This window comes from Streptomyces sp. NPDC006294 (genome assembly GCF_042870895.1).
Taxonomy (GTDB): domain Bacteria; phylum Actinomycetota; class Actinomycetes; order Streptomycetales; family Streptomycetaceae; genus Streptomyces.
Genome location: NZ_JBIAHV010000015.1, coordinates 57672 through 113693, shown reverse-complemented (window position 1 = coordinate 113693; position 56022 = coordinate 57672). Strand labels below are relative to the sequence as shown.

The window sequence follows — 56022 nt, the reverse complement described above, 5'->3', positions numbered from 1 at the left end:
ACGGAGATGTGGGAACGCTTCTCCTGGTACGGGATGCGCGGCATCCTGGTCCTCTATCTGGTCGCGGGTGTCCTCGACGGACCGCTGGCCGGCCGCGAGGCCCTCGCCGCCTCCATCTACGGCGTCTACAACGCCGTCGTCTACATGGCCGCCATGCCCGGCGGATGGATCGCCGACCGGCTCTGGGGCGCGCGCAAGGCGGTGCTCGTCGGCGGCATCGTCATCGCCCTGGGCCACTACACCCTGGCGATCCCCTCGGACGCTGCGTTCTTCGCCGGCCTCGCGCTCATCGCCGTCGGCACGGGTCTGCTGAAGCCGAACATCTCGGCCATGGTCGGCGGCCTCTACGAGGGCCAGTCCAGCGCCCGCCGCGACGCCGGTTTCACGCTCTTCTACATGGCGATCAACATCGGCGGCATGGCCGCCCCGCTGGTCGTCGGCTACCTCGGCGAGAACGTCAACTGGCACCTCGGCTTCGCCGTCGCCGGTGTCGGCATGACCCTGGCCGTCGTGCAGTACGTGCTGGGCGGCCGCCACCTCGGCGACATCGGCAAGCAGCCGGGCACCCCGGCCACGCCCGAGGAGAAGCGCGCGGTCCTGCGCAAGGTCCTGCTGTGGACCGGCATCGCCGTGGCCGCCCTGCTGGCCGACATCGTGATCGGCACGTACGACACCGAGCACATCGTGAACGTGCTCGCCCTGCTCGGAATCGCCGTTCCGGTCATCTACTTCGTGTCGATGTTCCGCAATCCGGCGCTGACCGCGCAGGACCGGCCGAAGATCCAGGCATTCGTCTGGTTCTTCGCCACGGCCGTGCTGTTCTGGATGATCTACGACCAGTCCGGCTCGCTGCTCACCCTGTTCGCGGACGGCAAGACCGACCGCATGATCGGCGGCTGGGAGTTCCCGGCGTCGTGGTACCAGTCGGTCAACCCGGCCATGGTCATCGTGCTGGCGCCCATTTTCGCCACGCTGTGGGTCAAGCTCGCGCAGCGCAACCGTGAGCCCAGCACCCCGATGAAGTTCGCCCTCGCGATGCTCCTCATCGGCGGCTCCTTCGGAATCATGGGCCTGGCGGGCGCCGCGGCCGCCAACAGCGACACCGGCAAGGTCACCGTCTTCTGGCTGCTGAGCGTCTACCTCGCGCAGACCATCGGTGAGATGTGCCTGTCCCCGGTCGGCCTCTCCCTGTCGACCAAGCTGGCGCCGAAGCAGTTCGTCGGCCAGATCATGGGTCTGTGGTTCCTGGCCACGGCGACGGGCAACGCCCTGAACGGCTGGACCACGAAGCTCAACAAGCCGCTGGGCGACGCCATGTACTACTCGCTGTGGGCGGTCGTCGCCGTCGCGGCGGGACTCACGTTCATGACGGCGGGCCGCCGGATCCGCGCCCTCATGGGCGATGTGAAGTAGCACCCCGTGCGGTACTGATACGCCGCTCACCGGTCCGGCCCGGCACGCCCCACGCGTGCCGGGCCGGACCCGTTTCCCGGCGCGTCAGCGCGTACCGCGCAGCCGCTGCCACGGGGTGAAGGTGAAGACGGCGCCGCCGAGCAGGATCACCGTGCCGGCGACGAGGGCGAGGGCGCGCAGGGCGCCGGTGTCCGCCGCGCCGGTCTCGGCGAGGCCGCCGGAACTGCCGCCCGAAGCGCCCGCACCGCCTGCCGTGCCGCCCGATGTGGACGTGCCGCCGCCGGTGCTCGTGCCGCCCGCCGCGCCGCCCGGCTGGGCCGAGGTGTCGAGCTTCAGGGAGACCGGGACGTCGGCCGGCGGCGTGCAGGTCGTGGTGGTGCCGAGCGCCTCGACCGTGAGGACACCCGGACTGAGCGTCGCCCTGCCGGTGGCGCCCGGCGTGTACGTGCCCGTGAGGTCGGGGATCTCGATGGGCTCGCCGGACTTGACGGGTTCCTTGTTGGTGGGGCCCTCCACATGGACGAAGCCCTTGTCGGCGCCGCCCAGTTCGACCTCCATGGAGGGCTTCACCGAGTCGGCCGGGATGTCGGCGGGGCTGTCCATCACGGACTTGGAGAACTTCACGGTCAGGTCGTAGTTCCCGCCGTTCTTCCTGGCGTCGACACGGACCGGGGAGACGGCGTTCTTGTCGCCGATGGGGGTCTTGCAGGCGTACGCGACCTCGACCTCCTTGCCCTTGAAGTCGCTCGGCGCCGGGTCGGAGGGGGCGGGGTCGCTGGGCGCGGGGTCGGTGGGGGTCGGGTCGCCACCGCCGGAGGCGGACCCGCCGGAGGCCGTGCCGCCCGACGAGCTCGTGCCGCCGGACGAGCTCGTGCCGCCGGAGGCCGTGCCGCCCGACGAGCTCGTGCCGCCGGACGTCGTCGTGCCGCCGGAGGCCGTACCGCCGCCGCCTTCCGTCACCTTGATCGTCGCGCCGACCGGGACCGCTTCCTTCGGCGCGCACTTGGTGTCCGTCGAGATCGGCTTCGAGACGTTGATGGCGTACGCGCCCGGGGTCAGCGTCACCTCGCCCGCCTTCTCCAGCTTCAGCGTGGCCTTCATGTCCGGCAGGATCATCGGGCTGTTCTTCGGGATCGGCGGGTTCCGGCGCGGGCCCTCCATGTTCAGCTCGCCGCTCGCCGCGCCGCCCAGGGCGATCCTGCCGGTCGGCTTGACCGTGTCCTTCTGCAGGTCCAGGACGTCGGGGTTCTTGGACGCGGCCTGGACGGTCTGCCACACCACCTCCACCTCGTCCCCGACCTTCGCCTCCGCGGGCGCGTCGATCCGCACCTTGGTGGTGCCCTGCACGGGCGGCAGCCCGGAGATCGGCGGCGGGATGCACTCCGTCGCGTATGACACCTCGGCGGCCTGCGCGGGGCTCGCGGCCAGCAGTATCCCCGCGCCGCCGAGCATCAGCGCGACCCCGGCCGCGCTCATCCTCCGTTGCGTACTCACGAATGTCCCTTCGTCGTGGGTCGGTTCTCTGACGGTGCGGAGTCAGGGACTTGCGGTGCCGTCCCGGGCGGTGGCGCCCGATCCGGTACGGGCACGGGCGCGGGCGCGGGCGCGGTACGGGCGTGGCGCGGTCGCGGCGGACGGACCTTGTCGACGACGGCCATGCCGGCACGGAACACGGCGGCCGGCACGACGAGCGCGAGCAGGACCCAGAAGATCGTCACGCCCCACGGCACGGGCACACCCCACGGCTGCTCCGCGAGGACCTTGCCGCCGTACTTCACCGAGACCGAGTAGTCGCCGTGCGCCCCGGCCGTGAGCTGCACCGGCAGCTCGATCCGGGCCTTCTCGCCCGGCTTGATCGTGCCGCGCCACTGCTGTTCCCACTGCGGGGCGAACACGCCGTGTGCCGTGCCGATCTGGAACACCGGGTCCCGTACGGGGCCGGTGCCGAGGTTGCCGACGGTGAACTCGAAGGTCCGGGCGGGCGGGGCGCCGAAGAGGACGAGGAGTCCCGAGTCGCCCTCGAGCCGGGTCGTGCTGAGCACGGCGAGCCTGCCGCCGCCGGTCTGCTCGGGCAGCGGGGCGGTGGGGTGCCCGGCCACGACGAACTCTGCGTCCACGACCTGCATCTCGCCCGTGACGGTGGCGACGTGCACCACGCAGGGGCACGGCACGGGCGGCTCCGCGACCGGGATCTTCTTGCTGAACGAGCCCTCCGCGTCCGTGGTGACGGCGCGGCCGTCGCCGTTGGCGCAGGAGTTGGTGCCGCCGATCACGCCCCGGTCGGGGGTGGCCCGGCCGCAGATCAACATCATGAGCAGGGTGCCGGGCCGCCAGTGGGCGCCGCTGACGGTGAGGTCGCCGCCCTGGCCGGCCTGGGGCGCGGAGAGCCGCACGTCGGGTGGAGGCGGGGCCGCGACGGCGGGCGCGGCGGCGGCGAGCAGGAGCAGGCCGGCGACGACAGCGCCCACGGCCCGGCGCACACGTACAGGGAGAACGTGAAGCATCGTCAGCCTCCGGCTCTCTTGGCGCGGCGGCGCAGCCACAGGGTGACGGGCAGCAGCAGAAGCCCGAGCACCGGAAGCAGGACCGGCCAGGGGACGAAGGTCCGCGAGATGGTCGACTCCGCGCGCACGCCGCCCGCCGCCGTGACCCGTACCCGGAGGTCGACGGCGTCCAGCGCCGGGGCGTCCCACGGTTCGGAGAGCGAGACCCGGCCGGCCGGCGGCAGGGGGCCGGGCTCGCGGGGCGGCCGGGCGGCGGGCCCGGTGAGGACCCCGTCGCGGTGGAGGGCCACGCGCGGCGACAGGGGCGTGTTGCCGCGGTTGACGAGCGTGTAGTGGACGGCCCCGCCGGAGTACGACACGTCCTCGACCGTGAGGGCCGGCACCTTGGGGCCGCTCACCCGCAGCTGGATGCGGACCGGCTCCGACCGGCCGCCGGCGGACACCGTGATCGTCGCCGTCTGCTCGCCGGGCGGTGTGTCCGCGGGGACGGTCACCGTGAAGGGGACCTCCGCCCGGGTGCGGGCCGGGATCGTCACCCGGCCCGCCGCGAGGGCGATCCAGGGTGTCGGGGCGCGGGAGGCCCGCAGGTCCACGGTGAGCCGCCGCGGGCCGGGGTTGATGACGGAGAGCCGGTCCTCCAGGACCGCACCGGGGCCGCCCTCCAGATACACGTACTCACGCCCCGGCTCCCAGCCGGCCGTGGACGGCGGTGCGGCCAGGACGAGTACGAGCGCGAGGGCGGCCCGCACGGTTCAGCCCGCGGCCCGGCCGTGCGCGCCGCCCCGCCGGGTCAGCCACAGGACGCCGGCCGTACCCGCCAGCAGAACCGTTCCACCCAGCGTGCCGAGCGCCGTCGCCGAGTCCAGCGGGCCCGTCTTGGGGAGCTCGGAGGGGGCCGAGGAGCCCGCCGCGCCGCCCGCCGCGGTGACGTCGAGCTCGAGGGAGGGCCCGGGACTGTTCTTCGGCGTACAGGTCGTGGTCGTGCCGAGCGCCTTGATCGTCAGCACGCCGGCCGTGAAGGTGACCTTGCCGCTCTTGGCCGGCTTGTACGTACCGGACAGATCGCTGATCCGGATCGGCGTCTCGGCGGGCACGGCCGCCGCGTTGGGCGGCCCGGAGACCCGTAGCTGCCCGGTCTCCGCGCCGCCGAGCTCGATGACCGCGCTCGGCTTCATGGCGCCCTTGCCCAGTTCGACCGGGCTGGAGGAGACGCCCTTGCGGAAGGACATCGTGATCTTGTACGCGCTGCCGCTCCGCACGGCCTTGATGTCGATCGGCGAGACCGCGCCCTTCGGGCCGATCGGCGTCTCGCACCGGTAGTCCACGTCGACGACGGCCGCCTGCGCGGCGGGGGCGGTCAGCAGCACCACCGGGCACACCGCCGCCGCTGCCAGCGCGAGAGCTGTTCGTTTCTGGTGCAACACGTCGGGTCCCCTCGGCCGCACGGTAACTGACGACACATCAGATCGGCCGCCAAGGTACGCCGGAGCCCGTGGGGAGGGAAGACAAAGAGCACGCCGTATCGACGTGCTCCACAAGGGATGGACGCGCTCCACGAGAGATTCGGGAAGCGCTCACGCGGGCGCGGCGAGCTCCGCCCACACGGTCTTTCCCGGCGATCCGGGAATCCTCATGACGCCCCAGTCCATACAGAGCCGCTGGACGATGAACATGCCGTGCCCCCCGGGCCGCCCGGCCCGGTGCGGGGTGCGCGGCGACGGCTGGCCGGTGCCGCGGTCGACGACCTCGAGGCGCAGCATCTTGCCGTCGCAGCCGACGCGCAGCTCCTCGGGCCCCTCCGCGTGCAGGCAGGCGTTGGTGACCAGCTCGGAGACCACGAGGAGCACGTCCTCTGCGGCAGCCCTCCGGTCGGCGGTCGCGGCGGGCAGCCATCCCCAGTCGTGGAGTGCCTGCCTCGTGAAGTCGCGGGCGAGCGGGACGATGCCGCTCGCCGCACCCAGGGCAAGCCTGCGCACGGCACCGCCGGCGAGCCCGGGGGGCTCCGGGGCGGGTACGGCCGGTGCCGCGCCGGCGCCACCCGGCTCGGGGCCGAGGTCGCCCGGCGGCTGCTGCCGGGTGGTGCTCATCAGCGCTTCACCTCACCGATTCACCGATTCACGAGATCGCCATGGTTCAAGTAGCAGTTGCTGTACGCAGAGTGCTGGGCGTTCAACGCTCTGCGGGGTTCTCCTGCCCGACCGAATCGTGACAACACCCACGTAGTCCACTCTGCCCGCGTGACACAGGCAACACAGGGACCGGCCGGTCAGTTGACCAGTGCGTCCTCGAGGGAGTCGTGCACGGTGAAGACCGCCTCGGCCCCGGTGATCTCGAAGACCCGGGCCACCACCGGCAGCATTCCGGCCAGATGGACCCCGCCGCCGCCGGCCTCGGCCTTCAGCCGGGCTCCGAGCAGCACGTTGAGCCCGGTGGAATCACAGAACTCGAGGTGTGAGCAGTCGATGACCAGGCGTACTCTCCCCTGCTCGATCGCCTCCTCCAAGGGCACCCGCAGCAGGTCGGCGGTGTGGTGATCGAGCTCACCCGCCGGTTTCACAATCTCGCTGCGCCCCTCGGTCCGAACGTCGACCTGAAGCCGGCCCCGATTCACGCTGCCGACCGTCTCGCGGTCCATGCCGTCCCTTTTCGCCGTGTCGTTCACTGCGTCGTCCACCGTGTCCTGCGTCACATCAGACACCGTCGCCGGACAGCGCTGACGTCCGTCGAACCCTACGCCCTACCTGCGCCTCTCGGTAGCCGAACTAGCCGACAATAGGGACAACCTGCAGATATGCCACTTGCGATCGTCACTGCCGACCGGGTAGGGCTAGTAGGGACACAACCAACACGGCCGGCTTTGGAGGCGCCGCTCACCGCAGCAGCATGTATGGGCATCGGCAGCCATATGCCGAGAACGATGGAGGAGACCATGTCACCCCGGCTCGACGCCACGGGCAACCCCCACGCGCCGTCGACACTGTCCACCCCCACCGACGAGACGGCCGCGGAGCCGCAGGGCCTGGACGGCCTGCCCGAGATCCCGCCTTTCGCAGAGGTGGGAGCGGTGGACGCGCGAGAACTGTCCAAGACGCTCTTCGCACGCCTCGCCTCCCTCGAGGAGGGCACCCACGAGTACGCGTACGTCCGCAACACGCTGGTCGAACTGAATCTCGCGCTCGTCAAGTTCGCCGCCTCCCGGTTCCGCACCCGCAGTGAACCGATGGAGGACATCGTCCAGGTCGGCACCATCGGCCTGATCAAGGCGATCGACCGCTTCGAACTCACCCGGGGCGTAGAGTTCCCCACCTTCGCGATGCCGACGATCATCGGCGAGATCAAGCGCTTCTTCCGCGACACCAGCTGGTCGGTGCGGGTCCCGCGGCGCCTCCAGGAGCTGCGGCTCGACCTGGCCAAGGCGGGTGACGAGCTCTCCCAGAAGCTGGACCGCGCGCCCACCGTGGACGAGCTCGCCCAGCGCCTCGACATCGGCAGGGACGAGGTCGTCGAGGGCATGGCGGCGAGCAACGCGTACACCGCGAGCTCGCTGGACGCCCAGCCCGAGGACGACGACTCCGAGGGCGCCCTGGCCCACCGGATCGGCTACGAGGACCACGGACTGGAGGGCATCGAGTACGTCGAGTCCCTCAGGCCGATGATCGCGAGCCTCCCGCCGCGGGACCGCAAGATCCTCTCCCTCCGTTTCGTCGCCAATATGACGCAGTCCGAGATCGGTGAGGAGCTGGGCATCTCCCAGATGCACGTCTCCCGGCTGCTGTCCCGCACCCTGAGCAGGCTCCGCAAGGGCCTCACCCTCGAGGAGTGAGCGGGGGAACCCGCTCCAGGCGCCCGCCGCGCCGGCCTCCAAGGGCCCGTTCCGTCAAGGAATGGGCCCTTCCGCGTTATTGACGGGGCAGTCCTGATTGGTCCACATTGGCCCAGGGGCAAGTGGGGGGAAGCACATGGCTCTTGGGGAGGGCTGCCCACAGGCGTACGCACCGCTCGAAGAGCTGATGCGACGGCGTCTGGGCAGAGAGTGCCTGTACGTGCCGTCGTGCCGTCTCGGGCTCTACCTCGCGCTGCGCCACTGGTGCCGGCCCGGCGACCGGGTTCTGATGTCGCCGGTCAACGACGACGTGATCTTCTTCGTGGTGCTCGCGGCCGGACTGCGTCCCGTGCAGGCCCCGCTGCGGGCCGACGACGGGACGATCGACGTCGCGGCCGTCCCCGAGTCCGTGTGGCGCGGCCTGTCCGCCGTCCTCACCACCAATCTGTACGGCAGCCCGGACCCCGCTCCCGAACTGCGCGCCCGCTGCGACCGGTCGGGCATCCCGCTGCTGGAGGACGCGGCGCACGCCATCGGCACCCTCGTGGCGGGCAGGCCCGTCGGCAGCTTCGGCGACGCGTCGGTCTTCAGCCTCTCCAAGCACACCGGCGCAGGCACCGGCGGATTCCTCACCGTCGCCGACCCGGCGGTCCGGGAGGACCTCGCGCGAGCCAGGGACGCGCTCCTCACCCCCGCGCGGCTGCCGGCGGAACTGGCGTACGGCCTGCGCCCGTACGCGGAGGCCGGCCTGCGCGGCCTGCGGCTGACCGGCGCGGCGCGGGCCGCCCTGCGGCTGTTCGGCCGCCAGGAGCGTACGGACATCAGGATGGCCCTGCGGCCCGAGGAGCTGGCGCGTGCGCTGGAACTGGCGCCGTCGCTCGACGCGTTCGACTCCTGGGCGCGGGTCGACATGCACGGCTACCGGCTCGCGCCCGGCCGGATCAGGATGCGGCGCACCCAGCGGCTGCTGGCGGGCCTCGACGAACGCCTCGCCGCCCATCTCCGAGGTACGCAGCGGCTGTCGGACACCCCGTGGGCCGTGCCGCGGCCGGGCCCGGCCCAGCCGATGTTCCGGGTTCCCCTGCTGGTGGAGGACCGGGCCGCTGCGGCGGCGGCGCTGGCCCGCCGCCGGATCGCCGTGGGCTACCTCTACGATCCGCCGCTCGACGTCTACGCGGGCGACCACTTCACCGACGCCTCGCCCGCGCCGGCCGCCGCCGCCTGGTTCGCGCGGCACGCACTGCCGGTGGACCCGCTCCGGGCGGACCTGGTCGCGGCCGTGCTGGAGCGGGCCGGGGTGCGCCCGGCCCGGCCGCCGCTGTTCGCTCCGGGCCGGGCGCCGGCCCGTATCCCGCCCGACGTCCTGCGCCGCCCGGCGCCGCCCCGGAGCGCCCCAGGTGCCTGAAGCCCCCCGCCTCAGGGCGCCCGCGACCGGTGCCTGCACACCTCCGCCGGACGCCGGGCCGGGCGCCTGCACGCCTCCCCGGGACGCGGGGCCGGGCACCGGCACGCCTCCCCGGGACGCGGGGCGCGGCAGCGGGGACTCGCTGTTCCGGAACGCGTACGCGCTGATGCTCTCGACCGGGGTCTCCGCCGCGCTCGGGCTCGGATTCTGGCTGGTGGCGGCCCGCCATTACTCGCAGGAGGCCGTCGGGCAGGGCTCCGCCGCCATCGCCGCGATGCGGCTGCTCGCCTCCCTCACCGCCACCACCATGATCGGCGCCGTCGTCCGCTACGTGCCCCGCGCCGGGCGCGGCACCGGGCCGCTGGTGTGGCGGGCGTACGCGTTCAGCTCACTCGTCGTGGGCGCCGCCTGTGCGGCGTTCCTGTTCACGCTGGACCTGTGGGGCCCCTCCTACGCGCCGCTCGGCGGTCTCGCCGCCGGACTCCTCTTCACCGCCGCCTGCGTCGGCTGGGCGCTGCTGACGCTGCAGGACGGGGTGCTGACCGGGCTGCGCAAAGCCGTGTGGGTGCCCGTCGGCAACACGGTGTTCTCGACCGGCAAGCTGCTGCTGCTCGTCGTGTTCGCGGGCAGCCTGCCCGTGCTGGGCATCTTCGTGTCCTGGGCCGTCGCGATCGCCCTGTCCGTGCTGCCGCTCGGCTGGATGGTCTTCCGCCGGCTGATCCCCCGGCAGGCCGCCGCCGACCGCGACCGCGAGCCGCCCGGCCTGCGCGACATCGGCCGCTTCCTGGCCGGCGATTCGGCGGGAGCCCTCTTCTCCCTGGCGATGATCAATCTGCTGCCGGTGATGGTCGCCGTCAGCTTCGACGCCGCGCACAACGGCTTCTTCTACATCGCCTACACCGTCGGCGGCACGATGGAGTTCATGGCCATCAACATGGCCTCCTCGCTGACCGCGCACGCCTCGCACAGCCCCGAGACGCTGGCCGCCGGGGTGCGCGGCGCGCTGCGCCGGATGGCGCTGCTGCTGGTGCCGCTCGTGCTGTTCCTCGTCGTCTTCGCCCCGTACATCCTGGCCCCGTTCGGCGCGGACTACGCCGCGCACGGCACCGGTGTGCTGCGGCTGCTGGCCGCCGCCGCGCTGCCCCGGGTGGCCGTCGAGCTCTACATCGGAGTCCTGCGGGTCCAGGGCCGTACGGGGATGCTCGCCGCGCTCCAGGCCGCCATGTGCGTGCTGGTCCTCGGCAGCGCGGCGCTGCTGATGGGACCGGCCGGTATCGCGGGAGCGGGCTGGGCGGTGCTGCTGTCGATGACGGCGACGGCCCTGGTCTGCGTACCGGGGCTCCGCAAGGTGCTCGTCACCGCCGGGCCGCACAGGCCGGCGCCCCCACCGACGCGCCGAACGACGTGATCAGTCAATCCGATCGAACGACCTGGGGGACCAGCGTGCGCCAGTCCGTCACCTCGGACGCCGAGCCGGCGGCCGAACCGTCCGAGCCGCCCGCCGCTCCGCCCCCGCGCGTGCCTTGGGGATCGGCGCTGCCCCTCGCCGGCGCGCTCGCCCTGTGGGTGTACGCCGTCCTGCGCACCGACCCCGCCGACATCGGCGACTTCGGGCTGCTCGACGCCCTGCCCGCCGCGTACTGGGCGGCGCTCGCGCTGCTGACCGGCGGCTTCTGGCACTGCGTACGCGACCCTCGGCGCGGCGGCGGCTGGCCGCTGGCGTACGTGGTCGGGCTGCTGCTCATGGAGCGGGCCACGCAGGCGCTGGTCTACCCGACGCCGCTGTACGCGTGGGCGTGGAAACACGACGCCGTCGTGGAGCATCTGCTCACGGCGGGCCGGCTGGAGACGACGGGCGCACACCTCGGCGACATGGCCGTCTACGACCAGTGGCCCGGGTTCTTCGCCGCGCAGGCGGCGCTCGTACGCCTCACCGGCGCGGCGGACGCGGCCGCGTACATGGCCTGGTGGCCGCTGGTGTCCGGCCTGCTGCTGCTCGCCCCGCTGGTGCTGGTCTACCGCACCTTCACCCGGGACCGCCGGCTCGTCTGGACCGCCGTCTGGCTCTTCTGCGTCGCCAACTGGCTCGGCCAGGACTACTTCTCGCCGCAGTCGATGGCGTTCGCGCTGTATCTGGGCGTGATCGCGATCGTGCTCCGCCACGGCGAGCGGCGGGAGGGCCGACTCCTGTGGACGCTGCCGCTCGTCCCGCTGATCGTGGCGGTCGTCGTATCCCACCAGCTCACCCCGGTGATGCTGGGGGCCGGACTCGCCGTGCTCTGCCTGACCCGCCGCCACCGGTCGTGGGCGCCGCTCGTCACGCTGGCGGTGGTGTTCCTGGCGTGGAACCTGACCGTCTCGCTGCCGTTCCTGCGGGAGGCCGTCCCCGAGATGATCGGCTCCTTCGGCGATGTGCGCGGCAATCTGGAGACGGGTTACGGGTCGACGCCGACCGGCACCGGGCCGGTGACCGTGTCCTGGGTGGCGCGCCTGCTGTCGGGGGCGGTCCTGCTGCTCGCCGCGTTCGGAGTGCTGCGCCGCAAGGCCCTGCGGACCGGGGCGCGTCCACTGCTGCTGCTCACCGGGGTCCCGCTGCTGCTGCTCGCCGCCAACGACTACGGCAGCGAAATGATCTTCCGGGTGCTGCTGTTCATGCTGCCCGGTGCGTGCTTCTTCGCGGCGGCGGCGCTGCTGCCGCGGGACATGGGCAAGGCGGCCTTCGGCACCGGGAAGGGCACGCGGCGCCGGACCGTGGTCACCGGAGCCGCCCTGCTGGTGCTCACCGCCTCGTTCGTGCCCGCGTACGCCGGAAAGGACCGGCTCAGCTACTTCCCGCCCGCAGAGGTCGAGCTCGTGCGCCAGGTCATCGACGGTGCGCCGCGCGGCTCGCTCGTCGTCGCCGCGCACCGCAACCACCCGCTGGCGTACGCCTCCTACTGGGAGGTCGACCACTACTGGTTCCTCGAGGACGCCAGGAGCCATGTCGAGGAGATCCGCGACGATCCGGCGGGCACGCTCGCCCGCGACATGGGGGGCGTCGCGCCGCCCGGCCGGGCGTATCTTCTGCTCACCCGAGGTCAGATCGCGAACTCCGAGATGAACGGCATCCTCGACGCCGAGGAGTTGCGGCGCATCGAACGGTCCGTCGCCGCCTCCCCGCTGTTCGAGCGGGTCGGCGGCAACAGCGCCGGAGTCGTCTACGAACTCAGGCGCACGACAGGAGACCCCTCATGAGACCCAGTGGTCCGACGGCCCTGCGGCTGCTGCCCCCGCTCGTCGGCTGGTGCGCGGTGGCCGCCACCGCGCTGCCCGCGGCGTCGCCGCTGCGTACGCTCCTCGTCGTCGCGTTCGTGCTCGCCGGTCCGGGCGCGGCCGTCGTCCGCGTCTGCGCGCCCGCCCTGCGCCGGTTCGGGGCGGCGGGGCACGAGGACGGGCGCGGCATAGGTCGGGACGATGGTCGCGAGGAGGGCTTCGCCCGCGACTCGGACCGGCTGGAGCAGCTCGTACTGGCTCTCTTCCTGAGTGTGAGCGCCACCGTGATCTGCGCGACCGCGCTGCTCGCCGCCGGGGCCTTCAGCGGCCTGCGCGTGCTCGTGCTGCTCGCCGCGGTGACCACGCTCGCGGCGTGCTGCCCGCGGCTCACCGGCCGCGCCCCGGACGCCCGCGCGTCGTCCCCGCCCCGCAACGGGCCCGCCGCGTGACGCGCCCCGCCGCCGGTGCCCGGCCGACGGGCCGCCGGCCCTGGTCCGCCGCCCTGGTGGTGCTCACGGCGGTGGTGCTGTGCGGGGTGCTCGCCCTCACGTACGCCGGCCCGAAGGACGGCATGCACCCCTCGCCCGACAGCCCGCGGTGCGTCGCCACCGAACTGCTGGTGCCGCGCTGCGGCGCGTGGTTCGGCGCGTACGTACGGCACGACAAGACCGACCTGGAGGAAAGGGTCCTCGCCTACGAGCGGCGGCTCGGCCGCACGCTGGACATCGTGTACACGTACCACGACATGTCCACCGACGGGCTGGAGGGACAGCTGCTGACCGAGCAGGAGCAGCGCGTCGGGCAGGACCGGTTGCTGCTGCTGTCGTGGGAGAGCAAGTGGTGGAACGGCGCGCCCGGCCGGCAGCCCACCTGGCGGCAGATCGCCGACGGCCGGCTCGACCGGAGCGTGATCGACGTCCAGGCGCGGCGGATCAAGGCGTACGGGAAGAAGGTGTTCCTCTCCTTCGACCTGGAGATGGACACCCGCACCCCCGCCAACGGGACGCCCGCCGAGTACGTCGCCGCCTACCGGCACATCCACGACCGCTTCCGCGCGCTGGGTGTGGACAACGTCGTCTGGACCTGGATCATCACCGGCTACACCGGGCACGGCGAGCTGTTCCCGCAGCTGTATCCGGGGGACCGGTACGTCGACTGGATCGGCTACAACCAGTACAACTACTTTCGCTGCCACCGGACTTCGTGGAAGAGCTTCGAGGAGACGCAGACCGCGTCGCACGCGTGGATCAGGCGGCACATCTCCGACGACAAGCCCCTGATGCTCTCCGAGTTCGGCACGGCCGACGATCCGGCCCGGCCCGGGGCGCAGGCCGAGTGGTACGCCGATGTGCCGCGCGTCGTCAAGGAGTTGGCGGGCGTGCGCGCCGCCCTGCAGTGGAACCATCGCGATCCGGGGCCGGGCTGCGACCTGTCCCTGGCCGGGGAGTCGTCGTGGCAGAGCCTGCGCAAGGCCGCCGCGGACCCGTACTTCCGGCAGCGGGTGCCGCGCGGCTGACCGCGTCGGCGGACGCCGCGGGGTCTCGCCAGGTCAGCCCGCGAACCGGCGGCCCCGCACCACCGCGCGGGTCCGCCGGTACAGCCGCCAGCCGACCGTCGGCAGCGCGTCGGGGAACGGCGCGACCGGCACCCCGCCGCCGCCGGACATCCACGCCTCGACGTCCGCCGCGGTGTGCGTGCGGCGCACGATCAGCCGGGCGATGCGGTACGGCTCGTCGGCCGGTGAACTCAGCGCGTGACGCACCGCCGCCGCCGACGCGTACCCGGCCGCGGCGGCCGCCCTGCGGACGGCGCGGCTGTTGTAGCCGTGCGGATAGGCGAGATGGGCCACCGGGTGTCCGAGCACGCCCTCCAACTCCGCTTTGGGGCGTCGCAGTTCGTGGTCCAGGGCACGGGGCGCAAGCGTGTCGAGCTGTGGGTGGGTGTCCGTGTGCGCGCCCACCTCGATGCCGTACTGCTCCAGCAGCGGAGCCTGCGACAGGGTCATCATCGGCGCGGGCGGCAGCAGGCTGGTCCGGCCGGGGGTGACGGCCCCGGTGGTGAGATACGCGGTGGCCGGCATGCCGCGGTCCGCGAGCGTCTCGGCCGTCGGTCCGGGGAGATCGGCGAAGCCGTCGTCGAAGGTGAGGACGACGGGCCGCGGCGGCAGCGGACCGCCGCCGCTGAGCGCGTCCACGAGCGTGCCGACGGTGACCGGGGTGCGGCCGCTCGCGGCGACGGCGTCCAGATGCGCGCCGAACTGCCGTCGCGCCACGGTGAATTCGGCGATCCAGGCGGGCGGGTCGTCCATGACCGCGTGGTACAGCAGGACGGGGATCGTGTCCGGCATCGTCAACGTCTCCCCGCTCCGGCGACCCGCATCTCAGACGCTCCCCGGCCCGGCGTCCGGCAGCTCGGCGCCGCGCAGCCGCAGCCGTGCCCGTGCGTAGCCGAGCGGTCCGGCGAGCATTCCCCGGCGCTCCAGCCGGGACAGATGGCGCGGCCACGGATGGTCCCGCCTCCCGTGCGGTCCCGGCGCCGGGGCCGGGGCCGCCGTACCGGCGCCCGCCTCGCGGTGGGCGGTGATCGCACGGGCGTGGGCAAGGCCGGCGGGGAGGCGGCGCAGCAGCGCGGGCAGCAGACCGGGGCGGCGGACGAGCAGGGCGGTCAGCGCGGCGGTGAGGCCGACTCCGTACCCGTACGCCTGGTCGGTCAGGTCCTGCCAGGTCTCCCGGTGGTGGTGCCACACCAGCGCCTCCGGCGAGTAGCGCAGCCGGTGGCCCGCCGCGAGGACGGCGACGAACGCGTACAGGTCGTCGCCGCCCCGGGCGGGCGTGCCGGTGCCGGTGGCCGGGTCGAAGCCGCCGATGCCGCGCAGCGCTGCGGCCCGGAAGGCCATGTTCGCGCCGGAGCCGAAGCTGCCCGCCGTGAACGGGAACAGCGGCTGGTCGGCGGGCGGGTGACGCGGATCGTACGTACGCGGCTCGAAGCCCTTGGCGAAACCGCCGTGGCTCTCCAGCAGGATCTGTGCGGGGGTGCGCAGCCGGGCGGGCAGAATCAGCCCGGTCGTACAGCCGAGCCGCGGGTCGCCGGCGAACGGCCTGGTGAGCGCGGTGAGCCAGTGCGGGTCGGCCACGACGTCGTCGTCGGTGAAGGCGACGACCAGGCCGTCGGCGACGGCGACGCCCCGGTTGTGCGCGGTGGCGAGCCCGGGCACCGGTTCGCGGACGTACCGGACCTCGACGGTTTCGAGCCCGGTGTACTGGTGCCGGACGAGGTCGCGGGTGGCGGTCGTCGCGGAGGCGTTGTCGACGACGACGATCTCGAAGTCCGGGTGGTCCTGTGCGAGCAGCGAGTCGAGCGTACGGGCCAGCCGGCCGGCACCGTCCCTCGTGGCGACGACGACGCTGGTCCGGGGCAGGTCACCGCCGTCCGGCGGCGGGGCGGCCGGCTCCCGGCCCGCCAGCCGGGCACGGGCGGCCGCCGCGACGGCGTCGACGGCGCTCCGGCCCGGCGGCACCCGGCAGACGACGGCGTCGACGGGCCGCCCGCGCAGCCGCACAAGCGCGAAGACGTCGCCGTCCGCGCCCGGTCCGCCCGCCGCCTGGACGTCGCCGCCCACGTCGGGCCCGCCCGCCGCCGGAACGTCGCCGCCCACGTCGGGCCCGCCCGCCGCCGGAACGTCGCCGGCCGCGCTGGGCCTGCCCGCTGCCGCATCACCGGCCGCGCTGGGCCTGCCTTCGCCCGGCCGGTCGCCGCCCGTACCGGGCCCGCCCGCCGCCAGCCGGTCGTCACCGCTGCCGCCGCACGGCCGGTCACCGTCGCCGCTGCCGTCACCGTCGCCCCGCGGCCCGGCCGTCTCGTCCCAGCTCGGGCCGCCCGGGGCCGGGCCGAAGGAGAGGGCCGGGCCGTCCGGGCCGGCCAGGTCGAGCTGGACCACGCGCATCGGCGCCGGCGGCCGCGGGCGGGCCGGGGCCGGTCTCCTCGAGCTGCTCAGCATCCGTGTCCCCCTCGTCGTACGCCCGGACCGCGCCCGGGCCCCGTCAGCGTCCGCCCCGCAGCCGGGCCGCCCCGTTCAGCGCCCGCCGGGCCCGCGCGGCGAGCCGGGGATGGTCCCGTACGAACCCGTGGGCGCGGCGCACCGGTTCGCGGCCGAGCCAGTACAGGCCGGCCCGTGCGCCGGGCCGCAGCGTCGCGCCCTCGTGGACGCGCAGCTCGCCCGTCTTCAGGGCGTCCTTGTACTCGGCGGCCCCCCGCCCCAGGTCCAGCAGCGCGATGCCCTCGCCGGCCGCGGCCTCCGCCATCCGCAGGTGCAGGACCAGTCCCGGCGAGTACTTGGCGAACTCCGGGTCGTACGCCGGGAACCAGCAGGACAGCACGGTGTGCGAGCGCAGCCCGAAGTGCGCGGCGACCGGCCGGCCCTCCGCGTACAGCACCGAGAGCACGCCGCGGCAGCCACCGGCCCCCGGCGACTCGTGCAGCCGGCGCACCAGGGCGCTGATCCAGCGCTGGGCGAACCGGTCCCGGCGGCCGGTCCTGCGGTACTGGGCCGACTTCCAGGCCATGAGGCGGCGCAGCGCGGCCGGGTCGCGCTCGTCGAAGACGAACCGCACGCCGCCCGCCTGCCGTTCCAGCCGGCGTTCCTTGGCGAGGGTGGTCCGCAGGAACTTGGGCGAGTGGTCCCGCAGCCGCCGCTCGTAGGCCGCGTATCCCGCGCCGACGTCGATGACGGGCGAGCCGAACCTCTCGGCGGCGTCCGGCTCGAAGAGCTTCTGGCCGGCCTCCAGGTTGTCGAACTCCCAGGCGGCCAGCGAGCAGGCCCGCAGCAGCTCACGGGGGTCGATGCCGAGGCCGGGCCGCAGCACCGCGCCCTGGCAGTCGGACACCCCGAGCCCGATCGCCCGGCCCTGGCCCAACGGCCCCTGCTCGTACGGGAAGAACCCGGCCGCTTCCCCGCCCTGCCACAGCACGGCCACCCGGGCCCGCGCCCGGACGCGGCCGACGGCGAGGGTGAACTCCGGTTCCATGAACGGGTTCGCGGGCGTGCCGGTCGAGGCGCGCAGCTCCCGCCACGCCTCCGTGTGCCCCGCGCCCAGCTCCCCCGGCGTCACGACCTTGATGCGCACATCATTCAACTCGACCCCCCAGTCCTGCTCTTGAGCTTTCAACGAGCTGCCCCGAAGAGGACGCTACCGGGCGAAATCCCGATACGACAGGGAGCGTCACGGTTCTTCTGGCGCGTGCGTCTCCGGCCGCGCGCCCCTCAGGCGAGCGCGGCCGCGACGGCCGCCTCGGCGTGCAGCCGGGTCGTGGGGAACACCGGGACCGGGCTGTCGTCCGCCCCGATCAGCAGCTCGATCTCGGTGCAGCCGAGGACGACGCCCTCGGCCCCGGAGTCGACCAGCTCGTCGATGACCTTCCGGTAGGCGGCCCGCGACTCGTCGCGCACGACGCCGAGGCACAGCTCCTCGTAGATGACCCGGTGCACCAGCGCGCGCCCTTCGGCGTCGGGCGTGAGGACGTCGAGGCCGTGCCCGGCGAGGCGTCCTCGGTAGAAGTCCTGCTCCATGGTGAAGGCGGTGCCCAGCAGACCGACGCGGGTGAGTCCGGCGGCCCGTACGGCGTCGGCGGTGGCGTCGGCGAGGTGCAGCAGCGGCACGCGGACGGCCGCCTGGACCTGACCGGCGACCTTGTGCATGGTGTTGGTGCAGATCAGCAGCAGATCGGCGCCCGCGGCCTCCAGGCCCCTGGCCGCCTCCGCCAGGATCTCGCCCGCGTGCTCCCACTCCCCCGCGGACTGCAGCTTCTCGATCTCCGCGAAGTCGACGGAGTGCAGGACGCACCGCGCCGAGTGGAGGCCGCCGAGCCGGTCCCGTACGAGCTCGTTGACGAGCCGGTAGTACTCCGCGCTGGATTCCCAGCTCATGCCGCCGATCAGCCCGATGGTTCGCATCCGCCCACTGTCGCATGTCGCGCGGCATGAACCCGGGGCCGTTGACGAGACTTGGGCCGACACCGGCCGGACCCAGGGAAGGACACCGCCATAGCCCCAGTCATCGCAGTCACCGGAGCGAGCGGCCGCGTCGGCGGCCGGGTCGCGCGCCGGCTCTCCGGCGCCGACGCCGCGACGCGGCTGATCGGCCGCGATCCGACTCGGCTGCCCGAGCTGCCGGGCGCGGTGCCCGCCCAGCCCGCCGAGTACGGCGACGGGGAGGCGATGCGGCGGGCGCTGGACGGCGCCCGGACCCTGTTCCTGGTCTCCGCGCACGAGTCGCCGGGCCGGGTGAAGGAGCACTGCACGGCGGTGGACGCGGCGGTCGCGGCGGGCGTCGAGCGGATCGTGTACGTGTCGTTCACCGGCGCGGCGCCGGACGCGACGTTCACCTTCGCCCGCGACCACTGGCACACCGAGCAGTACATCCGCTCCTGCGGGGTGCGCCACACGTTCCTGCGGGACAACCTGTATCTGGGCGCGCTCCCGGCGATGACCGGCTCCGACGGCGTGCTGCGCGGACCCGGCGGCCAGGGCCGGGTCGCCGCCGTCGCCCACGACGACATCGCCGACTCGGCGGCGGCCGTGCTGCTGGACGGCACCCGCACGCACGACAGGGTCGTGTACGACCTCACGGGGCCGGCCGCGTTCACCCTCGCGGAGGCCGCCCGGGCCCTGAGCGAGGTCTCCGGACGCGACGTCACCTACCACCCGGAGTCCCGCGAGGAGGCGTACGCCTCCCGGGCCGGCTACGGCGCCGAGGAGTGGGAGGTGACGGGCTGGGTCACCTCGTACGAGGCGATCGCCGCCGGCGAGATGGCCGGCGTCTCCGACGCCGTCCCCCGGCTGACCGGCCACCCGGCCCAGGGCCTGCGCGACTACCTGGCCGCCCACCCGAGCAGCTGGCGCCATCTGCTGCCGGGCGCGCCGTAGGGCCATGGCCGGCGGATCGGCCTCGGACAGGCAACGGCGTGCGGGCGTGCGGGCGTGCGGGCCCCTGGAGCCGCCACGGCAGCCGTGGCGGCTCTGCGCGGTCAGGCGGCGGCCAGTTCCTCGGCCACGGCCACGGCGAAGGCGTCCACGTCGTCCTCGATGGTGTCGAAGCACGTCTCCCCCTGCCGGTCCGCCGGGGCGAGCCCGAACGCCAGCCCCCAGCTCGCCGACGCCTGATACAGCTCGCCCGGGACGAGAACCAGCGCTCCGGTCAGCAGGACCATGCTGTCAGACGAGTGCCCCGTGGCCCGCGCCGAGCGCGAAGACCAGACACGACGCGCCCAGCGACCAGCCCGCCCAGCCCGCCCAGCCCGCCCAGCCCGCCCAGCGGAGCATACGGGCCGCTCCGGCGGTGGTCCTGGCCCCCTTGCTGACGACGACCTGGAACATCAGGACCAGGACCGTGTCGAGGATCAGACGGCGCGCCGGCCCGCCCGCCAGACCTGGTGCACCAGGGGGACGCCCGGGCGGTAGGCCAGATGGACATGGCTGGGGGCGTCGAGGAGGACGAGGTCGGCGCGGGCGCCGGGGGTGAGGCGGCCGACGTCCGTGCGGCGCAGGGCCGCCGCGCCGCCGGCCGTCGCGGACCACAGGGCCTCGTCCGGGGTCATCCCCATGTCCCGTACGGCCAGGGCGATGCAGAACGGCACCGAGGAGGTGAACGACGAGCCGGGGTTGCAGTCCGTCGACAGGGCGACCGTCGCGCCCGCGTCGAGGAGCCGGCGGGCGTCGGGCCACTGGGCGCGGGTGGAGAACTCGGCGCCGGGGAGGAGCGTCGCGACGGTCGAGCCGTTCGCGAGCGCGTCGACGTCGGCGTCGGTGAGGTGGGTGCAGTGGTCGGCGGACGCGGCGTCCAGCTCGACGGCGAGCTGCACACCGGGGCCGTAGGTGAGCTGGTTGGCGTGCACGCGGGGCAGCAGGCCCTTGGTCCGGCCCGCCGTGAGGACCGCCCTGGCCTGGTCGCCGTCGAAGGCGCCCTTCTCGCAGAAGACGTCCACCCAGCGGGCGTGCGGGGCGCAGGCGTCGAGCATCTCGCCGGTGACGAGCGCGACATAGGCGGCGGGATCGTCGGCGTGGTCGGGGGACACGATGTGGGCGCCGAGGAAGGTGACCTCGTCGGTGTGGCGGGCGGCGATCCGCAGGGCGCGGGCCTCGTCCTCGACGGTGAGCCCGTAGCCGGACTTGGTCTCCATGACGGTGGTGCCCTGGCGCAGGGCCTCCGCGAGATAGCGGGCGACGTGGGCGTCGAGCTGTTCGTCGGTCGCGGCGCGGGTGGCGGCGACGGTGGTGCGGATGCCGCCCGCGGCGTACGGCTGCCCGGACATACGGGCGTTGAACTCGGCGGTGCGGTCCCCGGCGAAGACGAGGTGCGAGTGGGAGTCGACGAAGCCGGGGATGACGGCCCGGCCGCCGGCGTCGAGCCGGTTGTCAGTGGCGGGTGCTTTGCTCTTCTCACCGACCCAGACGACACGGTCGCCGTCGATGACGACGGCCGCGTCCTGGATCAGTCCGAGAGGGGTTCCGTCACCGAGGGAGGGGTCGTTGGTGACCAGGCTGGCGATGTTGGTGATGACGGTGGCCGTCGCCGCGACGGCGCTGTTCGTCGTCGCGGGGGCGGGCGTCGCCGGGGCGTTGTTCGTCGTCTCGTGGCCGCTGTTCATGATGCGGGGGTCTCCTTCAGCCGTGCGGTGCGGTTCAGCGGTGCAGAGCGGCGATCGCGTCCGTCAGGGCCCGTGCCGCGTCGGGGACGGCGGCATGGACCCCGTCCCGTACGATCCGGCGGCCGCCCACGACCGTGTGGCGCACATCCGCTGCCGACCCGGCGAATACCGCTGTCTCAGCTGCCAGACGCGGCGGCGGTCCCGCTGTCCTGACGGTGTCCAGCGCGAGGGTGGTGAAGTCCGCGAGTGCGCCCGGTTCGAGTCGGCCCGCCTCGTGCCAGCCGAGCGCCGCGTGCCCGTCGGCCGTTGCGGCCCGCAGCAGGGCCGCCGCCGTCCAGTGGCCGCGGGTGCGCGAGCGCAGGCGCTCGTCGAGTTCCATGGCCCGCGCCTCCTCGAAGAGGTCGATCACCGCGTGGCTGTCGCTGCCGAGGGACAGCGGGGAGCCCGCCGCCTGGAGGGCGGGGGCGGGTCCGATGCCGTCGGCGAGGTCGCGCTCGGTCGTGGGGCACATGCAGGTGCCCGTCGCCGTGCGGCCGAGCAGCGCGATGTCGTCGTCGGTGAGGTGCGTGTTGTGGACACCGGTGGTGCGGGCGCCGAGGACGCCGTGGTCGGCGAGCAGCCGGGTCGGGGTGCGCCCGTGCGCGGCCCGGCAGGCGTCGTTCTCCGCGGTCTGCTCGGAGAGGTGGACGTGCAGGGGCGCGTTCCGGCCGGCCGCCCAGGCGGCGACCGTCGGCAGCTGGGCCGCGGGTACGGCGCGCACGGAGTGGATCGCGGCCCCGATGCGTACGTGCTCGCCGTCCTTGAGGCCGTCGGCCCGCTCGGCCCACGCGTCCGCCGTGCCGTCGCTGAAGCGCAGCTGGTGGCGGTCGGGGGCCTTGCCGAAGCCGGCGGACAGGTACGCGGTGTCGAGGAGGGTGATCCGGATGCCGGCCTCGCCGGCCGCCGCGATCAGCGCCTCCCCCATCGCGTTGGGCTCGGCGTAGGGCACGCCGCCCGGCGCGTGGTGCAGATAGTGGAACTCGCCGACGGCGGTGATGCCGGCGAGCGCCATCTCGGCGTAGACGGCGCGGGCCAGCGCGAAGTACGTGTCCGGCGTGAGCCGGGCGGCCACGTCGTACATGACCTCGCGCCAGGTCCAGAACGTGCCGGATCCGACCTGCACCGTCCCGCGCAGCGCCCGGTGGAAGGCGTGGGAGTGGGCGTTCGCCAGGCCGGGGAGGGTCAGCCCGCGCAGCACCTCCGCGCCCGGCGGCGGGGTCTCCACCCCGCCGCGTACGGCGTTGACGCGGCCGTCCGCCACGTCGAGGGCGACACCCGGTTCGACGTGGTCGCCGAGCCAGGCGTGTTCCAGCCAGTAGGTGGTCACCTGCACGCCAGGCCCTCCAGTACGTCGGCGAGTGCGAGCACCCCGGCCACGCAGTCGTCCTCGGCCGCCGACTCGGCCGGGGAGTGCGAGACCCCGGTGGGGTTGCGTACGAACAGCATGGCGGTCGGGACGGACGTGGAGAGGATTCCCGCGTCGTGTCCCGCTCCGGTGCCGAGCACGGGGACGGCGCCGCCGAGGATCTTGTTCAGCTCGTCCCGCAGGGCGTGCTCGAACTCGATCACGGGCGTGAACGACTCGCGTACGACGGCGAGGTCCACGCCGTCGCGCGCCGCGCGCTCCCGGGCCGCCTGCTCGACGGCGGCGACGACCGTGTCGAGCGTGGCCTGGTCGGGGGCGCGGGAGTCGAGCCAGCCGCGGACGAGGGACGGGATGGCGTTGACGCCGTTCGGCTCGACGGAGATCTTGCCGAAGGTGGCGACGGCGCCCGCGAGTTCCGCCTCGCGGCGGGCGGCGAGCACGGTCTCCGCGTACGTCAGCATCGGGTCGCGCCGGTCGGCGAGCCGGGTGGTGCCGGCGTGGTTGGCCTCGCCGGCGAAGTCGAACCGCCAGCGGCCGTGCGGCCAGATCGCGGACGCGATGCCGACGGCGTCGCCGGTCAGGTCCAGGGCGCGGCCCTGCTCGACGTGCAGTTCGACGAACGCGCCGATCCGGGACAGGCGTTCGGGATCGGGGCCGATGGCGGCCGGATCGTACCCGGCCGCCTCCATGGCCTGCGGCAGGCTGATCCCGTCGGCGTCCTCGAGGCCGTACGCCTTCTCGCGCGTCAGCTGCCCGGCGGCGAGCCGGGAGCCGACGCAGGCGAGCCCGAACCGGGCGCCCTCCTCGTCACCGAAGTTGGTGACGGCGACCGGGCGGGTGAACTCCGCACCCCTGCGGCGGAGTTCGTCGATCGCGGCGAAGGAGGACACGACACCGAGGGGCCCGTCGAAGGCGCCGCCGTCGGGGACGGAGTCGAGGTGCGACCCGGTGACGACGGCGTCGCCCGCGGTCACGTCCTTGTATGTGGCAGCACCCAGCCAGGCCCACTGGTTGCCGTTGCGGTCGACCTCGCAGGCGAGTCCGCGCCGCGTGGCCTGCGCCTCGAACCAGGCGCGGCAGTCGGCGTCGGCGGCGGTCCATGCGTAGCGGCGGTAGCCGCCGGTGTCGGCGTGGCGCCCGATGCCTCGCAGGTCGCGCCACATCTCGTGGAAGGAGGTGTGACCCTGCGGTGCCTTTTCACCGTTGCCCGGGGCTGCGCCCCGGCCCCCGCCCGTGGCTGCGGCCTCCCGGGCTCCGCCCGGGGCTCCGGGCGCGCGGTCCGTGCGCTCTGCCGCCGCGCCGGTGGCCGCCGGCCGTCCCGGTGGGCGCGCCCCGGGGAGCGGGCGGTCGTGGCCGCCGGGACCGACGGCGGTCATGCGTCACCCTCGCGCATCGGGATGCGGACGCCCTTCGCGTCGGAGACCGACTCCGCGATGTCGTAGCCCGCGTCGACGTGCCGGATGACGCCCATACCGGGGTCGTTGGTCAGCACCCGGCGGATCTTCTCGCCCGCGAGCTTGGTGCCGTCCGCGACCGACACCTGGCCCGCGTGGATGGAGCGGCCCATGCCGACGCCGCCGCCGTGGTGGAGGGAGACCCAGGACGCGCCGGACGCGACGTTCACCATCGCGTTGAGCAGCGGCCAGTCCGCGATCGCGTCGGAGCCGTCGAGCATCGCCTCGGTCTCGCGGTACGGGGAGGCGACGGAGCCGCAGTCGAGGTGGTCGCGGCCGATCGCCAGCGGGGCCGCCAGCTCGCCGCTCGCCACCATGTCGTTGAAGCGTTCGCCGGCGCGGTCGCGCTCGCCGTAGCCCAGCCAGCAGATCCGCGCCGGCAGTCCCTGGAAGTGGACCCGCTCGCCGGCCATCTTGATCCAGCGGTGCAGGGACGCGTTTTGAATGGACTCAGCCTCCGGGAAGAGGTCGAGCATCGCCTTGTCGGTCTTCGCGATGTCCGACGCCTCGCCCGACAGGGCCGCCCAGCGGAAGGGGCCCTTGCCCTCGCAGAACAGCGGCCGGATGTACGCCGGGACGAAGCCGGGGAAGGCGAAGGCCCGGTCGTATCCGGCCAGTCGCGCCTCGCCGCGGATCGAGTTGCCGTAGTCGAAGACCTCGGCGCCCGCGTCCATGAAGCCGACCATGGCCTCCACGTGCCGGGCCATCGACTCGCGGGCGCGGGTGGTGAAGCCGGCCGGGTCCTTGGCCGCGTAGGAGGCCATGTCGTCGAAGTCGACGCCGGCCGGGAGGTAGGAGAGCGGGTCGTGGGCCGAGGTCTGGTCGGTCACGATGTCGATGGGCGCGCTCTCGGCGAGCATCCGGGGCAGCAGTTCCGCGGCGTTGCCGAGCAGGCCGATGGAGAGCGGGCGGCGGGCGTCCCTGGCCTCGACGGCGAGGGACAGCGCGTGTTCGAGGGAGTCGGCGCGCACGTCCAGGTAGCGGTGCTCGATGCGGCGCTCGATGGCGCGCGGGTCGCAGTCGACGCAGATGACGACGCCGTCGTTCATGGTGACGGCGAGCGGCTGGGCGCCGCCCATGCCACCGAGGCCGGCGGTCAGCGTGATCGTGCCGGCGAGCGTGCCGTTGAACTTCTTGGCGGCGACGGCGGCGAAGGTCTCGTAGGTGCCCTGGAGGATGCCCTGCGTGCCGATGTAGATCCAGGACCCGGCGGTCATCTGCCCGTACATGGTCAGGCCGAGCTGTTCGAGGCGGCGGAACTCCTCCCAGTTCGCCCAGTCGCCGACCAGGTTGGAGTTGGCGATGAGGACGCGCGGGGCCCATTCGTGGGTCTGCATGACGCCGACGGGGCGGCCGGACTGGACGAGCATCGTCTCGTCCTGCTTGAGGGTCCGGAGCGTGCGCACCATCGCGTCGAAGGAGCGCCAGTCGCGGGCCGCCTTGCCGGTGCCGCCGTAGACGACGAGCTTGTCGGGGTGCTCGGCGACCTCGGGGTCGAGGTTGTTCTGCAGCATCCGGAGGGCGGCCTCCTGCTGCCATCCCAGGGTGCTCAGCTCGCTGCCGCGCGGTGACCGTACGGGGCGGGGTCCTGACATGGCGATGCCTCCTCGCGAGAATGTGTCGATTTTCTATTCACATACTCGCTTCCTGAATAGACGTAGTCAACAGCTGCGGCGCGACCCGCCGGATGATTGGCTGGCCGGCATGACTGCCGACCGCCGGAACCTGGCCGTGAGAGCGGCCGTGGAACAGGGACTTCTCACCGAGGAACAGCCCGTGACCGCCCTGCTCGACGTGGCGGGTATCCGCTCGTCCGTGGCGGAGCTGCGGACCGCTTTCGCCACCGTCACCGACGCACCGGTGCTGCACGCCTTCGCCGTCAAGGCCGCCCCGCTGGTGCCCGTCCTGGCGCTGCTGCACGCGGAGGGCATGGGCGCGGAGGTCGCCAGCCCCGGGGAACTGGCCCTGGCGCGGGCCGCGGGGCTGCCGCCGGAGCTGATCGTGCTCGACTCCCCCGCCAAGACCGCCACCGAGCTGCGGGAGGCCCTGGACCTCGGCATCGCCGTCAACGCGGACAACTGGCAGGAGATCGCCCGCGTCGACGCCCTGCTCGGCGCGGGGCCGTCCGCCTCACCACTGGGCCTGCGGGTGAATCCGCAGGTCGGGGGCGGCTCGATCGGAGCCCTCTCGACGGCCACCCCGACCTCCAAGTTCGGCGTCGCCCTGTGCGACGAGGGCGCCAGGGACCAGGTCGTACGCGCCTTCCTCGACCGCCCCTGGCTGACCCGGCTGCACGCCCACTCCGGCTCCCAGGGCATGCCGCTGGCCCGGATGACGCAGGGCATCCTCGCGGTGTACGACCTCGCGGAGGAGATCAACGCGGCGGCGGGCCGGCAGCAGATCGACACCGTCGACATCGGCGGCGGCCTGCCGGTCAACTTCGCCTCCGACGACCACACGCCCACCTTCACCGAGTACGCCGCCCTGCTCAAGGAGCGCGTCCCCGGACTGCTCGACGGCAGATACGGCCTGGTCACCGAGTTCGGCCGTTCGCTGCTCGCCAAGCACGGCACGGTCCTCGCCCGGGTCGAGTACGCCAAGACCGCCGGGTCCAGGCCGATCGCGGTCACCCACGCGGGCGTCCAGGTCGCCACCCGTACCGTCTACGACCCGCTGTCCTGGCCGCTGCGCATCGCCGCGTACGACGCCAAGGGCCGGCCCAGGACGGGCCCCGGGGTCGACCAGGACGTCGCGGGCCCTGCCTGCTTCGCCGGCGACCTGCTCGCGGAGCGGCGCTCGCTGCCTCGACTGGAGGCGGGCGACGTCATCGCAGCACTCGACACCGGCGCGTACTACTTCTCCAGCCACTACGGCTACAACAGCCTGCCGAGGACCGCCGTGCACGGCTTCACCGCGGGACCCGACGGCGGGGTGCGGTTCGCCGCCGTACGGGAGGCCCAGAGCGTCGAGGCCATCGTCGCGGAGTCCGGCGGCGCGCAGCGGGACGCGCTGCTCGGCTGACCGCCGGGCGGAACCGGACGTCCCGCGCAACGAGCGCGATTGTCACAGGCCGGTGCTTCCATGGACGCATGACTACCAAGAGCGTCGTCGTCGAGCGCCTGGTCCTGGCGCCTCCGGAGACCGTGTGGCGCGCGCTGACCGACGTCCAGGGCTGGGAGAGCGTGCTCAGCGGCGTGGAGCGGATCGAGGTGCTCTCCAGCGGCCCCTTCGGCGTCGGCACCCGGTGGCGCGAGACGCGGCGGATGATGGGCAAGGAGGCCACGGAGGAGATGTGCGTGACGGCCTGCGAGCCTCCCGAGCGCTATGTGGTGGAGGCCGATTCGCAGGGCACGCACTACGTCTCGGAGTGCAGGCTGCTGACGGCGGGGCCGGAGACGACCACGGTCCGGCTCTCCTTCGGCGCGGAGCCGCCCGGCGGCTTCATGGGCGTGCTCGCCAAGCTCCTCGGCGGCCTCGGCGCCAGGGCGGTGCGCAAGGCGCTGGCCGGCGACCTCGATGACGTGGCCGCCGCCGTCGAGCGCCGCGGCGCCTGACCGGGGCCTGCCCCCGGCAGGCCCGCCACGGGCGTCACGGTGGGGTGCCGAAGAGGCGCGCGGCAGACCTTATCGGGCGCTGGCATGTTCCGCTGGAAAATGCCAGAACTGCCCCCCCGGAGGGGGCACGTTGAGTAACCTCTCCGTCACTGCCGCGTTCGTGCGCGGCACACCGAGGCGGGGAGGGGAGTCCGCGTGCCCGGAATCGACGAGTGTCTGCTGCAAGCCATGGTGGTGCCGGGGGCCCGGGGAGCCTCCATCGTGGACTGGACCAGCGGGCTCGCCCTCGGCGCCGTCGGGGAGACCCCCGGCGGCGACCACGAGGCGACCGCGGCGGAGACGGCCGAACTCGCCAGGATGGCCGCCGAGTACCCGACGTTCGCGCCCGACGAGACCCCGGAGCCCGACGGGGCCAAGGGGTTGCCCGTCGAGGACCTGATCGTCACCACCCGCACCGGCTACCACGTGATGCGGTTCGTGGAGACCACGTTCGACAGCAGTGTGTTCCTGCATCTGTGGCTCGACCGGGACACCGGCAATCTGGCGCTCGCCCGGCTGCGCCTCGCGGACCTCGCAGAACGGCTGGTCCTCGGATGACCGCGGCGGCCAGGGCCGTCTCCCCCATGCTCGTACGGCTGGCGGAGGAACGGGCCACCGGCGTCCTGGTCCGTGACCACGGCGTCCTCTACCTCGCCGACGGCGAGGTGGTGCACGCGGAGAGCCCGGCCGCGCCCGGCCTCGACGTCCTGCTGACGGCCGGCGGCCACCTCGCGCCCGAGGGGTGGGAGGAGGCCGTCGCCAGGGCCGGCGCACGCCGCGAGGTGGCGCGCTTCCTCGTCGAGAGCGGCCGGGTCACCGACGGCGCGATGGAGATCTGCCACCTCGGCGCCCTCCACGACGCCGCCTTCTTCGCACTCTCCCCCGGCAGCGGGCCGACCCGTTTCCGCTACGGCGTCGCGCACTGGATCGGCAGGGTGCGTCCCGTACCCGCCGCGGCCGTCGTGCGGGAGGCGCGGCGGCGGCGCGGCCTGCTCGACTCCGTGTGGCCGCACCCGGAGGTGGACACCGCGCCCCTGCGGCGCCGGCCGCGCGGCCACGGCGCGTGCGTCGCCACCCGCCGGCAGCGGACGCTGCTGGATCTCGCCGACGGTGTGCGCACCCCCTCGGCGATCGCGCGGGCCGCCGGCCGGCCCGCCTTCAACACCCTGGTCGAGGTACGGCGGATGGCGGCCGCCGGGCTCGTCGAGACGCCCGCTTCTGCCGAAGCGCCCGCCCCGGCCCCCCTGCCCGACTGGGTCGCCGCCTTCTCCGCCGACCCGGACATCGCCCTGTTACGCCGACTCCGCGACGCTCTGGAGGCAAGCCTGTGACACCTCGCACGACCCACCGGGCCCTGCGCACACCGTCATGAGGCGCGTTTTGCGGCAGCGTGCCGAGAGGAGACAGCTCATGACGGCCGAGACCGAGGTGCTCGGTGAACTCAGAAGGCTGCGCGCCCGCGTGCCGCAGCTGACCGGTGTGCTCGCCGCGAGCGTCGACGGCCTGGTCCTGGCGACGGACACCGCGGAGGCCGAGAGCGTCGCCGCGCTCACCGCCGCCGCGCTCGGAGTCGCGATGCGGCTGACGGAGACCACCGGGCAGGGCGGCTTCAAGGAGCTGCTCGTCCGGGGCGATGCGGGTTACGTCGCCACCTACGCGGCCGGCTCGTCGGCCGTGCTCACCGTACTGGCCGAGCCGCGCATCAACGTGGGCCGGCTCCACCTCGAGGCCCGCCGCGCCTGCACCCGTATCGGGGCACTGGTGGACGCGGCCCTCGAACGACCCCAGGAGGCCTGACCGATGGCCGCCGACGCCCCCACGGATCCCCCCGCGCGAAACCGCGCCGCGACCCCCCGCACCACGACCGCCCGCACCAGATCCAACGCGAGAAGCAACGCCGGAACGACAACCGACCGACGGAAGGAACGTGCGCCTGCCATGGCCAACACCGAGACCGCGCTCAAGGAAGCAACCACCATCGAGGGCGCCATCGGCGCAGCCCTCGTCGACTACACCAGCGGCATGGCGCTGGGCACCATCGGCGGCGGCAAGGACCTCGACCTGACCGTCGCGGCCGCCGGGAACACCGACGTGGTCCGCGCCAAGGTCCGCACCATGGAGCACCTGGGCCTCAAGGACGAGATCGAGGACATCCTGATCACCCTCGGCTCGCAGTACCACCTGATCCGCCTGATGAAGAGCCGCGGCGCCAACGGCCTCTTCCTGTACCTGGCGCTGGACAAGGACCGCGCGAACCTGGCGATGGCCCGCCACCAGCTGAAGAAGATCGAGTCCGAGCTGGAGGTCTGAGCCGGCCCCCGCCTCAGCTCCGGCGACGCCGTGCCCCTCCGGGCGCGGCGTCGCCGGCGGCGATCCCCGTCGTACGGAATCCCTTGACGGGCTTGCCGACCGCGCCCTTGGCCACCCAGTCGGTACGCATCCACAGCAGCGTCTCCGCGACGCGCTCACGGCGGCCCAGCCACACGGCCTTGAGCCACAGGCCCGCCCCGGCGCCCGCGAGTACCGCTCCGCCCGCGGCGGGCAGGACCAACGAGCTCGCCAGGGCGGCCAGGAAGACGAGCAGCAGCCACCAGCGGCGGGCCCGCCGCACCACCCGCAGCGTCACCCGGCGGTCCTGGAGCACGTCGTGCCGTCCGGCACGGGTCGCACAGCCCGCGAGATGCGTGTAACGGCGGCGCCTGGCCAAAGCGACCCCGGCGGCGGTGACCAGGAACAGCGCGGCCCCGGTCAGGACGCCGATCCGGCGTCCGGTGAGCCCGGGCAGCAGCAGCCCCGTACCGGCGGCGACAATCCCCAGCCACCACAGGGGCGCCGCCCCGGCTCTCACGACCACCGCCACCCGCGCCAGCGACTGCGTCCCGCGCCCCACGTCCGTGCTCCCTCCGAGAGATCCAATGCCGTGGGCGCGGAGATTAGCGGCCGTATCTGAACGCCGTCTGAGAAACGGCCCGATCCGAGCGCATGCCTGTCCTCACTCCGCGAAGAGACCGCGCTCCGCCGCCTGAGCGTCGAAGTCCTCCAGGCGGGCCTGTGCGTCCGGCAGACCGTCGCACAGCGCCTCCAGCAGGACCCGCCCGAGCAGCATCGGCGCGCACGCCGTGTCGAAGGCCAGACCGGTGCCGACGGCCGCCGGGATCAGCAGATCGCTGTGGGCGGCCACCGGGGCGAACGCCGAGTCGGCGACCGTCACCACCGTCAGACCGGCCGACCGCGCGTACGCCAGGGCCTCCACGACCTCCTTCGGGTGGCGCGGCAGGGCGAAGCACAGCAGCGCGCTCGCCCCGGCCCGCCGCGCCGCGTCGATCCGGTCGGCGAGCATCGAGCCGCCCTCGTCGAGGAGCCGTACGTCCGGGTGCACCTTGGCCGCGAAGTAGGCGAACCCGCGGGCCTGCGACGACGCGGCCCGCAGCCCCAGCACCGGCAGCGGCCGGGACGCCGCGAGCAGCCGGCCGGCCCGCTCGACGGCCGCCGGCTGCGCGAGCATCTCGGCGAGGTGCCGCAGATTCTCGATCTCCGCGTGCACGGCCTGCTGGTACTCGTTGTACGTGTCGCCGTCGTCCGGCGTCTCCGGCGGTACGACCTCGCGCAGATGCCTTCTCAGCGCGGGATAGCCGTCGAACCCGAGCGCGACGGCGAAGCGGGTGACGGACGGCTGGCTGACCCCGGCCAGCTCCGCGAGCTCCACGCTGGACAGGAACGGCACATCGGCGGCCCGGCGCACCATGCAGTGCGCGATACGGCGCTGGGTGGGTGTGAGCCGATGCCCCTCGAACAGCTGCTGCAGTCGTGCGGCAGGGCTGTCGCTCATGCCATCCCCCTCGTCCCGGCTCGCCTATTCAGTCAACAAGAACTCTGCATGACGATATGCAGCCGGGGCAAGGCGGGCAGGGGGCGCACGGCTCGCAAGCGCGACCGACGGCTCGGGATGCGTGCGGCTCCAGGAACTCCAGCCGGTGGCCGACCTTGTCGTAGGCGTAGAAGCGGTCGTGGCCGGGAACGCGTCGTCCCACGTCACCTCGTGGCCGGACGCCTCCAGCCGCTCGGCGAGGTCCCGCAGGGAGCGGACCAGGATGCCCGGATGCGCCTTGCGCGCGGGCGAGAAGTCCTGCTCGGCACCGAGATGGACCTCGAGGCCCCCGCCACGGAACCAGCAGCCGCCGCGGGCGCCGGCGTCGGCTTCTCCGGCTCGACCATGCCGAGGACGTCTCCCCAGAAGCTCCGGCACAGGTCCTCGGCGCCGGCGGCACGGCGAGCCGCACATGGTGCGGGCCGCGGAAGATGTGGTCGGCGGTGTTCCCGGTGCTCATGGCGTCCCCCCTGCGAAACAAGGACGGCGTCCGTCTGCCCAAGGCTGCCGCAGCCGCCCGGCGCGGTTCCGGCTGTCCCCGGGGGCAAGACGGGGGCTACCCCCACTGACGCGGCGGCTCCGCCGGCCGTAGCTTCGGTCTCATGGAAGCCCGCGACCCTGAGCTCAAGAAGGAGCTCGACGCCACCCTGCACGCCCGCCGCGACCTGGGAGAGGAGTACGACTCCGCGCTCGTCGAGTCGTTTCTCGAGAAGGTCGAGCAACGACTCGACGCCACGGTCGACCGCCGCGTCCGCCGTCAGGTCGCCGAACAGCGGACGGCCGCGGCCCGCACCCCCGGGCGGCAGCGGTCCGGCGACAACTTCGGCGAGCGCTTCGGATTCGGCATCGTCACGATGATCCTCGCCGTCCCGCTCTCGGCGATCGGCGTGGCCAACGCCGGCCTGGCCGGTCTCGTCGTCACCTGGCTCGGCATCGTCGGCGTGAACGTGGCCCACGCGGCGCACGCCTGGCCCTGGCAGCAGCGCAAGTCCCGTGACACCGGGTCCGACTGGAGCGACTGACCGCCCGTCACGGACGGACGGCCGCGTGCACGGGGGCGCGAAGACTGGACGCGGGGACCGCCGCACCCCCGGCCCGAAGGCCGGAGGCCGGGACGACAGCGGTCCCCGCGTGGGACACGGGCCGGGTCAGGACCGGCCTGTCGTGTCCGGGGCGTCCGTGGAGTCCGGGAGCCGCTCCGGAAGTCCTGTGACGCCGCCAGTGGTGCCGGCCGGGGTACCTGCCCGGTCCCCCCGCCGACATCCATCACTGTGCCGGACACGTGTTAAGCGGGTGCTGCGCGGACGTGACGCGCTCGTACCTCTTGCGCGCCCATTGCGGATACGGACCTGCGGACCGGACTACTTGGCGCCCTTGGCGAGGAACGCCAGCAGGTCCTGACGGCTCACCACACCCGTCGGCTTGCCCTCGACCAGCACGATCGCCGCGTCCGCCGAGCCGAGCACCGACATCAGGTCGGCCACCGGCTCGCCGGAGCCGACCTGCGGCAGCGGGGCCGACATGTGCTTCTCCAGCGGGTCGCCCAGCGACGCGCGCTGCGTGAACAGCGCGTCCAGCAGCTCCCGCTCGACGACGGAGCCGATGACCTCCGCGGCCATCACGTCCGGGTGACCGGCGCCCGGCTTGACGATCGGCATCTGGGAGACGCCGTACTCGCGCAGCACCTCGATGGCCTGACCGACGGTCTCCTCCGGGTGCATGTGCACCAGGCTGGGGATGCCGCCGTGCTCCTTGTCGCGCAGGACGTCGCCGACGTTCGAGGCGCCCTCGCCCTCGAGGAAGCCGTAGTCGGCCATCCACTCGTCGTTGAAGATCTTGCTCAGGTAGCCGCGGCCGCTGTCGGGCAGCAGCACGACCACGACGTCGTCGGGGCCCAGCCGCTCGGCGACGCGCAGCGCCGCGACGACCGCCATGCCGCAGGAGCCGCCCACCAGCAGGCCCTCCTCCTTGGCGAGGCGGCGCGTCATCTGGAAGGAGTCCTTGTCGGACACGGCGACGATCTCGTCGGTCACGGTCCGGTCGTACGCGGACGGCCAGAAGTCCTCACCGACGCCCTCGACGAGGTACGGACGGCCGGAGCCGCCCGAGTAGACGGAGCCCTCCGGGTCCGCGCCGATGATCTTGACCTTGCCGTCGCTGACCTCCTTCAGATACCGCCCGGTGCCGGAGATCGTGCCGCCGGTGCCGACGCCGGTGACGAAGTGCGTGATCCGCCCGTCCGTCTGGTCCCACAGCTCGGGACCGGTGGTCTCGTAGTGCGAGCGCGGGTTGTTCGGGTTGGAGTACTGGTCGGGCTTCCAGGCGCCCGGCGTCTCCCGGACCAGCCGGTCGGAGACGTTGTAGTACGAGTCCGGGTGCTCAGGGTCGACGGCCGTGGGGCACACGACGACCTCGGCCCCGTACGCACGCAGCACATTGATCTTGTCGGTCGACACCTTGTCCGGGCAGACGAAGATGCACTTGTAGCCCTTCTGCTGGGCCACGATGGCAAGTCCGACGCCGGTGTTGCCGCTCGTCGGCTCGACGATCGTGCCGCCGGGCTGGAGGGCGCCGCTCTCCTCCGCCGCCTCGATCATCCTCAGCGCGATCCGGTCCTTCACCGACCCGCCGGGGTTGAAGTACTCGACCTTGGCGAGGACGGTCGCCGAAATGCCTGCGGTCACGTTGTTCAGCTTCACCAGCGGGGTGTCGCCGACAAGACTGATCATCGAGTTGTGGATACGCACAATGTTCTCCGGGGTCTCCGTGATGGTTCGCCCAGCGTAAGCGGGCGGACGCGGGATTGGGCGACGGTCGCTACGGGGCAGTTAGCTCATGTACAGCGACGAGGCCCGCGAGGGCCGCAGCCCCATGCGGCGGCTGCGGCCCCGCGGGCTGCGAGGAGGTGGCTCGGACTGTGTCGAGAGCGAGGGTGGCGCGGCGCATCGCGGCCGGCGCGGCATACGGCGGGGGCGGCATCGGGCTGCTCGGAGCGGCCGGACTGGGCCTGGTCATGGCCGAGGTCCACCTGGCGAAACGCACGGTCGGCGGGGGCCGTGCCCCGATCCCGCCGCGCGGCGACGGTCTGTACGGGCTCGCCTTCGGCCGGGAGAACCCGCTGCGCCTCGGCATCCTCGGCGACTCGACCGCGGCCGGCCAGGGCGTCCGCCGCGCGGGCCAGACCCCCGGGGCGCTGCTGGCCTCGGGCCTCGCGGCGGTGGCGGAACGACCGGTGGAGGTCCGCAACATCGCGCTCCCCGGGGCGCAGTCCGACGACCTGGAGCGCCAGGTCACCCAGCTCCTCGCGGACCGGAGCCGGACACCGGACGTCTGCGTCATCATGATCGGCGCGAACGACGTCACCCACCGGATGCCGCCGACCCAGTCCGTGCGGTATCTGGCCTCCGCGGTGCGCCGGCTGCGCACGGCGGGCACCGAGGTCGTCGTCGGCACCTGCCCCGACCTGGGGACGATCGAGCCGGTCTACCAGCCGCTGCGCTGGATGGCCCGCCGGGTGAGCCGGCAACTGGCCGCGGCGCAGACCATCGTGGTCGTGGAGCAGGGCGGGCGCACGGTCTCGCTGGGCGACCTGCTGGGGCCGGAGTTCGCGGCGAACCCGCGGGAGATGTTCGGCGTCGACAGCTACCACCCGTCGGCGGAGGGGTACGCGACGGCGGCGATGGCGGTGCTGCCGACGCTGTGCGCGGTGCTCGGCCTGTGGCCGGAGACGGACGCGCTGGACGCGGACCGGGACGAGGACATGCTGCCCGTGGCGCGGGCGGCCGCGACGGCGGCGTCCGAGGCGGGTACGGAGGTCACGGGGGCGCGCGCTCCGTGGGCCCTCCTCAAGCACCGCCGACGCCGCCGCCTCCCCGCGACGTCGGACGCCCCACCGTCCACGACGTCGTCCGCACAGCCGAAGGAGGACCGCGTGGGCCCGACGTGAGCCCCTGGCGCCCGTGGCGCCTGCGGCGGGCGTGTTCCCCTCCCCGCCCCTTCCCGTTACCGGGCTCCGCCCGGACCCGCGCCTCAAGCGCCGGCGAGGCTGGAACTTGCCGGTCTCGTCGGGGCTCCGCCCCGAACCCCGCGCCTCCCCCCTACGGCCTGGCGGCCGTGGGTGCGGGTACCTCCCACGCCGCCATGCGTAGCGGAGTGCCCCCAGCGAGGCTGGAAGTGTCCGGTTGGGCCGGGTGGCCGCGCAGCGGCAAATCAAGCCCGGCCTGGGGGTACCACCCACGGCCCCAGGCCGTAGGGGGAGATTGAGGCCACCGCGCGAAGCGCGGTACCGGGCCCGGGCGGAGCCGGGCCCGGTACCCGGAGGGCGGGTACGGGCCCGGGGCCTGCCCCGGTTCGGGAAGGGGCGGGGAGGGGAAAAAGTCCTTGGGCGCAGGAATAAGCAAGCGCCCGCTTAGAAAAGAGGCCCGCATCACACCTCGCGCACAGTGACCCACGCCGTACGTCCGGGTAACTTCCCAACCAGCCCTTCCGTCTTACCCTCATGGAGCCGTGATGCCTGAAGCCGTGATCGTCTCAGCAGCCCGTTCCCCGATCGGCCGGGCCTTCAAGGGCTCGCTCAAGGACATTCGTCCCGACGACCTGACCGCAGAGATCATCCAGGCCGCGCTCGCCAAGGTGCCCGAACTGGACCCGCGCGACATCGACGACCTGATGCTCGGCTGCGGCCTGCCCGGCGGCGAGCAGGGCAACAACCTGGGCCGCATCGTGGCCGTGCAGATGGGGATGGACCACCTTCCCGGCTGCACCGTCACCCGCTACTGCTCCTCCTCGGTCCAGACGTCCCGCATGGCGCTGCACGCCATCAAGGCCGGCGAGGGCGACGTCTTCATCTCCGCCGGTGTGGAGACGGTGTCCCGGTTCGTGAAGGGCAACTCCGACAGCCTGCCGGACACGCACAACCCGTTCTTCGCCGACGCGGAGGCCCGTACCGCCGCCGTCGCCGAGTCCGAGGGCTCGACCTGGAGCGACCCGCGCGAGGACGGCCTCGTCCCGGACGCGTACATCGCCATGGGGCAGACCGCGGAGAACCTGGCGCGCAGCAAGGGCATCACCCGCCAGGACATGGACGAGTTCGGCGTCCGGTCGCAGAACCTCGCGGAGGAAGCCATCAAGAACGGCTTCTGGGAGCGCGAGATCACCCCCGTCACGACGCCCGACGGCACCGTCGTCAGCAAGGACGACGGCCCCCGCGCCGGCGTGACCCTGGAGGGCGTGCAGGGCCTCAAGCCCGTCTTCCGCCCCGACGGGCTCGTCACGGCCGCCAACTGCTGCCCGCTGAACGACGGCGCCGCCGCGCTCGTCATCATGAGCGACACGAAAGCCCGGGAGCTCGGCCTGACCCCGCTCGCCCGGATCGTGTCGACCGGCGTCTCCGGCCTCTCCCCGGAGATCATGGGCCTCGGCCCGGTCGAGGCGTCCAAGCAGGCGCTGAAGCGTGCCGGCCTGACCACCTCGGACATCGACCTGGTCGAGATCAACGAGGCGTTCGCCGCGCAGGTCATCCCGTCCTACCGCGACCTCGGCTTCGACCTGGACAAGGTCAACGTCAACGGCGGCGCGATCGCGGTCGGCCACCCCTTCGGCATGACGGGCGCGCGGATCACCACCACGCTCATCAACAGCCTCCAGTTCCACGACAAGCAGTTCGGTCTGGAGACCATGTGCGTGGGCGGCGGCCAGGGCATGGCCATGGTGATCGAGCGGCTGAGCTGAGCCGGAGCGGAGGGCAGGGGCCACCCGACCCACTCGACCTGCGGCTCCGCCGCGCGGCGAGGGTGGCACCTGCCCGCAGCGGTGGCGAAGCGAACGCGACCAACAGATCGAGCGCCTGAGCTGAACCGGGCCGAGGCCGGACCGGACGCCGCGGGTCCGGATCTCAGTTCGTGACTGAATCTCCCCCAGGATGTGACCTATCTCCTGGGGGAGACCCTTTTCCCAGGTCACAGGGGCCACACCACTGAACCCCGGGCACAAAGACCTGTCCAATTCGTGACGTAATGCACTGACAGGGGGCGCGGGTCCATCGCAAGCTGATGTAGAAGTCGGGGGGATCCGATTGAAACCGGGAGTAAGTCAGTGAGCGCCATGTCTCTTGCCCTGCTGCTGACCACGGCCGCCGCCACGGCCGTGGGCGCCGCTGCCCTGCACGCCGCCCACGGGCTCCGTAAGCAGGTAGCCGCCCTCAGGTCAGAGCTCGCCGCGTCGTCCGTGCCCGCCCCGATCGCCGCCGTGCCCCAGGCCCGCACCAGTGAGGCCGCCGAGATACGCGCGGCCGTCGCCGAGGCGCTCGCCGAGGAGCGGGAGCGTGAGCTCGCCGAGGCGCGGGCCTTCTGGGCCGCGCAGGAGGCCCGCGACGCCGCGGACGCCTCCGCGCGCTACTCGGGCGAGGGCTCCACGTCCGCGCTCGGCGGCCTGTCCGGCATCGGCGACGAGATCCCGCCGTTCTACGTCCCGCGCCAGGCCGACTTCGTCGGCCTGGAGTCGATGGACCTGGACGCGGCCGAGGGCTTCGACGCGCTCGACGACATGGCGGACCTGCCCGAGGTGACCGAGTTCGCCGAGGACTCCCCCGAGCTGGCCGCGGCCCGCCGCCGCCACCCCTCGCACCCCGACTTCGTGCCGGTGCAGACGCCGGTCGTCACCGACCACGAGCGCACCGTGTCCAAGCTCGAGGAGCTGGCCGACACGGGCACCGAGCTGGCGGACGTCCGCCCCGGCCCGCTGGGCACCCTGGACGTGTACGTCTTCGCCGACGGTACGACCCTGTGCATGACGCCGGGCCACCGCGAGACCGCGGAGCGCCTCGCCGACTCGCTGCGCGCGGGCGACGCCCCGGTGCTGCTGGGCGGGTCCGGAGTGTCCGGCGCGTACGCGCTGACCTTCTCCTGCGGCGAGGAGAGCGTGTACATCCTCGCCGACCGCGTGATCGCGTCCCACTGACCGGCCCGGGCCGATGGGCCGCGTCCCCCTGACCCGCCCCCGGCCCCACCGCCCGACCGCCCCGCCCCCACCGCGGCGGCAGGTCTACAGACCCGACCGCCGCGCCGCCGACCGCACCAGCTCGGCGGCCTCGTCAACCGCGGGTGACCCCGCCGGAACCGAACGAAGCGCCTCGGCCAAATCGCTCGCCGCCACCAGCACCTGGTCCGCGACCGCGAAGACCCCGGCGTCCGGCATGGTCCTCGGCTCCCGCCCGGGCTCCTCGAGCCGCTGGGCCCGCACGGACAGTTCCCTGGCCAGAGCCAGTGCCTCCGCCGCCGCGCCCCTCTGCAGCCGGCTCTGCGGCGCGGCCCGCAGACGGTCCGCGAAGCGCTCCGCCGCACCGGTCAGTTCCGTCGTTTCAAGCACGCCGCGACCCTACGCGGCCGCGCGGGACTGTTGCCAATACGCGGCCGCTCAGGCACGGTGGCGTGAAGAGCACACGCGCAATGCGTCCGGAGGCGCCGATGTCCCAAGTCTTCTCCGAAGAGACCCACCGAAATCTGCTCTCCAGAATCCCCGAGTGCACCGGTCGTGCCGTCTCCGACTGGCTTCGCACCGTCGAGGAAGGACCGTCTCTCTTCAACTTCGAGGAGAAGGTCAGCTGGCTCCGGGGCGAACACAACCTCGCCTACGGCCATGCCAAAGCGATCATCCATGAGTACGACCTGAGGCGCGCCGCGCGCAAGCTGCTCTAGACGCTTCAGGTGCCGCACACGACGGAAGGGCCCGCAGGCAGTGCCTGCGGGCCCTTCGTGCGGCTGTCACCCGGCGCTGCGGCCGGGCGGCGGGCCGGCTAGTCGTCGCCGCTGAAGATCGCCACCAGGCGCAGCATCTCCAGGTAGATCCAGACCAGCGTCACCGTGAGACCGAAGGCCGCGAGCCAGGACTCCTGACGCGGGGCGCCGTAGGCGATGCCGTCCTCGACCTCCTTGAAGTTCAGGGTCAGGAAGAAGCAGCCGATCAGGATGGCCAGGATGCTCACGATCGCGCCGAGCGGACCGAAGTCGCGCAGGCCGCCGTTCTCGGCGACGCCGAAGATCACGAGCAGCAGGTTGACCGCCAGCACGGCGATGAAGGCCAGTGCGATGGTCATACCGATCCGGGCGTACCGTGCGGTGACCCGGATCCAGCGCTGCTTGTAGACGAACAGCATCGCGCCGGTGACGGCCATGGTGCCGACCACCGCCTGGAACGGGGCCCCGTCCCAGCGGCGGTTGAACATCTCGCTGATCACGCCGAGGAAGATGCCCTCGAAGGCCGCGTAGGTCAGGATCAGCGCGGGCGACGGCGTCCGCTTGAAGGACTGGACGATCGCGAGGACGAAGGCCACGAGGGCCGAGCCGATGGCGATCCCGTAACTCGTGGGCGACACCGGCAGCAGGGCCCATGCGAGGACCGCGCCGAGAACCACGGTGCCCAGCGTCATGCCCGTGCGCGTGACGACGTCGTCCATCGTCATGACGTCCGTACGGACCGGTGCGGGGGCGCCGGGCTGCGTGCCCGCCGGGGCGTAGGGGTTGGTCGCGTACGGGGTGCCGGCGCCCTGGGCGTAGGGGTTCGTTCCTACGGCGGGGCCCCCGGCCTGCGGCTGCTGCTGCGCGTTGAAGCCGGCGTAGCCGCTGTCGCGGCTGAACCCCCGTCGCGAGAAGACCGGGTTGCTGCTCCTCATCTCACTCCTCCTTGGCCACCGTGCGCGGCCTAGAAGTCAAGAGTAATGGGCAAGCAAAGGGAACGCCCTAGTGCTCGGGGAGGATCTTTCCGAGATCGTGACACAGAGCGCCCCCGGAGACGGCCGGCGCGGCGGGGGGCGGTGGGGCGTCGGGTGCCCGGAGCCGGACTTGAACCGGCACGCCCCGAGGGGCAGCGAGGTTTAAGCTCGCCGTGTCTGCATTCCACCACCCGGGCATGGCGCGAGGGCTCCGCGTCGGATCACGAGCCTATCGGTGCGGACCGCTCCGACTTATGGCCGTTGGCCCGATCTTGACTGGTTCCAGGGGCTCCTGAGGGGGCGTCAGGCCAGGTAGGAGGGTATTCGAGCCCCCCTCACGACGCACGGAACCAGGGCCTGGGGCATCCGGGATTGACGGAAAAGCGCCGTCCGCTCCCCGACGGCCCCTCAGGGAGCCCGTCATCCCAAAGGAGGAGGAACGTGACGCCCGGTCCGACCCAAGGCGGCCACGGGAACGGGTACCGGGACTGACGATTTGCGGCGCCGGCGCGGACAGGATGGTGACGTCCCCGACAGTCCGCCCCCGACAGGAGCTCCTCTCGTGACCACCACCCCCATCGCTCAGCGCGCCACCGCAGTGGCGGCCCGCGCCACGGACCTGTCCAAGGTGTACGGACAGGGCGAGACTCAGGTGGTCGCGCTGGACCATGTGAGCGTCGACTTCCGGCAGGCCGAGTTCACCGCGATCATGGGCCCGTCCGGCTCCGGCAAGTCGACGCTGATGCACTGCGTCGCCGGCCTGGACTCCTTCAGCTCCGGCTCCGTGCGCATCGGCGAGACCGAGCTCGGCAGCCTGAAGGACAAGCAGCTCACGCAGCTGCGCCGCGACAAGATCGGCTTCATCTTCCAGGCGTTCAACCTGCTGCCGACGCTGACCGCGCGGGAGAACATCACGCTCCCGATGGACATCGCGGGCCGCAAGCCCGACCAGGAGTGGCTGCAGCGGGTCATCGACATGGTGGGCCTGCGGGACCGGCTCGGTCACCGGCCCACCCAGCTCTCCGGCGGCCAGCAGCAGCGCGTCGCCGTCGCCCGCGCCCTCGCGTCCCGGCCGGAGATCATCTTCGGTGACGAGCCGACCGGCAACCTCGACTCCCGCTCCGGCGCGGAGGTGCTCGGCTTCCTGCGCAACTCGGTGCGCGAACTCGGCCAGACCGTGGTCATGGTGACCCACGACCCGGTGGCCGCCTCCTACGCCGACCGGGTGATCTTCCTGGCGGACGGCGCGATCGTCGACGAGATGCACGGCCCCACCGCCGACGGCGTCCTCGACCGCATGAAGGCGTTCGACGCCAAGGGCCGCACGAGCTGACGCCCCCGGGGCCGTAGTTCCCCGCCCTCAGACATCTTTTCTCGTCACTGTCCGGCCCCGCGGCCGGCCCGCCGGGCCGGCCGTCGTGCCCCGACGCCCACTTCCAGGACACCCACATGTTCCGTACCGCCTTGCGCAATGTGCTTGCGCACAAGGCCAGGCTGCTGATGACCGTGCTCGCCGTGATGCTCGGCGTGGCCTTCGTCTCCGGCACCCTGGTCTTCACCGACACCCTCGGCAACGCCTACCGCAACCAGTCCGCCAAGAGCTACGACGACGTCGCGGTCGCCGTGACGACGTACGTCGACCCGAGCGACGCCGAGAAGGACTCCGGCGTCGACGAGAAGACCCTGGAGAAGATCCGGGGCATCGACGGCGTGGCCTCGGCCACCGGGCGGGTCTCCGGCTTCGCCGGCGTCGCCGACCAGGACGGCAGGCTCATCGGCAACGGCTGGTCCAACACCGGGGCCAACTACTCCCCCGGCAAGGACGGCAAGGACCCCGCGTACACCTTCACCGACGGTGCCGGGCCGGGTGAGGCGGACGAGATCGCGCTCGACAAGGACTCCGCCGCCAAGGGCGGGTACCAGGTCGGCGACGCCGTAAGGGTGGCCACCAACGGACCGGTGAAGGAGTACGCCCTCGCCGGTGTCTTCACCACCGACGACGGCGCGGTCAACGCGGGCGGCAGCCTGGTCCTCTTCGACACCGCCGTGGCGCAGCAGCTGTACCTGCAGCCCGGGTACTTCGCGGACGTCACCGTGACCGCGGAGCCCGGCGCCTCCGACGCCTCGATCCTCACCGCCGTGAAGCCGCTGCTGCCCAAGGACTCCGATGTGCAGACCGGCAAGGAGCTGGCGGACGAGCAGGCGAAGCAGATCGAGAGCGGCCTGTCGAACCTGAACACGATGCTGCTCGCCTTCGCGGCCATCGCGCTCTTCGTCGGCGTCTTCCTGATCGCCAACACCTTCACCATGCTGGTCGCCCAGCGCACCCGGGAGCTGGCGCTGCTGCGTGCCGTCGGCGCCTCCCGCCGGCAGGTCAAGCGCTCCGTGATCCTGGAGGCGCTGGTCGTCGGGGCGATCGCGTCCGTGGTCGGCTTCCTGCTGGGCCTCGGTCTCGCGACGGGTCTGCGGTCGGCGATGACCACCTTCGGCGCGAAGGTCCCCGCGGGACCGCTGATCGTCTCGCCCACCGCGGTGGCCGCCGCCCTGGCCGTCGGCGTGCTGATCACGGTGCTGGCGGCATGGCTGCCCGCCCGCCGGGCCGCCAAGATCCCGCCGGTGGCGGCGATGAGCAGCGTGCACGGCGTGGCCACCACCAAGTCGCTGGTGCTGCGGAACACCATCGGCGGCGTCCTCACCCTGCTCGGCGCCGCCGCGATCGTCGCCGGTGCGGCGGCCGGCTCCGACGGGCGCATGATCATCGCCGGCGGCGCGTTCCTGGCGCTGGTCGGCATCATCGTCCTGATCCCGCTGCTGTCCCGCCCGGTGATCGCGCTGGTGCGGCCGCTGCTGAAGGGCGTCTTCGGAGTCTCGGGCAAGCTCGCCGGGCAGAACGCGGTGCGCAACCCGCGCCGTACCGGCGCCACCGCCTCCGCGCTGGCGATCGGTCTCACCCTGGTCACCGGGATCTCGGTGCTGGGGGCCACGCTGGGCCAGGCCGTGGACAAGATGACCACGGACAACATCAGGGCCGACTACATGGTCACGATGGCGAGCGGCGGCGCGCTGGACAAGTCGGCGCTCGACGCGATCGAGAAGGCGAAGGGCGTCAGCGCCGTCTCGCCGCAGCAGGCGTCCTCGATGGAGATCAAGGGCGAGTGGCACTCGGCGTCCGCGGTCACGCCCGGCGACGTGGAGAAGGTCTTCGACCTGGAGACGGTCTCCGGCTCGCTCGCCACGCTCGGCAAGGGCCAGATCGCGGTCGACGACGACACCGCCGAGTCGAACGGCTGGAAGACGGGTGACACCCTGCCCGCCGAGTTCGGCGAGGAGGGCAAGAAGGAGACGAAGAACCTGACGGTCGGCGCCGTCTACAAGGGCAACGAGTTCCTCTCCCCGATCCTGGTCGCCACCGACGTCGTCGCGCCGTACGAGACCAGGCCGTACATCCCCGAGATCTGGGTGGCGATGGACGGCGGCGCGAGTGCGGCGAACGAGCAGGCGCTGGTCGACGCGCTGGGCGACAACCCGGCGATGAGCGTCATGGACCAGCAGGACATCCGCAACATGTTCGGCGGCTTCATCAACACGGCGCTGAACATCATGTACGGGCTGCTCGCGATGGCGCTGATCATCGCCGTGCTCGGCGTCATCAACACCCTGGCCATGTCCGTCTTCGAACGCCAGCAGGAGATCGGCATGCTGCGGGCGATCGGGCTCGACCGCGGCAAGGTGAAGCGGATGATCCGGCTGGAGGCCGTGGTGATCTCGGTCTTCGGCGCGGTCGTCGGCATCGGTCTCGGCTCGTTCCTCGCCTGGGCGATCGGCGAGACGATCCGCAAGGAGATCCCCGGCTATGTGCTCGTCATGCCGTGGGACCGGATCGGGATCTTCCTGCTGCTGGCCGGAGTGGTCGGCGTACTGGCGGCGCTGTGGCCGGCGCGCAGTGCGGCGAAGCTGAACATGCTCACCGCGATCAAGACGGAGTAGCGGGCCCCGCCGACAGGCCGAAGGCCCCGTGGTGTGTGCTGGACGCACACCACGGGGCCTTCGGCGTCGTGGAGTCAGCGCCAGTCGCCGGTACGCAGCGGCACTCCCGAGCTGCCGCTGTCGGGGGTCCGCACGGCGAGGATCTGGTTGACGCCGATGCTGTTGCGTTCGAACGACACCGCGGAGGCGGCCATGTAGAGCCGCCACACCCGGGCACGACCGGGCGAGGTGAGCCGGGCCGCCTCCGGCCAGGCGCTCTCCAGGTTCGCGACCCAGGCGCGCAGGGTGCGGGCGTAGTGCTCGCGGATGGACTGGACGTCGCGGACCTCGAAACCCGCGTCCTCCAGTGTGGCGACGGTACGGCCCAGGGGCGCGAGTTCGCCGTCGGGGAAGACGTACCGGTCGATGAACTCGTCGATGCGGTAGGCCGCTTCGTCCTTCTCGGGGCGGCGGGCGATCTGGTGGTTGAGCAGCCGGCCGCCGGGCACGAGCAGCGAGAACAGCTGGTCGGCGTACTCGCGGTAGCGGACCCGGCCGACGTGCTCGGCCATCCCGATGGACGAAATCGCGTCGTACGGCCCGTCCCTGACGTCCCGGTAGTCCTGCACCCGGATCTCGACACGGTCGGTGAGGCCCTCGTCCGCGATGCGCTTGCGGGCGTGGACGGCCTGCTCGCGGGAGAGTGTCACGCCGGTGACGCGGGCGCCGTACTCGCGGGCCGCGTGGACGGCCATCGCGCCCCAGCCGCAGCCCACGTCGAGCAGCCGGTCGCCCTCCTTCAGCCCGAGCTTGCGGCAGACGAGGTCCAGCTTGTCGCGCTGGGCCTCCTCGAGGGTGCCCGCGTCGTCCCAGTAGGCGCACGAGTAGACCATGGACGGCCCGAGCACGAGACGGTAGAAGTCGTTGCCGACGTCGTAGTGGTGGCTGATCGCCTCCTTGTCCCGCCGCCTGGTGTGCAGCGGACCGGTACGGCGCCGGACCTCCTCCGGCGGCGGGGGCGGGGGCGGCAGGACGCCGCCGAGTTTCAGCAGGGCGCGGGCGCCGGCCCGCAGCCGCGGGTCGCGCACCGCGTGGACCGCGGTCTTCTGGTCGGCCCCGCGGTCCCACAGAAGGCCGGCCAGCACGTCCAGCGCCTCGTACAGATCGCCGTCGATGTCGATCTCCCCGGCGACCCAGGCCCGCGCGAGCCCCAGCTCGCCCGGCCGCCACAACAGCCGCCGCAGGGCGCGCCGGTGACGTACGACAAGGGTGGGCGCGCCCGGCGGCCCGGATTCACTGCCGTCCCAGGCGCGGATGCGGACGGGGAGCGGGGCGCCCGACAGCTCCTCGGCAAGAGTGGTCAGCCGCAGCGCGGCATCGGCCATGGCACAAACCTCCGTGACGGTGGTTTTCACGAACGCCCGGCAGCCCCGCGGCGGGCGGGCCTGCACGGTGCACTTCCCTCAACAATGCGACCACCGTGTGTGCTTCCCCGCACTATGCGCCGCGACGCCCGCCACGGCGGGCATGTTCCCCGACCGGGGCGGGCCGGGCTTCGCCCGGGCCCGGTACCGCGCTCCGCGCGGTGGCCTCAAACTCCTTTTACGGGCCTGGCGGCCGTGGGAGGTGCTCCCGGGCCGGGCTGGAAATGCCGCTGCGCGGCAACCCGGCCCGCCGGGCTCGCATGGGGGTACTCCCACGCCGGCTCACCTTGAGTTGCCGAGCAACGGAGCCCCGCCGGCGTCTGAGGCGCGGGGCTCGGGGCAGCGCCCCGACAAGACCGGCCAGGCTCCAGCCCCGCCGGCGTCTGCGCCGCGGGGCTCGGGGCAGCGCCCCGACAAGACCGGCCAGGCTCCAGCCCCGCCGGCGCTTGAGGCGCGGGGCTCGGGGCGGAGCCCCGACACAGACCGGCCGGCCGGCCCAGAGCCTGGGGCGGCGCCCCCGGGAACGCGAAGGGGCCGCCCGCACCACGGATGGCGGGCGACCCCTACGCAAGGGCGAGCGGTACCGCTAGGACGCCTTGGCCTTCTCGGACTCCGGCTTCGCCGCAACCGGCGCCGGCTTCGCCGCCTCGTAGAACTCCTCGCGCGGCGTCTCCATCGCGCCGAGGGAGACGACCTCGCGCTTGAGGAACATCGCCAGCGTCCAGTCGGCGAACACACGGATCTTGCGGTTCCAGGTCGGCATGGCCATGCCGTGGTAGCCACGGTGCATGTACCAGGCCAGCCGGCCCTTGAGCTTGATCTTGACCTTGCCCATGACGATCATCGCGACGCCCTTGTGCAGGCCGAGACCGGCGACCGCACCCTTGTTCGCGTGCTCGTAGGACTTCTGCGGGAAGCCGCGCATCCCGGAGATGACGTTGTCGCCGAGGACCTTCGCCTGACGCAGCGCGTGCTGGGCGTTCGGCGGGCACCAGGCGTTCTCGACGCCGGCCTTGCGGGCGGCCATGTCGGGGATCTGGGCGTTGTCGCCGGCGGCCCAGATGTAGTCGGTGCCGTTGACCTGGAGGGTCTCGTTGCAGTCGACGTGGCCGCGGGGGCCGAGCGGCAGGCCGTAGCGGGCCAGCGCCGGGTTCGGCTTGACGCCGGCCGTCCACACGATGGTGCTGGAGTCGACCTCGAGGCCGTTCTTCAGCACCACGTGGCCGTCGACGCAGGAGTCCATGGAGGTGGAGAGGTAGACCTCGACCCCACGGCCCTCGAGGTGCTCCTTGCCGTACTTGCCGAGCTTCGGGCCGACCTCGGGAAGGATCTTGTCCGCGGCGTCGACCAGGATGAAGCGCATGTCCTCGCGCTTCACGTTGTTGTAGTACTTGGCCGCGTCACGGGCCAGGTCCTCGACCTCGCCTATGGTCTCGGCGCCGGCGAAGCCACCGCCGACGAAGACGAAGGTGAGCGCCTTGCGGCGGACGTCCTCGTCGGTCGTCGAGTCGGCCTTGTCCAGCTGCTCGAGGACGTGGTTGCGCAGGCCGATGGCCTCTTCGATGCCCTTCATGCCGATGCCCTGCTCGGCGAGGCCGGGGATCGGGAAGGTGCGCGAGATCGCGCCGAGCGCGACGACCAGGTAGTCGAAGGGCAGCTCGTACGCCTCGCCGACAAGCGGCGAGATCGTGGCGACCTTGCGGTCCTGATCGATGGTCGTGACCCGGCCGGTGAGAACCTCTGCCTTGGGCAGCACGCGTCGCAGCGGGACGACGACATGCCGAGGCGAGATGCTGCCTGCGGCAGCTTCGGGGAGGAAGGGCTGGTACGTCATGTACGACCGCGGGTCGACGACCGTGACGGTCGCCTCGCCGTAGCGCATCTTCTTGAGAATGCGCCGAGCTGCGTACAGGCCTACGTACCCACCGCCTACAACGAGGATCCTGGGACGCTCCGTGGTGCTCATGCCATCGAGTATCCACCCCCCTCGGAGGGGGCGCTCGTGAGCCCCTTCACAAGCTCTTCCCCCCACTCTGCTACACTGCCCCGCCCACGTGACCGAGGTCATGACCTCCACGGGGAACCGGGGTGCGGCCGGAAACGTTGACCACCCCTCTGAGCTGGCCCCCAGGGCGTGCGGGCGGGTAGACCACCGCCCCTTGCACGCTGGGGGCGCAAGCATCCATGCACCTTCGAATGTGCTGTTCCGGTCCCAACAGGCGGGCATGGGAGGGCTTTCGAGCCTCCGACGGGTCCCTCGGCCCGGTTTTCCTTGTGAAGAAGTTCACGAACTTTCCCGCGAGGGTCGACGGGGCGGCCGGAAAAGCGGCCGCGAACCCCCCTGCGCGGGTCGACGGGCGAGGGTCCGGGCGCGGTGCCAGGCTGACTCCAGGATGTGGCCAGGATGTGGCATATCCACAGAACCCGGTCAGCACCGGCTGAATCACGGAGAAAGGGCATCGAGTGATCACCACTGACTTCGTCCCCGGCTCGCCCGCCTGGCTCGACCTGGGCGCGCCCGACATCGACGCGGCCGCCGCCTTCTACGGCGCCGTGTTCGGCTGGCAGGCCCAGGCCTTCGACGAGGAGATGACCAGCTACAAGGCGTTCCGCCTCGACGGCAAGGCGGTGGGCGCGGTCGGGCAGCTCACCGAGGAGGGCGCCCGGTCGGCCTGGATGGTCTACTTCCACACGCCGGACATCGAAGCCACCGTCAAGGCGGTCGAGGAGGCCGGGGGCGCCGTCCGCACCCCGCCGTCCGAGGTGGCGGACGAGGGCCGGTTCGCCCAGGTCACCGACCCGCAGGGCGCCCAGTTCGCAGTCTGGCAGCCCGGCAGCTACCCCGGTGTCGAGGCCGTGGACGGCCCCGGCAGTCTCGGCTGGATCGAGCTCTACACCACCGACTCGAAGGCCGCGCAGGACTTCTACGGCCGCGTCTTCGGCTGGACCGGTCAGGACATGGAACTCCCCGGCGGCGGCGGGACGTACACGATGGTGACGCCCAAGGACTGCCCCCCGGAACGGATGTTCGGCGGCGTCATGGCGGTCCCCGACATGTTCGCGTCCGGCGACGCGCGGCCGTACTGGCACCCCGTCTTCGGTACCGCCGACTGCGACGCCACGGTCGCCCTCGTACGCGAGAAGGGCGGCTCGGTCTCGATGGGCCCCGAGGACGCGGAGGGCGTCGGCCGCCTGGCGGTGTGCAACGACCCGGCCGGGGCGGAGTTCGTGGTCCTCACCCCGGAGCCGGCCCCCGCGACCTAGGGCCTCACTGGTCCGGCCTGATCCGACGACCGACCCTGGCCGCGGTCCTCGTTCGCGATGCTGTAGGCGATGCCGTCGAGGATGTCGTGTTCGCTCACGACCACCTCGCGGGCGCCGATGCGCCGCATGACCGTGCGCAGCACCAGCGCCCCGGCCGCGATGACGTCGACGCGGCCGGGGTGCATCACGCCGATCGCAGCGCGCTCGTCGTGCGTGGAGTTCAGCAGCATGGTGGTGATCTCCTCGACCTGCTCGAAGGAGATCCGCGAGTGGTGGATGGCCGCGGAGTCGTACGCGTCGAGACCCAGCGCGATCCCGGCGACCGTGGTCACCGAGCCGGCGAGCCCGACGAGCGTGTGGGCCTCGCGGATGGGCACCGTCTTCTCGACCTCGTCGAGCGCCGCCTCGATGTCCGCGGTGATCGCGGCGATCTGTTCCGGCGTCGCCGGGCTGTCCGGCGCGTGCCGCTCGGTCATCCGTACGCAACCGATGTCGACGGACCGGGCGGCGCCGGCGTGCTCCTCGCCGACGACGAACTCGGTGGAGCCGCCGCCGATGTCGACCACCAGACAGGGCTTGGCGATGTCGGAGCGGCCGTCGAGGGACTTCGTGGCGCCGGTGAAGGAGAACTCGGCCTCCTGGTCGCCGCTGATCACCTCCGGCTCCACACCGAGGATGCCGAGCACACCGGCGACGAAGTCGTCCCGGTTCTCGGCGTCCCGGGAAGCGGACGTGGCGACGAAGCGCAGACGCCGCGCGCCGTGCTCCTTGATCACGGCGGCGTACTCGCGACAGGCGGCGAACGTGCGCTCCAGCGCCTCGGGGGCGAGGCGGCCGGTACGGTCGACGTCCTGGCCGAGGCGGACGATCGTCATCCGGCGGTCGAGGTCGACGAGAGCGCCGGTGGCGGGGTCGACGTCCGCGACGAGCAGACGGATCGAGTTGGTGCCGCAGTCGACGGCGGCGACGCGGGTCATTCGGCGGCGTCCTCTCCCTGTCCGCCCGACGTCCCGCACGCGGTCCCGGCCGGGGTCACGCACGGGCCCTTCGCCCACCACTCGGGCAGCATCGCGATCGCCTCGTCGCCCAGCGGGTTCACCCCGGGGCCGGCCGCCAGCGAGTGGCCGACCAGGACGTGCAGGCACTTCACCCGGTCCGGCATGCCGCCCGCGCTGGGGAAGCCCTCCAGGACCTCGATGGCGTCACGGCGGGCGATGTAGTCCTCGTGGGCGGCCCGGTACGCGGCGGCCAGTTCCGGGTCGGCCGCCAGGCGTTCGGTCATCTCCTTCATGACGCCGTTCGCCTCGAGCGTGCCGATCGCGGAGGCGGCCCGCGGACACGTCAGGTAGTACAGCGTCGGGAAGGGGGTGCCGTCGGGGAGCCGCGGAGCGGTCTCGACGACGTCGGGCTGCCCGCAGGGGCAGCGGTGCGCGATCGAACGCAGACCGCGCGGCGGCCGGCCGAGCTGCTCCTTGAACGCGGCGACGTCCGCGTCCGTGGGCTCGGTGGGTTCGGTGGTGGGAGGAGGGGTTTCCATGCCTGCCTTGTTCGGTGACTGCTGCTACTGCTGCCAGGTACTGCTACTGCTACTGCTACTGCTACTGCTGCGGACCGTCGGCGCTGTCCACGCCGTTCCATACGTTCGAGTACCACGGCCGGTCGGCCGCGCCGCTCTCTTCGCGCTCCCGCTCCGCGGCCTCGGGGTCGATCATGGTGAAACCGGTCTCTCCCGGGACCACGTAGTGCAGATGCGCGCGGGCGAGGCGCCGGATGTACATGTCGTCCTGGAGGCGCGCCTTCTCGTCCTTGAGCTGCTCGACCTGTGCGCGCGCCTCGTCCATGAGGCGTTCCTGCTCGGCGATGTCCGCCCGCTGGGAGACGTACTGGCGCATCGGGTAGGCGAGCGCCACGACGAGCGAGCAGACGACGAGGGCGAGAAAGGCCGCGCGGCCGGTGAGCCGGGAGCGGCGGGCCTGGCGGCGGTTCTGGGAGCGGTAGACGCGGGCGGCGGTCTGCTCGCCGAGCAGCCGCAGCCTGGTCGCGGTGGAGACCCTGTCCGCTTCCGGCCTGCGCGCCATCCCACTCGCCTCCCCTTCACACGCCGACGTCCCCGGACACGGTACGGGACCGCGGCCGGGGACGTACGTACGACAGGGCGTCAGCCGGTGATCACCGGTGACCCAGCGACGCTCGGGCCGTGCTCAGCCCTCGTACTTGAACCGCGGGAACGCGCTGCGGCCCGCGTACACCGCCGCGTCGTCGAGGATCTCCTCGATGCGCAGCAGCTGGTTGTACTTGGCGACGCGCTCGGAGCGGGCCGGGGCGCCGGTCTTGATCTGGCCGCAGTTGGTGGCGACGGCCAGGTCGGCGATGGTGACGTCCTCGGTCTCGCCGGAGCGGTGGGACATCATGCACTTGAAGCCGCTGCGCTGGGCGAGCTCGACGGCGTCGAGGGTCTCGGTCAGCGAGCCGATCTGGTTGACCTTGACGAGCAGCGCGTTCGCGGCGTTCTCGTCGATGCCGCGGGCCAGGCGCTCCGGGTTGGTGACGAAGAGGTCGTCGCCGACGATCTGGACCTTGGTGCCCAGCTTCTCGGTGAGGACCTTCCAGCCGTCCCAGTCGTCCTCGAACAGCGGGTCCTCGATGGAGACCAGCGGGTACGAGGCGGCGAGCTCCTCGTAGTACTCGGTCATCTCGGCGGCCGAGCGGGACTTGCCCTCGAACTCGTAGGAGCCGTCCTTGTAGAACTCGGACGCGGCGACGTCGAGCGCGAGCGCGATGTCCTTGCCCGGGGTGTAGCCGGCCTCCTTGACGGCCTCGAGGATGAGGTCGAGGGCGGCGCGGTTGGAGTCGAGGTTCGGCGCGAAGCCGCCCTCGTCGCCGAGGCCGGTGGACAGGCCCTTCTGCTTCAGGACCTTCTTGAGGGTGTGGTAGACCTCGGTGCCCCAGCGCAGCGCCTCGGAGAACGACTCGGCGCCGATCGGCGCGATCATGAACTCCTGGATGTCCACGTTGGAGTCGGCGTGCGAGCCGCCGTTCAGGATGTTCATCATCGGAACGGGCAGCAGGTGCGCGTTCGGGCCGCCAAGGTAGCGGAAGAGCGGCAGGTCGGAGGCCTCGGAGGCGGCGTGCGCGACGGCGAGGGAGACGCCGAGGATGGCGTTGGCGCCGAGCGAGGACTTGTCCGGGGTGGCGTCCAGGTCGAACATCGCCTGGTCGATCAGGCGCTGTTCGGTGGCGTCGTAGCCGACGAGCTCCGGGCCGATCTGCTCGATGACGGCGAGGACGGCCTTCTCGACGCCCTTGCCCTGGTAGCGGTTCTGGTCACCGTCGCGGAGCTCGAGAGCCTCGAACGCACCGGTGGAGGCGCCGGACGGAACTGCAGCACGACCCGTGCTGCCGTCGTCGAGGCCAACCTCGACCTCGACCGTGGGGTTGCCTCGGGAGTCCAGGATTTCCCGGGCTACGACGACGTCGATGGACGGCACGAGCATCTCCTTCTGGGATGTGACGCGAGAAAAGTGCAGAGGTCTGCTTGGCCTTGCGGCAAGAGCCTAACCGCCCCGGCGGCAAAGGCCCGGCCGATGCCCGCCCCCTGGGACGAAAAAGGGCATCAAGCCCCTTGTGACCGGACAAACAGGATGGTTCCTACCAGCGGGTAACCCGCTTCCTCCGGCAGACCCCGACCCCTCGACGGAACGGGCCCCGGCCCGGCGCGTACGGGGGAAGGCGCGCCGGACCGGGGTGCTCGGGTCCCGTTCGACAGACGGGCGCCTCCCACGACCGCCGGACCGTGGGAGGCAGGGGCGGGTCAGCGCAGGTGGAGCTGCTGGCCCGGGTAAATCACGTCGGCGTCCTCGACGATGTCCTTGTTCAGCTCGAACAGCTTCTCCCAGCCGCCCTCGACCTTCTCGGCCTGCGCGATCTTGCCGAGGGTGTCGCCGGCCTCGACCTTGTACTCGCCGTCACCCTTCTTGAAGCCCTTGGCCTTCGGAGCGGCGGCGGGCCGCTCGGCCTTCGGGGCCGGGGCGGGGGCCTCGGTGCGCTCGGAGCGCGTGGTGGGCGCCTCGGAGCGCTCCTGGGACGGCTGCGCGGGCGCGGCCTCGGCGGAGCCGCCGCCGTAGGAGGCGCTGGACAGGCCGACGCCGCAGCTCGGCCAGGCGCCCTTGCCCTGGCCGGCCAGGACCTTCTCGGCTATCTCGATCTGCTGGACCTTGGACGCCTGGTCGGCGGTCGAGGCGTACGCGGTGCCGCCGTACGCGGCCCAGGTGGAGGCGGAGAACTGCAGACCGCCGTAGTAGCCGTTGCCCGTGTTGATGGACCAGTTGCCGCCGGACTCGCACTGGGCGACGGCGTCCCACTCGGAAGCGGTGGCGGCGGAGGCGGAGGTCGCGCCGAGAACCGGGGCGGCGATGGCGGCGCCGGCGACACCGGCGAGCGCGACGAGACGGGTGACCTTCGACGGACGACGGTGCTTGGCCTTGCCGGAAGAACGCAGCATGGAACTTCTCCTCACCGACGCCTACGAGGTGAGCTGTCGGGTTCGGGCCTGTGAGTTGCCCGGCCGTACGTCCGTGGGACGTACGGGCTTCACCCCCAGCCGGCTCCGGTCCGCCGGATCTCTCGATCCGGGCGAACGGCCCCGGCGCTTACCTTGGGTCCCCCGCTCCTGCCTTCGGCGCTCTGAGCGACGACTGTTCCCCCCGACCGACGGCAGGATTCGGCGTATCGGTCGACGGTGCCCGCGGTGGCGAGCGGTTCAGACCGTAGACACAGGACTCCCCGATGTTCAAAGTCGAACATCGGGGAGAAAACGCCCGAACCGACCACCCGAAGATGTCCGTTTTCGCAGGTGAGGGGCGGAGTGGCCGAATTCGTGGGGCGTTGCACCCCAGTTGGGGCGAAGAGACCCTTGTCTCACTCGAACGAAGCGGACATAAGCCCATGAACCGCCGCGTGAACTAGCCCTGACCCAGGCTCAGGTCGAGGCTCTGACCGGGCAGGATGAGGTCCGGGTCGGATCCGACCGTCTTCTCGTTCGCCTCGTAGAGGGCCGGCCACCCGCCGGGCACCTCTTCCGCGGCGGCGATGTCGCACAGATTGTCGCCGGGCTGAACGGTGTACGAGCCCGGGGCGGTTGCCCCGACGTCACCCTTGCGGCCCGCGCCGTCACCCCGTGAGGCATGGCGGCCGTCCTCGCGTACGCCCTCCGAACCGCCCGTGGCGGACTCGTCGCCCGGCGCACCGCGGTGCTTGCCGGTGCCGGTCGGCGTCTCGCCGGACGGGGCCGCCCCGGTGGCGTCGTCCGTGGGCGCCGTGCGGGTGTCGCCCCCGGTCGCCGGCCGGTCGGTCGCGTCGCCGGAGGGCGTGCCCGCGTCACGGGTGTCCGGCGCGCCGGAGCCGCCCGTGGGGTCCGAGTCGTCCGCCGAGCCCTCGGCGGGCTTGTCGCCCGCCGGGCCGGTCGGCTCGCGGACGTCGAGCGGGTCGTCGGGAGAATCGGAAGCGTCGGGCGACGGCTCGCCGTCCGGCGCGTCGCTCTGCTTCGGCAGCGGCAGGATGCCCGGGTCGACGCCGGTGTCGGTGCCGTCGTCCTGGAGCCCGGCGAGCGGACCGCAGGCGGGCCAGGCGCCGGGACCCTGGGCGGCGAGGACCTTCTCCGCGACCGCTATCTGCTGCGAGCGGCTCGCGAGGTCGGCGCTCGGCGCGTAGGCGGTGCCGCCGTACGCGGCCCAGGTCTCCTGCGAGAACTGCAGCCCGCCGTAGTAGCCGTTGCCGAAGTCGGCGCTCCACGCCCCGCCGCTCTCGCACTCCGCGACGCGGTCCCAGGTGCCGGCGTCGGCCGCGGACGCCGAGCCCGCGCCGAGCAGCGGGATCGCGATGGCCGAACCGGTCACCCCTGCCGCGACGATGAGGGCCGGAGCCTGGCGGGGTCGGCGGTGTCGTCCGTTCCCGGAGAGCATGCGGTTGCCTTTCGCGTGACAGCTGAGAATCCTGCGGCCTGCTGATGCCTGCCGAGTGACGGTGAACGTAGTCGCATTCGAACGTGAGTCACAAGTCGATGCAGCGGAGATCACGTGAAAGTCACAGACTTGACGCAGCGTCAGTTTGTTTGCACCGTGAACTCAACGGGCAGAGTGCGCAATCCGCGCATGATGAGCCCCCCACGCCACCGCAAATCGGCCGGATCCCCCGCAAGCCGCAAGTCCGGCATTCTGCGGAGCAGGGTGGCCAGCGCGGTCTGCCCCTCGAGCCGGGCGAGCGGGGCGCCGAGGCAGTAGTGGATGCCGTGGCCGTACCCCAGATGCTGGTTGTCGGTCCGGGACAGATCGAGGGTGTCCGGGGCGTCGAAGCGTGCCGGGTCGCGGTCGGCGGCCGCGAGGACGACGAGCACGGGGTCGCCCGCCGCGATCCGCTGCCCGCCGACGGTGAGCGGCTCGGTGGCGAACCGCCAGGTCGCCAGCTCCACCGGCCCGTCGTAGCGCAGCAGTTCCTCCACGCCCGTCTCCAGCAGGCCGCTGTCCCCGGCCGCCAGCGACGCCTGGAGGCGCTCACGCTGCTCGGGGTGGCGCAGCAGCGCGTAGACGCCGTTGCCGATGAGGTTGACGGTGGTCTCGAAGCCCGCGAAGAGGAGGATGAAGGCCATCGCGGCCGCCTCGTTCTCGGTGAGGTGCTCGCCGTGGTCGGACGCCTTGATGAGCCCCGAGATGAGGTCGTCTCCCGGCTCCTCCCTTTTACGGTGGATCAGTTCGGCCAGATAGCCGCGCATCTTCTTCACCGAGCGGGCGACGCCGCCGCGCGGGCCGCCGCCGTGGCCCGGCTTGAGATGTCGCAGCATCATCCCGGCCCAGTCGCGGAAGTCGTCCTGGTCCTCGGGCGGGACGCCGAGCATGTCGCAGATGGCGTAGATGGGCAGCGGGAACGCGAACTCGTGGATGAGGTCCGCCTCCCCCTTCTCCGCGCCGTGCTGTTTTTCGAAGATGTCGTCGATGAACCGGTCCGTCAGCTCCTGCACCCGCGGCGCGAACTCGGCCACCCGGCGCGGCGTGAACGCCTTGGAGACCAGCCGGCGCAGCCGGGTGTGGTCCGGCGGGTCGATGTTCAGCAGATGCGTCATCAACTCGGCCTTGCGTTCGCCCGGGATGCCCGTCTTGCCCTTGGCGTGCGCGGGCTCGGCGTGATGCGCCGGGTTCTTCGACAGCCGCTGGTCGGCGAGCGCCTGCCGGGCGTCCGCGTAGCGGGTGACCAGCCATGCCTCGACCCCGCTGGGCAGCCGGGTCCGGTGCACGGGCGAGTGCTCGCGC

At 72.6% G+C, this 56022-nt stretch carries 51 protein-coding genes, 1 tRNA gene, 2 pseudogenes and 1 riboswitch (2 of these 55 running past the window's edge); of the genes and pseudogenes, 22 read left to right on the top strand and 32 right to left on the bottom strand.

Features of this window, described 5'->3' with window-relative positions; all coding sequences use genetic code 11:
- On the top strand, positions 1 to 1413 hold the 3' portion of the coding sequence (locus ACFYOP_RS25840) for a peptide MFS transporter (protein WP_356894187.1). It extends 93 nt beyond the left edge of the window; only the last 1413 of its 1506 coding nucleotides appear in the window; the start codon falls outside the window, past its left edge; the stop codon is at positions 1411 to 1413.
- 84 nt (positions 1414 to 1497) lie between these two features.
- Here the strand turns inward: ACFYOP_RS25840 and ACFYOP_RS25835 are convergent, their stop codons facing one another.
- The 6 genes from ACFYOP_RS25835 to ACFYOP_RS25810 form a co-directional block, all read right to left on the bottom strand.
- The gene (locus tag ACFYOP_RS25835) at positions 1498 to 2889 is read right to left on the bottom strand and encodes a hypothetical protein (RefSeq protein WP_356894189.1); all 1392 of its coding nucleotides are present in this window, start codon (positions 2887 to 2889) and stop codon (positions 1498 to 1500) included.
- Positions 2890 to 2903: 14 nt separating this feature from the next.
- The gene (locus ACFYOP_RS25830) at positions 2904 to 3917 is read right to left on the bottom strand and encodes a hypothetical protein (RefSeq protein WP_356894191.1); all 1014 of its coding nucleotides are present in this window, start codon (positions 3915 to 3917) and stop codon (positions 2904 to 2906) included.
- A gap of 2 nt (positions 3918 to 3919) precedes the next feature.
- Positions 3920 to 4666, bottom strand: coding sequence for a hypothetical protein (locus tag ACFYOP_RS25825; RefSeq protein ID WP_356894193.1), 747 nt, complete (start codon positions 4664 to 4666; stop codon positions 3920 to 3922).
- A gap of 3 nt (positions 4667 to 4669) precedes the next feature.
- On the bottom strand, positions 4670 to 5341 hold the full coding sequence (locus ACFYOP_RS25820) for a peptidase (protein ID WP_356894195.1): 672 nt from the start codon (positions 5339 to 5341) through the stop codon (positions 4670 to 4672).
- A gap of 150 nt (positions 5342 to 5491) precedes the next feature.
- Positions 5492 to 6004 carry an ATP-binding protein gene (locus ACFYOP_RS25815; RefSeq protein WP_356894197.1) on the bottom strand — a complete coding sequence of 171 codons (513 nt, stop codon included), beginning with the start codon at positions 6002 to 6004 and terminating at the stop codon, positions 5492 to 5494.
- Between the two features lie 179 nt (positions 6005 to 6183).
- Positions 6184 to 6552 carry an STAS domain-containing protein gene (locus ACFYOP_RS25810; protein ID WP_356894361.1) on the bottom strand — a complete coding sequence of 123 codons (369 nt, stop codon included), beginning with the start codon at positions 6550 to 6552 and terminating at the stop codon, positions 6184 to 6186.
- A gap of 294 nt (positions 6553 to 6846) precedes the next feature.
- On the opposite strand from ACFYOP_RS25810, the gene ACFYOP_RS25805 reads away from it, so the two are divergent.
- The 6 genes and pseudogenes from ACFYOP_RS25805 to ACFYOP_RS25780 all read left to right on the top strand — a co-directional run bounded on the left by ACFYOP_RS25805 (position 6847) and on the right by ACFYOP_RS25780 (position 13913).
- On the top strand, positions 6847 to 7740 hold the full coding sequence (locus tag ACFYOP_RS25805) for an RNA polymerase sigma factor SigF (RefSeq protein ID WP_356894199.1): 894 nt from the start codon (positions 6847 to 6849) through the stop codon (positions 7738 to 7740).
- Positions 7741 to 7876: 136 nt separating this feature from the next.
- Positions 7877 to 9145 carry a DegT/DnrJ/EryC1/StrS family aminotransferase gene (locus ACFYOP_RS25800; RefSeq protein ID WP_388452919.1) on the top strand — a complete coding sequence of 423 codons (1269 nt, stop codon included), beginning with the start codon at positions 7877 to 7879 and terminating at the stop codon, positions 9143 to 9145.
- Positions 9138 to 10526 (top strand): annotated as a pseudogene (locus tag ACFYOP_RS25795) (lipopolysaccharide biosynthesis protein); the annotation flags it as partial. The gene ACFYOP_RS25800 and the pseudogene ACFYOP_RS25795, both read left to right, overlap by 8 nt.
- A gap of 62 nt (positions 10527 to 10588) precedes the next feature.
- The gene (locus tag ACFYOP_RS25790) at positions 10589 to 12379 is read left to right on the top strand and encodes a glycosyltransferase (protein WP_356894201.1); all 1791 of its coding nucleotides are present in this window, start codon (positions 10589 to 10591) and stop codon (positions 12377 to 12379) included.
- The gene (locus tag ACFYOP_RS25785; RefSeq protein ID WP_356894203.1) at positions 12376 to 12846 is read left to right on the top strand and encodes a hypothetical protein; all 471 of its coding nucleotides are present in this window, start codon (positions 12376 to 12378) and stop codon (positions 12844 to 12846) included. Before ACFYOP_RS25790 ends, ACFYOP_RS25785 begins: the two co-directional genes overlap by 4 nt.
- Positions 12843 to 13913, top strand: a complete 1071-nt coding sequence (locus ACFYOP_RS25780) for a glycosyl hydrolase (protein WP_356894205.1) — start codon at positions 12843 to 12845, stop codon at positions 13911 to 13913. The genes ACFYOP_RS25785 and ACFYOP_RS25780 overlap by 4 nt, the downstream gene beginning before the upstream one ends.
- A 33-nt stretch (positions 13914 to 13946) precedes the next feature.
- On the opposite strand, the gene ACFYOP_RS25775 is transcribed toward ACFYOP_RS25780, so the two are convergent.
- The 4 genes from ACFYOP_RS25775 to ACFYOP_RS25760 all read right to left on the bottom strand — a co-directional run bounded on the left by ACFYOP_RS25775 (position 13947) and on the right by ACFYOP_RS25760 (position 18347).
- Complete coding sequence (locus tag ACFYOP_RS25775; RefSeq protein WP_356894207.1) at positions 13947 to 14744, bottom strand: polysaccharide deacetylase family protein; 798 nt, start codon at positions 14742 to 14744, stop codon at positions 13947 to 13949.
- Positions 14745 to 14777: 33 nt separating this feature from the next.
- Positions 14778 to 16394 carry a glycosyltransferase gene (locus ACFYOP_RS25770; RefSeq protein ID WP_356894209.1) on the bottom strand — a complete coding sequence of 539 codons (1617 nt, stop codon included), beginning with the start codon at positions 16392 to 16394 and terminating at the stop codon, positions 14778 to 14780.
- A 43-nt stretch (positions 16395 to 16437) separates the two neighbouring features.
- Positions 16438 to 17520: a GNAT family N-acetyltransferase gene (locus ACFYOP_RS25765; protein WP_356894211.1), complete on the bottom strand. Its 1083-nt coding sequence runs from the start codon at positions 17518 to 17520 to the stop codon at positions 16438 to 16440.
- A gap of 137 nt (positions 17521 to 17657) precedes the next feature.
- Positions 17658 to 18347 carry an aspartate/glutamate racemase family protein gene (locus ACFYOP_RS25760; RefSeq protein ID WP_356894213.1) on the bottom strand — a complete coding sequence of 230 codons (690 nt, stop codon included), beginning with the start codon at positions 18345 to 18347 and terminating at the stop codon, positions 17658 to 17660.
- A gap of 51 nt (positions 18348 to 18398) precedes the next feature.
- Here ACFYOP_RS25760 and ACFYOP_RS25755 point away from each other — a divergent pair, with 51 nt between their 5' ends.
- Positions 18399 to 19319, top strand: coding sequence for an NAD(P)H-binding protein (locus tag ACFYOP_RS25755; RefSeq protein WP_356894214.1), 921 nt, complete (start codon positions 18399 to 18401; stop codon positions 19317 to 19319).
- 101 nt (positions 19320 to 19420) lie between these two features.
- On the opposite strand, the gene ACFYOP_RS25750 is transcribed toward ACFYOP_RS25755, so the two are convergent.
- From ACFYOP_RS25750 to hutU, 6 genes are all read right to left on the bottom strand, one after another.
- The gene (locus tag ACFYOP_RS25750; protein WP_356894216.1) at positions 19421 to 19603 is read right to left on the bottom strand and encodes a hypothetical protein; all 183 of its coding nucleotides are present in this window, start codon (positions 19601 to 19603) and stop codon (positions 19421 to 19423) included.
- A gap of 4 nt (positions 19604 to 19607) precedes the next feature.
- A complete protein-coding gene (locus ACFYOP_RS25745; RefSeq protein ID WP_356894218.1) occupies positions 19608 to 19769 on the bottom strand; it encodes a hypothetical protein in 162 nt (53 codons plus the stop codon).
- Positions 19770 to 19792: 23 nt separating this feature from the next.
- Positions 19793 to 21040, bottom strand: coding sequence for an imidazolonepropionase (hutI, locus tag ACFYOP_RS25740; RefSeq protein ID WP_356894220.1), 1248 nt, complete (start codon positions 21038 to 21040; stop codon positions 19793 to 19795).
- 34 nt (positions 21041 to 21074) lie between these two features.
- Positions 21075 to 22412: a formimidoylglutamate deiminase gene (locus ACFYOP_RS25735; RefSeq protein ID WP_356894222.1), complete on the bottom strand. Its 1338-nt coding sequence runs from the start codon at positions 22410 to 22412 to the stop codon at positions 21075 to 21077.
- Complete coding sequence (locus ACFYOP_RS25730) at positions 22403 to 23608, bottom strand: allantoate amidohydrolase (protein WP_356894365.1); 1206 nt, start codon at positions 23606 to 23608, stop codon at positions 22403 to 22405. The genes ACFYOP_RS25735 and ACFYOP_RS25730 overlap by 10 nt, the downstream gene beginning before the upstream one ends.
- A 209-nt stretch (positions 23609 to 23817) precedes the next feature.
- Positions 23818 to 25494: a urocanate hydratase gene (hutU, locus tag ACFYOP_RS25725; protein ID WP_356894224.1), complete on the bottom strand. Its 1677-nt coding sequence runs from the start codon at positions 25492 to 25494 to the stop codon at positions 23818 to 23820.
- A gap of 109 nt (positions 25495 to 25603) precedes the next feature.
- Here hutU and ACFYOP_RS25720 point away from each other — a divergent pair, with 109 nt between their 5' ends.
- From ACFYOP_RS25720 to ACFYOP_RS25695, 6 genes are all read left to right on the top strand, one after another.
- The gene (locus ACFYOP_RS25720; RefSeq protein ID WP_356894226.1) at positions 25604 to 26920 is read left to right on the top strand and encodes a diaminopimelate decarboxylase; all 1317 of its coding nucleotides are present in this window, start codon (positions 25604 to 25606) and stop codon (positions 26918 to 26920) included.
- A 68-nt stretch (positions 26921 to 26988) separates the two neighbouring features.
- Positions 26989 to 27453: an SRPBCC family protein gene (locus ACFYOP_RS25715; protein ID WP_356894228.1), complete on the top strand. Its 465-nt coding sequence runs from the start codon at positions 26989 to 26991 to the stop codon at positions 27451 to 27453.
- Between the two features lie 195 nt (positions 27454 to 27648).
- Positions 27649 to 28050 carry a hypothetical protein gene (locus ACFYOP_RS25710; RefSeq protein WP_356894230.1) on the top strand — a complete coding sequence of 134 codons (402 nt, stop codon included), beginning with the start codon at positions 27649 to 27651 and terminating at the stop codon, positions 28048 to 28050.
- Positions 28047 to 28823, top strand: coding sequence for a transcriptional regulator (locus ACFYOP_RS25705; RefSeq protein ID WP_356894232.1), 777 nt, complete (start codon positions 28047 to 28049; stop codon positions 28821 to 28823). Before ACFYOP_RS25710 ends, ACFYOP_RS25705 begins: the two co-directional genes overlap by 4 nt.
- A 79-nt stretch (positions 28824 to 28902) precedes the next feature.
- Positions 28903 to 29289, top strand: coding sequence for a roadblock/LC7 domain-containing protein (locus tag ACFYOP_RS25700; RefSeq protein WP_356894234.1), 387 nt, complete (start codon positions 28903 to 28905; stop codon positions 29287 to 29289).
- A gap of 141 nt (positions 29290 to 29430) precedes the next feature.
- Positions 29431 to 29802, top strand: a complete 372-nt coding sequence (locus ACFYOP_RS25695) for a hypothetical protein (protein ID WP_356894236.1) — start codon at positions 29431 to 29433, stop codon at positions 29800 to 29802.
- A 13-nt stretch (positions 29803 to 29815) separates the two neighbouring features.
- Here the strand turns inward: ACFYOP_RS25695 and ACFYOP_RS25690 are convergent, their stop codons facing one another.
- From ACFYOP_RS25690 to ACFYOP_RS25680, 3 genes and pseudogenes are all read right to left on the bottom strand, one after another.
- Positions 29816 to 30382, bottom strand: a complete 567-nt coding sequence (locus tag ACFYOP_RS25690; RefSeq protein WP_356894238.1) for a hypothetical protein — start codon at positions 30380 to 30382, stop codon at positions 29816 to 29818.
- A 102-nt stretch (positions 30383 to 30484) separates the two neighbouring features.
- Complete coding sequence (locus ACFYOP_RS25685; protein ID WP_356894240.1) at positions 30485 to 31321, bottom strand: MurR/RpiR family transcriptional regulator; 837 nt, start codon at positions 31319 to 31321, stop codon at positions 30485 to 30487.
- 28 nt (positions 31322 to 31349) lie between these two features.
- Positions 31350 to 31820 (bottom strand): annotated as a pseudogene (locus tag ACFYOP_RS25680) (glyoxalase).
- Positions 31821 to 31962: 142 nt separating this feature from the next.
- Here ACFYOP_RS25680 and ACFYOP_RS25675 point away from each other — a divergent pair.
- Positions 31963 to 32382, top strand: a complete 420-nt coding sequence (locus tag ACFYOP_RS25675) for a hypothetical protein (RefSeq protein ID WP_356894242.1) — start codon at positions 31963 to 31965, stop codon at positions 32380 to 32382.
- Positions 32383 to 32721: 339 nt separating this feature from the next.
- On the opposite strand, the gene ACFYOP_RS25670 is transcribed toward ACFYOP_RS25675, so the two are convergent.
- Positions 32722 to 34107, bottom strand: a complete 1386-nt coding sequence (locus ACFYOP_RS25670; protein ID WP_356894244.1) for a cystathionine beta-synthase — start codon at positions 34105 to 34107, stop codon at positions 32722 to 32724.
- A 185-nt stretch (positions 34108 to 34292) separates the two neighbouring features.
- Here ACFYOP_RS25670 and ACFYOP_RS25665 point away from each other — a divergent pair, with 185 nt between their 5' ends.
- From ACFYOP_RS25665 to ACFYOP_RS25655, 3 genes are all read left to right on the top strand, one after another.
- A complete protein-coding gene (locus tag ACFYOP_RS25665; protein WP_356894367.1) occupies positions 34293 to 35306 on the top strand; it encodes an SGNH/GDSL hydrolase family protein in 1014 nt (337 codons plus the stop codon).
- A 563-nt stretch (positions 35307 to 35869) separates the two neighbouring features.
- Complete coding sequence (locus ACFYOP_RS25660; protein WP_356894246.1) at positions 35870 to 37090, top strand: acetyl-CoA C-acetyltransferase; 1221 nt, start codon at positions 35870 to 35872, stop codon at positions 37088 to 37090.
- Between the two features lie 372 nt (positions 37091 to 37462).
- Positions 37463 to 38317 carry a hypothetical protein gene (locus ACFYOP_RS25655; protein WP_356894369.1) on the top strand — a complete coding sequence of 285 codons (855 nt, stop codon included), beginning with the start codon at positions 37463 to 37465 and terminating at the stop codon, positions 38315 to 38317.
- Positions 38318 to 38401: 84 nt separating this feature from the next.
- Here ACFYOP_RS25655 and ACFYOP_RS25650 read toward each other — a convergent pair whose 3' ends face one another.
- Positions 38402 to 38725: a hypothetical protein gene (locus tag ACFYOP_RS25650; RefSeq protein WP_356894248.1), complete on the bottom strand. Its 324-nt coding sequence runs from the start codon at positions 38723 to 38725 to the stop codon at positions 38402 to 38404.
- Positions 38726 to 38823: 98 nt separating this feature from the next.
- Here ACFYOP_RS25650 and ACFYOP_RS25645 point away from each other — a divergent pair, with 98 nt between their 5' ends.
- Positions 38824 to 39054, top strand: coding sequence for a DUF4287 domain-containing protein (locus ACFYOP_RS25645; protein WP_356894250.1), 231 nt, complete (start codon positions 38824 to 38826; stop codon positions 39052 to 39054).
- A 98-nt stretch (positions 39055 to 39152) separates the two neighbouring features.
- Here the strand turns inward: ACFYOP_RS25645 and ACFYOP_RS25640 are convergent, their stop codons facing one another.
- Positions 39153 to 40028, bottom strand: a complete 876-nt coding sequence (locus ACFYOP_RS25640) for a Bax inhibitor-1/YccA family protein (RefSeq protein ID WP_356894252.1) — start codon at positions 40026 to 40028, stop codon at positions 39153 to 39155.
- A 154-nt stretch (positions 40029 to 40182) separates the two neighbouring features.
- A tRNA-Leu gene (locus tag ACFYOP_RS25635) sits at positions 40183 to 40264 on the bottom strand.
- 365 nt (positions 40265 to 40629) lie between these two features.
- On the opposite strand from ACFYOP_RS25635, the gene ACFYOP_RS25630 reads away from it, so the two are divergent.
- Both ACFYOP_RS25630 and ACFYOP_RS25625 read left to right on the top strand, forming a co-directional pair.
- Positions 40630 to 41400, top strand: a complete 771-nt coding sequence (locus ACFYOP_RS25630; RefSeq protein WP_356894254.1) for an ABC transporter ATP-binding protein — start codon at positions 40630 to 40632, stop codon at positions 41398 to 41400.
- A 116-nt stretch (positions 41401 to 41516) separates the two neighbouring features.
- Positions 41517 to 44054, top strand: a complete 2538-nt coding sequence (locus ACFYOP_RS25625) for an ABC transporter permease (protein WP_356894256.1) — start codon at positions 41517 to 41519, stop codon at positions 44052 to 44054.
- Positions 44055 to 44128: 74 nt separating this feature from the next.
- Here ACFYOP_RS25625 and ACFYOP_RS25620 read toward each other — a convergent pair whose 3' ends face one another.
- Complete coding sequence (locus tag ACFYOP_RS25620) at positions 44129 to 45418, bottom strand: cyclopropane-fatty-acyl-phospholipid synthase family protein (RefSeq protein WP_356894258.1); 1290 nt, start codon at positions 45416 to 45418, stop codon at positions 44129 to 44131.
- 625 nt (positions 45419 to 46043) lie between these two features.
- Positions 46044 to 47423 (bottom strand): NAD(P)/FAD-dependent oxidoreductase, encoded by a 1380-nt coding sequence (locus ACFYOP_RS25615; RefSeq protein ID WP_356894260.1) that lies wholly within the window; start codon positions 47421 to 47423, stop codon positions 46044 to 46046.
- 497 nt (positions 47424 to 47920) lie between these two features.
- On the opposite strand from ACFYOP_RS25615, the gene ACFYOP_RS25610 reads away from it, so the two are divergent.
- Positions 47921 to 48721 carry a VOC family protein gene (locus tag ACFYOP_RS25610; protein WP_356894262.1) on the top strand — a complete coding sequence of 267 codons (801 nt, stop codon included), beginning with the start codon at positions 47921 to 47923 and terminating at the stop codon, positions 48719 to 48721.
- On the opposite strand, the gene ACFYOP_RS25605 is transcribed toward ACFYOP_RS25610, so the two are convergent.
- The 7 genes from ACFYOP_RS25605 to ACFYOP_RS25575 form a co-directional block, all read right to left on the bottom strand.
- Entirely contained in the window at positions 48718 to 49698 is a 981-nt protein-coding gene (locus ACFYOP_RS25605) for a Ppx/GppA phosphatase family protein (protein ID WP_356894264.1), read from the bottom strand. The two genes, ACFYOP_RS25610 and ACFYOP_RS25605, sit on opposite strands and share 4 nt — an antisense overlap.
- Entirely contained in the window at positions 49695 to 50258 is a 564-nt protein-coding gene (locus ACFYOP_RS25600) for a DUF501 domain-containing protein (RefSeq protein ID WP_356894266.1), read from the bottom strand. The genes ACFYOP_RS25605 and ACFYOP_RS25600 overlap by 4 nt, the downstream gene beginning before the upstream one ends.
- 61 nt (positions 50259 to 50319) lie before the next feature.
- Positions 50320 to 50799, bottom strand: a complete 480-nt coding sequence (locus tag ACFYOP_RS25595; RefSeq protein WP_356894268.1) for a septum formation initiator family protein — start codon at positions 50797 to 50799, stop codon at positions 50320 to 50322.
- A gap of 123 nt (positions 50800 to 50922) precedes the next feature.
- Complete coding sequence (gene eno, locus ACFYOP_RS25590) at positions 50923 to 52215, bottom strand: phosphopyruvate hydratase (RefSeq protein ID WP_356894270.1); 1293 nt, start codon at positions 52213 to 52215, stop codon at positions 50923 to 50925.
- Between the two features lie 317 nt (positions 52216 to 52532).
- Entirely contained in the window at positions 52533 to 53219 is a 687-nt protein-coding gene (locus ACFYOP_RS25585; RefSeq protein WP_356894371.1) for a transglycosylase family protein, read from the bottom strand.
- A gap of 6 nt (positions 53220 to 53225) precedes the next feature.
- Positions 53226 to 53412, bottom strand: a riboswitch (cyclic di-AMP (ydaO/yuaA leader).
- 270 nt (positions 53413 to 53682) lie between these two features.
- Positions 53683 to 54615 carry a transglycosylase family protein gene (locus ACFYOP_RS25580; RefSeq protein ID WP_388452897.1) on the bottom strand — a complete coding sequence of 311 codons (933 nt, stop codon included), beginning with the start codon at positions 54613 to 54615 and terminating at the stop codon, positions 53683 to 53685.
- A 206-nt stretch (positions 54616 to 54821) separates the two neighbouring features.
- Positions 54822 to 56022, bottom strand: partial view of a cytochrome P450 gene (locus ACFYOP_RS25575; RefSeq protein WP_356894274.1) — the 3' portion only. Its footprint extends 77 nt past the window's final position; 1201 of the gene's 1278 nt are visible here — the last part of the coding sequence; the start codon falls outside the window, past its right edge; it ends in the stop codon at positions 54822 to 54824.

Coding starts and splice junctions, on each gene's coding strand:
- ACFYOP_RS25835 (WP_356894189.1), bottom strand. CDS start 2,889: ATGAGCGCGGCCGGGGTCGCGCTGATGCTCGGCGGCGCGGGGATACTG.
- ACFYOP_RS25830 (WP_356894191.1), bottom strand. CDS start 3,917: ATGCTTCACGTTCTCCCTGTACGTGTGCGCCGGGCCGTGGGCGCTGTC.
- ACFYOP_RS25815 (WP_356894197.1), bottom strand. CDS start 6,004: ATGAGCACCACCCGGCAGCAGCCGCCGGGCGACCTCGGCCCCGAGCCG.
- ACFYOP_RS25810 (WP_356894361.1), bottom strand. CDS start 6,552: ATGGACCGCGAGACGGTCGGCAGCGTGAATCGGGGCCGGCTTCAGGTC.
- ACFYOP_RS25805 (WP_356894199.1), top strand. CDS start 6,847: ATGTCACCCCGGCTCGACGCCACGGGCAACCCCCACGCGCCGTCGACA.
- ACFYOP_RS25800 (WP_388452919.1), top strand. CDS start 7,877: ATGGCTCTTGGGGAGGGCTGCCCACAGGCGTACGCACCGCTCGAAGAG.
- ACFYOP_RS25785 (WP_356894203.1), top strand. CDS start 12,376: ATGAGACCCAGTGGTCCGACGGCCCTGCGGCTGCTGCCCCCGCTCGTC.
- ACFYOP_RS25775 (WP_356894207.1), bottom strand. CDS start 14,744: ATGCCGGACACGATCCCCGTCCTGCTGTACCACGCGGTCATGGACGAC.
- ACFYOP_RS25770 (WP_356894209.1), bottom strand. CDS start 16,394: ATGCTGAGCAGCTCGAGGAGACCGGCCCCGGCCCGCCCGCGGCCGCCG.
- ACFYOP_RS25760 (WP_356894213.1), bottom strand. CDS start 18,347: ATGCGAACCATCGGGCTGATCGGCGGCATGAGCTGGGAATCCAGCGCG.
- ACFYOP_RS25750 (WP_356894216.1), bottom strand. CDS start 19,603: ATGGTCCTGCTGACCGGAGCGCTGGTTCTCGTCCCGGGCGAGCTGTAT.
- ACFYOP_RS25745 (WP_356894218.1), bottom strand. CDS start 19,769: ATGTTCCAGGTCGTCGTCAGCAAGGGGGCCAGGACCACCGCCGGAGCG.
- hutI (WP_356894220.1), bottom strand. CDS start 21,040: ATGAACAGCGGCCACGAGACGACGAACAACGCCCCGGCGACGCCCGCC.
- ACFYOP_RS25730 (WP_356894365.1), bottom strand. CDS start 23,608: ATGTGGCGCGACCTGCGAGGCATCGGGCGCCACGCCGACACCGGCGGC.
- hutU (WP_356894224.1), bottom strand. CDS start 25,494: ATGTCAGGACCCCGCCCCGTACGGTCACCGCGCGGCAGCGAGCTGAGC.
- ACFYOP_RS25720 (WP_356894226.1), top strand. CDS start 25,604: ATGACTGCCGACCGCCGGAACCTGGCCGTGAGAGCGGCCGTGGAACAG.
- ACFYOP_RS25715 (WP_356894228.1), top strand. CDS start 26,989: ATGACTACCAAGAGCGTCGTCGTCGAGCGCCTGGTCCTGGCGCCTCCG.
- ACFYOP_RS25705 (WP_356894232.1), top strand. CDS start 28,047: ATGACCGCGGCGGCCAGGGCCGTCTCCCCCATGCTCGTACGGCTGGCG.
- ACFYOP_RS25700 (WP_356894234.1), top strand. CDS start 28,903: ATGACGGCCGAGACCGAGGTGCTCGGTGAACTCAGAAGGCTGCGCGCC.
- ACFYOP_RS25695 (WP_356894236.1), top strand. CDS start 29,431: ATGGCCAACACCGAGACCGCGCTCAAGGAAGCAACCACCATCGAGGGC.
- ACFYOP_RS25685 (WP_356894240.1), bottom strand. CDS start 31,321: ATGAGCGACAGCCCTGCCGCACGACTGCAGCAGCTGTTCGAGGGGCAT.
- ACFYOP_RS25675 (WP_356894242.1), top strand. CDS start 31,963: ATGGAAGCCCGCGACCCTGAGCTCAAGAAGGAGCTCGACGCCACCCTG.
- ACFYOP_RS25660 (WP_356894246.1), top strand. CDS start 35,870: ATGCCTGAAGCCGTGATCGTCTCAGCAGCCCGTTCCCCGATCGGCCGG.
- ACFYOP_RS25655 (WP_356894369.1), top strand. CDS start 37,463: ATGTCTCTTGCCCTGCTGCTGACCACGGCCGCCGCCACGGCCGTGGGC.
- ACFYOP_RS25645 (WP_356894250.1), top strand. CDS start 38,824: ATGTCCCAAGTCTTCTCCGAAGAGACCCACCGAAATCTGCTCTCCAGA.
- ACFYOP_RS25640 (WP_356894252.1), bottom strand. CDS start 40,028: ATGAGGAGCAGCAACCCGGTCTTCTCGCGACGGGGGTTCAGCCGCGAC.
- ACFYOP_RS25625 (WP_356894256.1), top strand. CDS start 41,517: ATGTTCCGTACCGCCTTGCGCAATGTGCTTGCGCACAAGGCCAGGCTG.
- ACFYOP_RS25620 (WP_356894258.1), bottom strand. CDS start 45,418: ATGGCCGATGCCGCGCTGCGGCTGACCACTCTTGCCGAGGAGCTGTCG.
- ACFYOP_RS25615 (WP_356894260.1), bottom strand. CDS start 47,423: ATGAGCACCACGGAGCGTCCCAGGATCCTCGTTGTAGGCGGTGGGTAC.
- ACFYOP_RS25605 (WP_356894264.1), bottom strand. CDS start 49,698: ATGACCCGCGTCGCCGCCGTCGACTGCGGCACCAACTCGATCCGTCTG.
- ACFYOP_RS25600 (WP_356894266.1), bottom strand. CDS start 50,258: ATGGAAACCCCTCCTCCCACCACCGAACCCACCGAGCCCACGGACGCG.
- ACFYOP_RS25595 (WP_356894268.1), bottom strand. CDS start 50,799: ATGGCGCGCAGGCCGGAAGCGGACAGGGTCTCCACCGCGACCAGGCTG.
- eno (WP_356894270.1), bottom strand. CDS start 52,215: ATGCTCGTGCCGTCCATCGACGTCGTCGTAGCCCGGGAAATCCTGGAC.